We start from the raw sequence: 40,736 nt of genomic DNA on the forward strand, positions 1-40,736 counted from the left end.
GGCCGAAACGCTCGGCATGTACGATGACCATCAGGCTGGCGTTGGGGACATCGACTCCGACCTCGATGACCGTGGTCGCCACCAGCAGATCCACCTCTCCCGCGACGAAGGCGTTCATGACCATGGACTTTTCGGCCGGCTTGAGACGACCATGGACCAGCCCGATGCGCAGCTCAGGGAGCGCGGCCGACAGGGTTTCGAAGGCCTCCTGCGCGGTCTTGAGCTGCAGCGCTTCGGACTCCTCGATCAGCGGGCACACCCAGTAGGCCTGACGACCGCCGGCACACGCGTCGCGAATGCGGGCGATGACCTCGTCGCGGCGGGTATCGGACACCAGCCGGGTAGCAACTGGCGTGCGGCCGGGAGGCAGTTCGTCGAGTATCGACACGTCGAGGTCGGCGTAATGCGTCATCGCCAGCGTGCGTGGAATCGGCGTCGCCGACATCATCAGCATGTGCGGGCTGCTGCCGTCGACGGTCTTTTCTCGCAGCGCGAGGCGCTGACGCACACCAAAGCGGTGCTGCTCGTCGACCACCGCGAGACCGAGCCTGGGCACCAGCACCGGATCTTCGATCAGCGCATGGGTACCAACCGCGATCAGGGTTTCGCCGGCGGCGAGCCGCGTCATCGCCGCCTCGCGCTCACGCTTGCTCCGGCTGCCGGAAAGCCAGGCGACCTCCAGCCCGAGCGGCTCGAGCCAGGCGGCGAGCTTGATCCAGTGCTGCTCGGCGAGAATCTCGGTCGGCGCCATCAACACCGCCTGGTGGCCATTTTCGACGGCCTGCAACATGGCCAGGGCGGCGACGATGGTCTTGCCGCTGCCGACGTCGCCCTGCAACAGGCGCTGCATGGGGTGCGGCTCTGCGAGATCGCGGGCAATCTCGTCACCGGCGCGGCGCTGCGCCCCGGTCAGGCCGAAGGGGAGACGTTCGAGCAGCGTAGCAGTGAGCGTTCCACGCGACGGCAGCCGCGGTGCGTTTCGCGCCCGCCGGGCATTGTAGGCGCGGCGCAGTGAAAGCTGCTGAACCAGCAACTCTTCGAACTTGATCCGCCGCCACGCCGGGTGGGTGCGTGCCTCGAGCGCTTCCACCGCCATGCCGGGAGGCGGCCGATGCAGCATGCGCAAGGCCTCGGCGAAGGATGGCAGACCGAGTTCGGCCTGCACCACGGCCGGCAGCAACTCGTCGTCGTTGAAATCGGCGAGTGCGGTTTGCACCAGCTTGCGCAGCGCCGACTGGGCGAGGCCGGCGGTGGTCGGGTAGACCGGCGTCAGCGCGTCAGGCAAGGCTTCGCCGGTCTGCACGTTGCGCACCCTGGGGTGGATCATCTCGTCGCCGAAGAAGCCGCCGCGCACCTCGCCAAAGAGGCGCACCCGACGTCCGGGTTCGAGCTGGCGCTGCTGGGACGGATAGAAATTGAGCCAGCGCGCGACCAGTGTGCCGCTGTCGTCACGAACGCGGGCAATCAACTGACGCCGCCCACGCAGGCTCACCTCGCAGGACACAACCTCGCCTTCGACCAGCGCCGCTACACCCTCGCGACAGGCGTCGATCGGCGTCAGGCGGGTTTCGTCCTCGTAGCGCAGAGGCAGATGCAGCAAGAGATCATCCGGCCCGCGGATGTCCAGACGGGCAAGCCGACCGGCAAGCTGCGATCCGACTCCCGGCCAGCCCTCGGCGGCGACCTTGCGGGACCCGGGCATGCGCTGCGCTTATCCGGAGCCGTTCAGCCCAGCACCAGAATGGCGTCGGCCTCGACCACCGCGCCCTTGGGCAACTCGCGCACGCCGACCGCAGCCCGCGCGGGATACGGCTCGACGAAATAGCGCGCCATCACCTCGTTGACCTTGGCGAAATTCGACAGATCGGTAAGGTAGATAGTGAGCTTGACCGCGTCGGCCAGAGAACCGCCCGAGGCCTCGGCCACCGCCTTGAGATTCTCGAATACACGCACAGTCTGGGCCTCGAAACCGTCGACCATCTCCATCGTTGCCGGATCGAGACCGATCTGACCCGAGAGATAAACCGTGTTGCCGGCGCGCACTGCCTGGGAATATGTGCCGATGGCTGCCGGCGCCGAAGCGGTGGAAATGATGGAACGCGTCATGGCCTGTATCCTCTGATGGTGGACGTTGGATTGTAACCGGGGGTAGTCGATGAAACCGATGATCGAGAATCTCGAAAAACTGCTCGACGGGCCGCGCGATGGCGCGATGCTGCGCTTCTCGCTTGGCAATGCCTGGCTGGATCAGGACCCGGGCAAAGCGGTGAGCTATTACCGCGAGGCGATCGAACGCGATCCGGACTATTCGGCCGCCTGGAAGGCACTGGGCAAGGCGCTCGCGCTGGCCGGACAGACCGCGGAAGCGCTCGACGCCTATCGCCAGGGCATCACGGTCGCAGAAACGCGGGGTGACCTGCAGGCTGCGAAGGAGATGAAGGTATTCGCCCGCCGACTGGAGAAAGACACCTGAGCGCCGCTCACCTTGACGGGCGGAAGCGGCTCAACTCCGTTCGCGCAGAATCACCTCGCAGCCGAGCCTGTTGATGATCTTCTGCATGCCTTTACGGCTTTCGGGATTGATCACCAACGGCCCCATGAAGTTGGCTCGCATCCCGGTGTCGGCAGGCGAAGCGGCCCCGCCATCCTCGCGGCGCAAGATCACCGCGACCGCGACATCTTCGGCTCGTTCGAGACCGAGCAGACTCACTTCCTCGGGCTGCAGCTCGAATTCGTAGCTGATGCCGAGCAGCTCTGGCCCGGCTACTGACAACACCAGCGCGGGCTCATCCAGGCTTTGCAGCAGATGCAAGCCACTTTCGCCGCTTTCGTCGTGCACCAGCGCAAAGCGCTTGCAGTGCTCGAACCCCGGTAAACCGAGGGGGAAGTCGATGATTTTGTCGTCTGACACTTCAACCTGACCGAGAACCGGACTTTCGATGCGCATTTGATGCCTCCCTGACTTGTTCTATCTTGGTTTTTCGGTTCGTACTCAGCGTCCGCCGGGTGCGACAACGACCGACTGCAATCCCTGCGCCTGCCCGAGTTCGGCTGCGACTCCGTCGGCCACGCTTCGCTCCATGAACGGTCCGAGCACGATTCGCGCGTCTCGCACAACAGCATACCCCCAGGACCGCACCCGCCGCTGCAGTCCATCGGCATTCCCGGCATCGCCGAACACCCCGAGCTGGACGACATGACCGCCCGCGGGCAGTTGCACAACCAGCCCCCGCTGACGATGACTGCGCTCGAGCGCCCTCATCGCCTCGAGTGCGGCAGCGCGGGTGGGATAGGGACCAGCGGACACCCGCCACTGCAAGCGTGCAGAATGACCGGCTGCCATCAGCTCGGCCACGAGGCGTTCGACGTCGTCGGGGTTCGCATAGTCGCCGAGACGCACCAGATAGCCGGACTGGGCGACCGGCGCGCTCGCCACAGGCGCTGCCGCGCGCTGAGCCGGCTGCATCCGGCTCGGTGCCGGTGCCGGTGCCGGATCGACGCGCTGCGCAGCCACCGGCTCCGGCTCGGGTGCGAGCGGAGCAGGAGCTTCATCGGGCGCGCTCTGATCGACGGCCTGTGCCTCCTGCTCGGTGGTGGCTTCCTCATGCAGGTCACCCGCTTCGACGACCGGCGCATCGTCGAGGCCGTTCCCAGCCTCACCCGGCCGGTCTTCCGGCAATGCCGGCGGTTCGGTCGTCACACGCTCGACCAGCGGCGGGACCACTTCAACGGGGCCGGGCGTGACTTCAACACGCTCGACTGGCTGCGGCAGGGTTTCGTCCGGCGCGTCACCGTCGTAAAGACTCAGTCCCACGACGAGCAACAGCATGACCACGCAGGCCAGCGCGGCACGATAGAGCAATGCCTTGCGCCGGCGACTGGGGTCCAGCACTTCACGATAATCGCGCCCTTCGATCCTCATCGGCTCTGCTCCTCATCCGCCTGGCCGCCACGCTGCGCCAGAGAACGCACCAGCTCGGCCTCGGAGACCGAAATCCCGCAACGCTCGGCGATGCTGTCGACGTCGAGCCCCCGACGGGCGAAGACCAGGGCCTCGCTGTACTCCGGCGCAGTGCCCGGCGTGATCAGCGCACTCTCGAGCTGCGACTTGATCGCGCCCATCCGCTCTTCCATCGCCAACGCATGACGACGCTGCTCGTCCTGCTCGAGGCGCAACTGCGCGACATCGCGCCGCAGCTGCTGCACTTCCAGCTCCAGCTGGAAGGTGTCCATGCCCTCCTGCTTGTCCGCCGCCTCCAACGTAGCCGCGGGCTCGCGGGCGCTGCCGGGCGTCTTGCCCTGGTCGAGCTGCGAGGCCCGATAAAGCTGATAGAGCACATACAGGAAAAGAACGACGACGATCAGCCAGACGATTTCACGCATCACGCTCCCCCTGCATGACCCGCACCGGCGGGCATTGGAACACGCTTCAGGCCAGCCGCGCCGATCATGCGCCCGCCACCTTGGACAATGCCTGATCCAGATCCCAGACGATGTCGTCCAGGGTTTCGATGCCGATCGACAGACGTACCATGTCCGGCGGCACGCCGGCGGCACGCTGCTCCTCTTCGGAAAGCTGGCGATGCGTCGTCGAAGCCGGGTGGATGACTAGCGTCTTCGCATCGCCGACGTTTGCGAGATGGCTAATCATCTGCAAGGCGTCGATGAATCGCTCGCCCGCCACCTGCCCGCCCCGGATGCCGAAAGAGAGGATGCCGCCGGCGCCGCGTGGTAGGTAACGACGGGCCAGTGCATGGTCCGGGCTGTCGGCCAGCCCCGGGTAGTTTACCCATTCGACCTGGTCGTGCGCGGACAGAAACTCGGCCACCGCAAGCGCGTTGGCGACATGGCGATCCATGCGCACATGCAGGGTCTCGATGCCCTGCAACAGCATGAAGGCGTTGAACGGTGACAAGGCCTGGCCAAAGGTGCGCAGTGTTTCCATGCGAGCCTTCATCGTGAAGCCGAAGTTGCCGAAAGTCTCGTAGAAGCGAACCCCGTGATAGCCCGCGGACGGTTCGACCATCTGCGGGAAGCGCCCGTTATCCCAGGGGAAGCGGCCGGATTCGACGAGCACACCACCCATCGTCGTGCCATGACCGCCGATGTATTTGGTCGCCGAATGCACGACGATGTCGGCACCGTGCTCGATCGGCCGGCACAGATAGGGCGAAGCCAGCGTGTTGTCGATGACCAACGGCACGCCGGCCGCTCGGGTGACTTCCGCCACCGCAGCGATGTCGAAGACATTCAGCCCCGGATTGCCGATGATTTCGCCGTATACCGCCTTGGTCCTGTCGGTGATCGCGGCCGCGAAGTTGGCCGGGTCCGACGGGTCGACAAAGATCGTGCGGATGCCGAGCCGCCGCAGACTGACGTCGAGTTGCGAAAAACTGCCGCCGTAGAGCGTGCGCGCGGCGACGATCTCGTCACCCGCCTCGCACAGGGTGAGCAAGGCGGTCATCTGCGCCGCCAGGCCGCTGGACACCGCGAGGGCGGCCCGCCCACCCTCGAGTGTCGCGACCCGCTCCTCGAGCACCGCCACCGTCGGGTTGGAGATACGCGAATAGACGTTGCCGAAAGTCTGCAGATTGAACAGCGAGGCCGCGTGTTCGGCCGAGTCGAACACATAGGAGGTCGACTGGTAGATGGGCACCGCGCGCGCGCCGGTGACCGGGTCCGGCTGCTGGCCGGCATGAAGGCACAGGGATTCTATGCCGAAGCGATGGTCTGGCATCGGATGCTGGGCGGGCCAGCCGCCTCGGAAGTGATATTCCGGACGATAATACCTGCTGCCCCGACCTGCATACAATCGACACGCCCATGCTTACCGATATCCCGGCGATTCTTTTCTGGCTCAAGAAACTGCTCGGCCAGTTGCTGCTGCCACCGCTGGCCCCTCTGCTTCTGATCCTCGTCGGGCTCCTGCTGCTGCGCCGCTGGCGACGCACAGGTCTCTCGGTCGCATGGCTCGGACTCGCGTTTGCGATCGTCACCGCTTCACCTGCCACCGTCGGCTGGATGCTCGGCCCGCTGGAAGCCACGCCTCCAGTCAGCCTCGCGCAGGCACGACAGGCCCAGGCAATCGTGATCCTTGGCGGCGGCCGACGCAGCTATGCGCCGGAATATGGCGGCGAAACCGTCGGGCGCCTCACGCTGGAGCGGGTGCGCTTCGGCGCCCGGATCGCGCGCGAGACGGGCTTGCCGGTGCTGCTCACCGGCGGACTGCCGGGCGAGGGCATGGCCGAGGCAGATCTGATGCATGACGCGCTGGAGAACGATTTCGGCATCGCCCCCCGTTGGATCGAACGCGCCTCAAGGGATACGCGCGAGAATGCCGCCCTCTCCGCAGTCCATCTCGAAGCCGCGGGAGTGACCCGCATCGTGCTGGTCACCCATGCGGTTCACATGCCCCGCGCCGCGGCCGAGTTCGAAGCCCGAGGCTTCGAGGTCGTCCCTGCCCCGACCGGCTGGTTCGGCAACCGTGAGCCGTCGGATGACTTGCCCAATTTGCTTCCCGGTGCGAACTCCGCCTTCGCGGGCTGGCTTGCAACCCACGAATGGCTTGGTCGGCTGGCTTACCGTTTGGGGGTCTGAGTCTGTCCGTCAAACCTTGAGCCGACGATGAAGACAGAGAGAGCTGTGCAAGCATCTGGCATCCACACGCTCGTGCAGGCGTCACCCGCTGGCGTTCGCCGCTCACGCGGCTCCCACAGGTGAGGGAAACGCTTGCTGGAACGGCGTGGGCCGCGAACCACTCTAGCGGTACGCAGCCTGCAAGCACTAGCCACATGCGCTCGATTTGGTTTACGTCGCCCGGACTGCGACAATTGCGGCTTCACCGCAGCCGGACGACCGCGACAGGAGCATAGCCATGAGCGACGTGATGATCGTGCTGACCAACCTTCCGGACGAAGCGAGTGCACAGTCGCTGGCCGAGCAACTCGTCGGTGCGCGACTTGCGGCCTGCGTCAATCAGTTGGCGCCGTGCCGATCGGTGTACCGCTGGGAAGGTGAGGTCGTGAACGAAGTCGAAGTGCCGCTGCTGATCAAGACCACCCGGACGCGCCTTGCGGCGCTGCAGGACGCGATCCGGAGCGCCCACCCCTATGAACTTCCCGAGATCATTGCTGTCCCGGTAGAGTCCGGTTTGCCCGGCTATCTCGCCTGGGTCGCCGCCGAATGCAACTCCGGCCTATGACCGCGTGATCACCTCCAGCGCCCCATTCATGCCCAGCAAAACCTCCCCGATGCAACGACTTCTTTCACTGTTCGCGCTGATCGTCGCGATGCTCTTGTTCGCAGCGCCGGCCGCTGCCGACCCGATCGAGCCAGAGCGCGCCTTCCCGGCGTCGGCTCGCATGCTCAATGCCGACACGATCGAGGTCGTGTTCGACGTGCGGCGCAATTACTACCTCTACCAGGACAAGTTCGGTTTCGAGGTCGCCGACGAGCGTGCAACGCTCGGCACTGCCGAACTCCCGCCGGGGCGGCCGTACAAGGATGAGTTCTTCGGCGAAACCACGATCCACCGCGGCAAGGTCAACATTCTGCTGCCGGTTTCGGCGCCCGAAGGCGTCACCGAGATCGATCTGGTCGCCAAGAGCCAGGGGTGCTGGGATGGCGGCATCTGTTACCCGCCGATGGAACAGATCGTCCGGGTCGACCTGAGCGCCGCACCCGCCGGCAGTGGCCTCGGCCTGCTGGATCGTGCCCTCTCCGGCGGCAGTGCGCAATCGACCGGCAGCGCTACCGCACCCCGCATGGGCGACGAGAGCGGCCGCATAGCCAGCCTGCTGCGCGATGCGAGCGTGGGTCTGGTACTGGCGAGCTTCTTCGGCTTCGGGCTGCTGCTTGCGTTCACGCCCTGCACCTTCCCGATGATCCCGATCCTGTCGGGCATCATCGTCGGCCAGGGCGAACACATCAGTCGCATGCGCGCACTAGTGCTGTCGCTCGCCTATGTGCTGGGCATGGCCTTCACGTACGCGCTGGCTGGCGTGGCGGCCGGGCTGTCCGGCACGATGCTCACTGCGGCACTTCAGAACGCCTGGGTGCTTGGCGCCTTCGCGCTGCTGTTCGTCTTGTTGTCGCTGTCGATGTTCGGATTCTACGAGTTGCAGATGCCGAGCGCGCTGCAAAGCCGCTTGTCCGAGACAGCCAGCCACCGCAAGAGTGGAAGCCTGGGCGGGGTGGCGACCATGGGCGTGCTGTCGGCGCTCATCGTCGGCCCCTGCGTCGCGGCGCCGCTGGCCGGCGCATTGCTCTATATCGCACAGACCGGCGACGCCGTGCTCGGTGGCATGGCCTTGTTCGTGATGGCGCTCGGTATGGGTGCGCCGCTACTCGCGGTCGGCGTTGGCACGCGCTCGATGCTGCCAAAGATCGGTCCCTGGATGGAGGGGGTCAAGCGGGCTTTCGGCGTCATGCTGCTTGCCGTAGCGGTGTGGCTGCTGACTCCGGTCGTACCCGAAATCTTCACCATGCTCGCTTGGGCCGCGCTGCTGATCTTCTCCGGCATCTTCCTGCATGCGCTCGACCCCTTGCCGAACAACGCGAAGAACTGGATGCGCTTCTGGAAGGGTGCCGGCGTGGTGATGCTGCTCGCGGGTGCCGCAATGCTCATCGGCACCCTGGCCGGTTCGCGCGACCCATTGCAGCCGCTAGCAGTGTTGCGCGCCGATGCCGCGACACCGACCGCCCAGCCACGCTTCGAGCGCATCGACTCGATCGAAGAGCTCGAACTGCGCCTCGCGACTGCCAACACCCCGGTGATGCTCGACTTTTACGCAGACTGGTGCGTCTCCTGCAAGGAAATGGAGCGTTTCACGTTCAGCAACGCACAGGTCGCACAGCGTATGGACCGCATGCTCTTGCTCAAGGCCGACGTCACCGACAACACCGCCGAGCACAAAGCCTTGTTGCAACGCTTCAATCTCTTCGGCCCGCCGGGCATCATCTTCTTCAATCCCGAAGGACGAGAGATAGACAATCTGCGGGTCGTGGGCTTCATGCGCGCCGGCCCGTTCGGCGAGGTACTGGACGCAGTGCTGCGTTAAGTCACGGTTTCGCCTACAATCTCGGCTTCCTTCCCGACGCTGATCCCCCCATGTTTTCCGGAATCGTGGCCGCCTGCGGCCGTATTACCGCTATTGCGCCGCTCGAAGACGGCGTGCGCCTGACTGTCGACACGAACGGACTCGACCTGTCGGACGTCGTCATCGGTGACAGCATCGCCAACAGCGGCGTGTGCCTCACGGTGATCGAGATCGATGGCCCGCTGGTGCGCTTCGACGTCTCGCGCGAGACCCTCAACTGCACTACCGGCCTCGACCAGACCGACGCCGAGGTCAATCTTGAAAAGGCGCTGCGGCTTGCCGACCGCCTCGGCGGACATCTGGTCACCGGCCATGTCGACGGGGTCGGCGAGGTGCTGCGCTTCGCACCAGTCGGCGAAAGCCACGAGCTCGTGATCCGTGCCCCGGCTGCGCTCGCCGGCTACATCGCTCGCAAGGGGTCGATCACCGTCAACGGAGTCAGCCTGACCGTCAATCGGGTCGAAGGCACCGACTTCTCGATCAACCTGATCCCGCACACGGTGGCGGTGACCAACCTCAAGCGGCTCGAAGCGGGAAGCCTGGTCAATCTCGAGATCGATCTCATCGCCCGCTACGTCGAACGCATGCTCGCCTGGCGCGAGGAGGCGCCGCAGCCATGAGTGCACTGTCTCCGATTTCCGAAATCATCGAGGAGATCCGCCTCGGTCGCATGGTCGTACTGGTCGACGAGGAAGACCGCGAGAACGAGGGTGACCTGGTACTCGCGGCCGAGCACGTCACACCGGAGGCGATCAACTTCATGGCGAAGCACGGGCGCGGCCTGATCTGCCTGACGCTCACAGAAGAGCGCTGCCGCCAGCTCGACCTGCAGCTCATGGTGCGCAACAACCGCTCACCCCACGGCACCGCCTTCACCACCTCGATCGAAGCCGCCGAAGGCGTGACCACCGGCATCTCGGCTCACGACCGCTCTCGCACCGTCGAAGCTGCGGTCGCTCGCCATGCCAAACCCGAGGACATCGTCCAGCCAGGTCACATCTTCCCGCTGATGGCCCAGCGCGGCGGTGTGCTGATCAGGGCCGGCCACACCGAAGCAGGTTGCGATCTCGCGATGCTCGCCGGCCTCGAGCCCGCGGCCGTGATCTGCGAAATCCTCAAGGACGACGGCACGATGGCGCGTTTGCCGGACCTCGTACCGTTCGCGAAAGAGCATGGCCTCAAGATCGGCGCGATCCGCGATCTCATCGAATACCGGGCTGCGACCGAGCATCTGGTGGAGCGGGTTGCCGACAAGGAAGTCGACACCGCCTACGGCCGCTTCCGCCTGTGCGCCTTCGAGGACAAGACCTCCGGCGACGTACACTTCGCGCTGGCCCGCGGCGACATCCGACCGGATGCCGAGACCCTGGTCCGGGTGCACGAACCCATCTCCGTGGTGGACTTCCTGGACCCCTCCTGCGGCAAGCACAGCTTTCCGGTCGGGACCGCACTCGAACGCATCGCAGCGGCCGAGCGAGGCGTGATGGTTCTGCTGTACCGCCCTCAAAGCGGCAAGGACCTGCTCGCCAGCATCAGCGGCAGCACCGCTCGCAGCGCGCGGTGGGATCCGCGACTGTTCGGCGTCGGAGCGCAGATTCTGCGCGACCTCAACGTCGGTAAGATGCAGGTGCTCGCACCGCGCCAGAAGATTCCGAGCATGGCGGGCTTCGGCCTCGAAATCACAGGCTTCATCGATCAGGATTGATCGCCCAGTAAATCGCACAACGGAACCGTACATATGGCACGTTTCGACAACATCACCGAATTCGAACCCGATCTTAACGGCCGCGGACTGCGCATTGGCATCGTCATGAGCCGTTTCAATCAGGACGTCTGCGAGGGCCTGCTATCCGCCTGTGTGGACGAGCTTCTTCGCCTCGAGGTCGCACCGGACCTCATCCGCGTGGCGACCGTTCCGGGAGCCCTCGAGATTCCGCTCACTCTTCAGACCATGGCGCGCAGCGGCCGCTTCGACGCGCTGATCGCACTCGGCGCGGTAATACGCGGCGAAACCTATCATTTCGAGCTGGTTTCCAATGAAATGGGTAGCGGCATCAACCGTGTCGGCCTCGACACCGGCATCGCGATTGCCAACGGCGTACTCACCACCGAGGACGACGATCAGGCGCTGGCGCGCATGCACGAGAAGGGCACCGACTGCGCACAGGCCGCAGTCGAGATGGCGAACCTGCTGAAGGCGCTGAAATGAGCGGCAAGGCAGCACGCCGCCGGGCTCGCGAGTTCGCGCTGCAGGGCATCTACCAGTGGCTGTTGTCGGGCAACTCGGTACCGGTCATCGAAGAGCATATCGAGCAGGCCACCGGTTTCGACAAGGCCGACCGCGAGTTCTTCGTCGGACTGATGCGCGGCGCGGTGGATCAGATCGACGAGCTGCAGGCTGAATTCGCGCCCTTCATCCATCGCGAGGTGCATGAACTGTCGCCCGTCGAGCGTGCCATCCTGCTGCTCGCCACTTTCGAGCTCAAGCACCACATCGAAATCCCCTACCGGGTGGTGATCAACGAGGCGATCGAACTCGCCAAGAGCTACGGCGGCACTGACGGTCATCGCTTCGTCAATGGCGTGCTCGACAAACTCGCGGCCCACCTCCGCAGCATCGAGGTCGAGGCCACTCGCGCGGGCAAGAATCCCGCCTGACTTAGAGCCCGCCATGGCGGGCGCATGACCGAGCAGAGACTCTGGCGGTCGCTCAAACCAAAAAAAACCCGGTTCGCCGTAAAGCGACCGGGTTTTTTTGCACGCCCCGCAAGGGGCGGCAATCACTTGCCGTTGACGGCGTTCTTCAACGAGGCGCCAGCCGAGAACTTGGGCACGCGTGCTGCGGCGATCTCGATGGTCGCACCAGTTTGCGGGTTGCGGCCAGTGCGGGCGGCACGCTCGGAAACTTCGAAAGAGCCGAAACCGGTAAAGGAGACTTTCTCGCCAGCGGCCATGCGCTCGGCGATGATGTCCAGAACGGCGGACAGCGAACGATCGGCTTGAGCGCGCGAAACATCCAGACGGTCGGCCAAGGCTTCGACAAATTCACCTTTGTTCATGCTTTTCCTCAATTGGTGTGTGTGTGGGACAAATCGAGTTTCAAATCTAGACTCCCGCGTCGCGCCCCATGTCTTCACGCTCCGCGGCTTTCGACGCAAGGAATCTGAAACCAACGGCATGGTATTCCACCGGGCCGCGGGGATCAACCAGAGTTTCGCTTTTTACGTGGGTTTGCACACATTCACAGGCCCAAAAACACTTCAACAGACCCGGCACCCCGCCCTCATCTCATATGACGAAACACCGAGGAAGCCAGCGGACCCGGCCGATGATATGGTTTAGCCTGTGGCCTGAATGGCACAGCACACCCATCCATGGTGTGAATATACAAGTATCCGACTCATGATACCGTCGACCTGTCACGCCCCCTGCAACGAGAAGTGGCTCCTCCGTCTCGTACCGGCCGGGCTGGCGGTCGCCATCACCATCGGACTGTCTCTAGCCGCACTCCCCGACAGTGGTGGCGCGTGGCGCCGGGTCGCGATCATCAGCGGCTGGGCGAGCAGCGGCTTGCTCGCCACTGCCATGCTGCTGATGGTCAGGCTGCCGCGACTTTCGAAGCTGTTCGGCGACCTCGACAATGCTTACCTGTGGCATCACCGCTGTGGCGCCGCCGCCTACCTCACCTTGCTTCTCCACCCGGTGGCGCTGGCAATGGACGCTGCGCAAGCCGCTCCCGGCTCGGGCTGGACGGCCATTTCGCCGGCGGGCGGTGAGTGGGCGCGGTGGCTTGGCTGGGCCGCGCTGCTCGGGCTGATGCTGGGTCTGATGGCCACCTTCGCGCTGAGACTGCCCTATCGGATCTGGCGCAACGCGCACTGGCTGCTCGCGTTTACGGTGGTCGGCAGCGTCGCGCATACCCTTGCCTACGTGGGCAATCACCCCGCGGCGCTGATCTTCGCGGGACTGTGCATGCTCGCGCTCGCGCTGCGCTTCGGTTCCACGGTTCTCGCCACGAATGCACGTCGCTACCAGGTCGTGGAGGCAGAGCAAGTGGCCACGCGCGTGATTGAACTCCGCCTCCGGCCGAAGAGCCGGCACATCGCCCTTCACCCCGGTCAGTTCGTCATGGCCGCCTTCGACGCCAACCCCGCCTATAGAGGCTGCGGCGAGTTCCACCCGTTCACCGCCAGCGAGGTCAGCAGTGACGGCAGCCTCAAGCTTGCGATCAAGGCGCTCGGCCCCTGCACCCGCCGAATCCAGGGCATCAGCCCCGGCGCGATCGCGCGACTGCAGGGGCCGTTCGGCGGCTTTCTTTCGTGCGACCGCGATCGTCCTCAACTCTGGGTGGCGGCCGGCATTGGAATCACGCCTTTCGTCGCAGCACTTCGCGCCGAACGCTGCTTAGTCGCCACCGAGTTGATCTATGCGTTCGCCGAGCGCGACAGCGCGGCGTTCGTCGACAAGCTGAGTGCGCTTGCCGATGCCGACCCGTTGCTGTCACTGACGCGAATCGAGGCTGCGGATGCAAGTGCCGCCATCAAGCGCCGATTGGACGAGCTCCACGACCTTAAAGACCGCGCCTTGCAGATCTGCGGCCCGGCCGACATGGTCGCCTGGATCGCCAGTGAAGCCCGGCGACGGGGAGTCGCGGCCGGCAACATCCATTTCGAGCGTTTCGATTTCCGATGACGCGCATCCTCTTCATCGTCGCCACTGCGCTGTTCTGGACCGCCATCGCGTGGTTCGCGCTTCAGGCGCCCACGGACGTGCGCAGCCCCGCTGTTGCGGACGCGGAGACAACGTCAGAGGCCCCGGAAACTCCCCAACCCACCTTCTCGCTGAAAACACTGGCGCAGCACGACCACATCGACGACTGCTGGATGGCAATCGACGGCGTCGTCTACGACTTCACCGAATACATCCCGCGTCACCCGACACCGGCCGAGGTGATGACGGCCTGGTGCGGGCGGGAGGCGAGCGCGGCCTACCACGACAAAGGCGACGGCGAACCGCATTCGCGGCGCGCCGACGCAATGCTGCCGCGCTACCGTATCGGCGTACTCAACTGAAACCGCGACCTGTTAGAACAGGTTCGTTCAGCCCGCCAGGGCGTCCTGATGCTTGCCACCGAGCCCCAGATAGGCCTCGATGATACGTGGGTCGTTCGCCAGCTCGCTTGCCGGTCCCTCGATGGTGATCTCGCCGGTTTCCAGCACATAGGCGTAATCGGCGACCTGCAGGGCGGCGCGGGCGTTCTGCTCGACAAGCAGGATCGACACCCCACGGCTGCGCAGTTCGCTGATGATCCTGAAGATCTCGCGCACGATCAGGGGTGCGAGTCCGAGACTCGGTTCGTCAAGCATCAGCAGTCGGGGCTTGGCCATCAGCGCACGGCCGACTGCCAGCATCTGGCGTTCGCCGCCCGACAGCGTGCCGGCGAGCTGGGCGCGGCGTTCCTGGAGGCGCGGGAACAATTCGAAGACCTCTCCCAGCGTCGTGCCGTGGTCGCGCTTGCCTTCACGGTAACGCTGGAAGGCGCCGAGTACGAGGTTGTCCTCGACACTCATCTCACCGAACAGGTCGCGTTTCTCAGGCACAAGATTCATGCCTCGCGCAACCATTGTCTCGACCTCGGGAGAATGCTCGACTGCGCCACGAAAACGGATCTCGCCTACCGAGGGCAGCACTCCCATGATCGCTGACAGCATCGTTGTCTTGCCAGCACCGTTCGGACCGATGACGGTGACGATGGATCCCTCGTCGAGCCGGATCGAGGCGCCGTGAAGCGCTTCGACCTTGCCATAGAAGACGCTCAGATCTCGCACCTCGAGCAGGGTGCCGCGGGTGTCTGTTTCGCTCATTCGACGCCTCCCAGATAGGCCTGAAGTACGGCGGGATCCTTCTGCACCTCCTCCGGAAGGCCTTCGGAGATCTTCTCGCCGAATTCCATCACGACGACGCGATCGACCAGGCCCATGACGAAATCCATATCGTGCTCGACGAGCAGGATGCCCATGCCTTCCGCTGACAGCTTGCGCATCAACTCGGCAAGCGCCTGCTTTTCCTTGTAGCGCAGACCGGCTGCAGGTTCGTCCAGCAAGAGCAGGCAGGGGTCGGACGTCAGCGCCCGGGCAATCTCGACGATCCGCTGCTGGCCGAGCGCCAGACTGCCGGCTTCGACGAACATGTAGTCCCCCAGGCCGACTCGCTCGATCTGTTTTGCGGCTTCAGCGAGCAGCCGCTTTTCCTCTTGGCGGTCCAGCCGCCAAGCCGCTGACAGCACGCCACGGTTGCCCCGAAGGTGCGCACCGATGGCGACGTTCTCGATAACGCTCATCGTCGGCAATAGCTTGACGTGCTGGAAGGTCCGACTCATCCCCATGCGCGCGATCTCGCGCGAGGTCTTGCCGGTCACATCCTTGCCGAGAAAGGTGATCTTGCCGGAGGTCGGCACATCGACACCCGAGACCTGATTGAACATCGTGCTCTTGCCGGCACCGTTGGGTCCGATCAGCGCCAGAATCTCACCGGCACGCACCTCGAGACTGAGACGGTTGCAGGCGATCAAACCACCGAAGCGGCGGGTAACCTCGCGTGCATCGAGCAGTAGCTCACCTTTCGACGGCAATTCACGCGAGGGCAGCGGCTCCACGTTGCGATCGATCTGCCTCTGCTCGGCGCGCACCGGTACGACGCGCTGGGTCAGCGAAGTCAGGATCGGCCACAGGCCACCGCGCGCCCGGTGCAGGATCAACACCAGCAAGGCACCGAAGAAGATCACCTCGAAGTTTCCGGCCTGGCCAAAAATCGCCGGCAGAATGTCCTGCAACCACTGTTTGAGCACGGTGATCACGGTTGCACCGATGATCGCACCCCAGACGTGCGCTGCACCGCCGAGCACCGCCATGAACAGATACTCGATACCCATGTGGATACCGAACGGCGTCGGATTCACGAAGCGTTGCATATGAACGTAAAGCCAACCCGAAGCGCAGGCAAGCAAGGAGGCGATGACGAAGATCACCATGCGCGAGCGCGCGGTATTCACCCCCATTGCCTCAGCCATGATCATGCCGCCCTTGAGGGCACGAATCGCTCTCCCCTCACGGGAGTCCAGCAGATTCAGGGTGGTGATCACTGCGAGCAACACGAACAGCCAGATCAGATAGAAGATCTGATGCCCTTGGCGAAGCTCATAGCCGAAGACCGCGATAGGCGGAATCCCGCCAAAGCCGGTGTGTCCGCCGAGAAGACCCATCGTACCGAAGAGGAAGTACAGGCTGATACCCCAGGCGATGGTCCCCAAGGGCAGGAAGTGGCCTGACAACCGAAGCGTGACGAGACCGATCAGATAGGCACTCGTCCCGGTGACGATCAGACCGGCGACGAGTGACAACCAGGGCGACCATCCCATCCATGCCAGCCAGCCCGGCAGATCGCTCGCCGTGGTCAGCACCGCAGTCGTGTAGGCGCCCAAGCCGACGAACGCAGCCTGGCCGAAGCTCGTCAGCCCGCCAACGCCGGTCAGCAGCACCAGTCCGATCGCCACCATCGAGTACAGCCCGATGTAGTTGAGGACAGTAATGTGGTACGGCTTGAGGACCAGCGGCGCTAGCGCGAGCAACACCACAAGGACAATCATCAACACCTTCGGAGAGAGTTCGAACTTCATTCCTCTTCCTCCATGTGATGGGTGGTCAGTGATCGCCAGACCAGAACCGGGATCACGAGCGTGAAGACGATGACCTCCTTGTAGGCACTCGCCCAGAAAGAACTGAAGGACTCGAGAAGCCCAACCATCAGCGCGCCCGCAGCGGCAATCGGATAGCTCGACAGTCCCCCGATGATCGCGGCGACGAAGCCTTTGAGGCCGATCAGGAAGCCGGTGTCGTAGTAGATGGTCGTGATCGGGCTGATCAGCACACCAGACAGCGCGCCAATCAACGCTGCGAGGAAAAAGGTCAGCTTGCCGGCAAGCATCGGTGAAATCCCCATCAGGCGGGCGCCGTTCGGGTTGATCGCGGTCGCCCGCAATGCCTTGCCGTAGATCGTTTTGCTGAAGAACAGCGCAAGGGCAACGATGAAGACCAGGGACGACAGGATGACCCAGATCGTCTGCCCGGTGACGAACATCGGCCCAATCTCGAAGCGCGCATTCGAGAACGGCGAGGTGCGATACCCCTCGGGGCCGAAAAAGACCAGACCGAGTCCGACCATCGCGACGTGGGCTGCGATCGACATGATCAGCAGCACGAGCACCGGCGCATCGGCGATCGGTTGATAGACCAGGCGGTACATCATCGGGCCCATCGGCACGACGATCAGAAGCGTCAGCAACACCTGCACGGCCAATGGCAGGTCACGCAGCGGCAGCGACCAGACCAGCGCGAGCAACAGCAGCGGATAAATGAGATTAACGCCGGCGATCCCCACCACCTTGCGCGACTGGCCGGCACGAATAGCGGACACACCGTCCGCCAGCGTGACCACGACACCCGCGCCCAGCAGCAACCACATCGTTGCAGGAAAGAATCCGTTCTCGATCATGGCCAGGGTGAGCGCGCCATAGGCGACGAACTCCCCCTGCGGAATAAAGATCACCCGGGTGACAGCGAACACCAGCACGAGCGCAAGCGCCAGAAGCGCGTAGATAGCTCCGTTGGTGATGCCGTCCTGCCCGAGGATCAGCGCTATTTGCAAGTCCATGCGTTACCCCCGCTCTCCAGCCGCCGTCTCTCATCTTGGGCCAAGCGACCGGCGGTGCGCATCCATCGGCGCGACAACACCCCCGGCAGTGCGCCAAGCGCGACTACCCTTCCGAGAAAAACAACGGAAACCGGATTACTGTCTGTGCACCCGAGACGGGAAAACCCGTTCCCATCCGATCCGGATGCCTAAACTCCGAGTCAAATGACCCTTCCTCTTGCCGGCGCTGTCACGAGGCGCGACGCACCTCGCGTGAGGGTGGGCACCACGCCCACCCTCAGCCGACCTCCAGGTCAGGATCAGTCTGCGAGCTTCCAGGTGCCGTTCTGGATCTGGACCATGACGCGAGCGCGCTGGTCGAGACCCAGGTGGTCCGTCGGACTCATGTTGAAGATGCCGTGCGCACCCGCGGCTTCACTCACGTTCTCGAGTGCGTCGCGCAGTGCTGCGCGAAACTCGGCGGTGCCAGGCTGCGCAACCTTCAGCGCCTCGGGCACCGCTGCCTCGAGCAATACGCCGGAGTCCCAGGCATGCGCGCCGAAGGTGGACACGCTGCCGGCACCGTGCGCGGCTTCGTACGCACGGATGTAGGTCAGCGCACTCGCCTTGACCGGGTTGCTGTCCGGCAGTTGATCTGCGACCAGTACCGGGCCGGCGGGCAGGAAGGTACCTTCACAGTCGCGACCGCACACGCGCAGGAAGTCGTTGTTGGCCACACCGTGCGTCTGATAGATCTTTCCGGCATAGCGGCGCTCGACCAACGTGCGCTGCGGCAGCGCGGCCGGAGTGCCGGAGCCTGCGATCAGAATCGCATCCGGGTTTGCCGAGATGAGTTGCAGCACCTGCCCGGTCACCGAGGTGTCGGTACGGTTGTATTGTTGCGTGCTGACGACATCCAGTCCGCGCAGCCCCGCGAGCGTGCGGAAGTGCTCGAGCCAGCCCTCGCCGTAAGCGTCGGCGAAGCCGATGAAGCCCACCGTCTTGATGCCATGGTTGGTCATGTGCTCGATGATGGCGGTCGCCATGTGCTGGTCGTTCTGGGGCGTCTTGAAGACCCAGCGACGCACGTCGTCTACCGGTTCGACGATGCGGCTGGACGCAGCCCAGGAAATCATCGGCGTGCGGGACTCTGCCGCGACCTCGATCATTGCGAGCGAGTTCGGCGTGGTCGTGGACCCGAGCACGACATCGACGCGATCTTCGTCGACGAATCGACGGATATTCTTCACCGCCGAGGTGGTATCGGAGGCGTCATCAAGAACAATGTACTGAATCGCCTGGCCGGCGATTTCCTTCGGCATCAGATCGGCCGTGTTGCGCTCAGGGATGCCGAGCGAAGCAGCCGGTCCGGTGGCTGAAACGGTGACACCAACCTTGATCTGCGCGTGCGCAGCGCCGACCGAGAACGCAAGCCCGATTGCGGCAAGCAAAGCCTTATTGAATTTCATGACGTCTCCTCCTGTTTATGATTTACCGCAATCGGATCGAGTCCGAAGACGGGCACTACGGTCAAACGATTTCAGCCTGGAAGCTCAACGGTTGACGAGATCAATAGTAGCTGATTCGTCGACCGTGGAGTCAACAGTTGTTTCTGAAGCTCTTCGTACCAACTGACAATGACACGGGTGACGCTTTTGCCTCCTCGGCAGGTCTGGGGCAAACGGCCTCAGGCTGCATGATGATTCGTGTCCTTTGCCTCACATATACTGACCGGCATCCACACGCAGCACCTCACCGGTGATCATGCGGGCCGCATCCGAAAGCAGGAAAACCACTGCCGCAGCGATATCTTCCGGGCGGGCGAGTTCGCCCAGTACGGCCTCGCTGCGGGCACGATCGATCACCTCCGCCGGCAACGCACGCGCCATTTCGGTCATCACCATTCCCGGTGCGACCGCGTTGACGGTAATGCCTTTGGGCCCGAGCTCGCGCGCAGCGGTCTTCGTCAAGCCGATAAGCCCCGCCTTGGCAGCACTGTAGTTCGCCTGACCGAACTTCCCCCGCATGCCGTTGATTGAAGTGATGTTGACGATGCGGCCCTTGCCCGAGGCAACCATCGCGGGCGCACAGGCGCGCACGAGATTGAAGACACCGCCGAGATTGACATCAATCACCGATTTCCACTCCGCGTCGCTCATCTTCAGCAGGCTGCGATCGCGGGTGATGCCGGCGTTATTGACCAGCATCGTGGCGGGTTGCGGAAGGCAAGCCACTGCAGCGCCCACGCTGTCAGGATCAGCCACGTTGACCTGATGCACGGTCGCGACCGGGTGGTCGCCGTCCATGTCGAACACGTGTACCGTCGCGCCGCACTCGATCAGCACGTCGGTGATCACCCGGCCAATACCCCGCGCGCCGCCGGTGACGATGGCAACGCGACCGCGAATCCCGTCATCAAGCCTCATGCCACTCCTCCATGCCAAGCCTTGTGGAACTCAAGCCAGCGCACGCGACAGCGCGAGCTTCTGACCCGGTCGAAAGCCGCAGCGCTCGAGGAAACGCGCCAGACTGAAATGGTTCCATTCGATCTCGGTGCGCACCGACTCGACGCGCAGCGATGCGAGGTTGGCCAGCAGCTGAGAAATCAGCGCACGTCCCACCTCACGACCGGTCATGCCCGGATCGACACCGATTGTGTCAATCACCGCGCTGGTGGCCGCTCGGCCGAATTCGCCATAGTCGACCCGCGCCATGATGAACCCGACCACCATGTCGTCCTGTTCGGCGACCAGTGATACCCGGACCCCCGAGTCTCCCAGGGCTTCTTCGAACTTGCGCCGGTAGTAATCGATGCGGTCGGTGCCGGTGCCGTGACGGTCGATGCGCACGACGGCGTGGAGATCCTCGGCAGCGAGCGAACGCACCGGAACCTTGTCGCGTGACAGGGCTTCGAATTCGTCGGGACTCGGGTCACTGTAGTCGGGTTCGGTCGAGAACTGATCGAGTAGCTGTTTCGTTGTGGGATGGGGGCGACTGGACATCGTTTGTCTCCGTCTTGGGTTCGGTTCCGGGCAGCTTCAGAAGCTCACGAATTCGGTGGGGCGCTCGAGCACGACGCGGGGCGCAAGCCTGAAGTCCGCGGCTGAGAAGAACTCGACCAGGCCGGGTTGATCCCACTCCGCCTGAGTTCGCATTTCACTGGCGCCTCGCGCTAGGGCACTGCGGTCGAATTCGCCAAGCAGGGTACGTGCGAGGCCGCGCCGCCTGAGCGCCGGATCGACCCCGATCGCGTCGAGCACCGCAACCTTGCCCTTGACCCCGAATTCGCCGTCGAGCAGGTGCCCAAGGATGAATCCCGCCACCTGGTCGCCCGACTGCGCGACACACGAAAAAAACCCCTCGGGGCGCGCCTGCTCCGCCCGCAGCCTGCGCTCGAAGAAGCCCGTTCTGGCCTCACCGCCGGTCGTACGATCCAGCCGCACGATCTGCTCCAGATCGCTCGCGACCATCGGACGCATGCTCACGCCATTGTCTGTTGCGGTCATGATGCCTCCCGTTCAACCGTGCAGGTTCTGGTACTTGGTCATCAACTCGTCGTTCGACTCGCGATAATTCGGATCGTCCGGGATGCAGTCGGCCGGACAGACGAGCCGGCACTGCGGCTCGTCGAAGGCGCCGACGCATTCGGTACATTTCATCGAGTCGATGACGTAGATCGGATCGCCCGCGCGGATCGCCTCGTTCGGACACTCTTCGACGCAGGCATCACAGGCCGTGCAGTCGTCGTTGATTATCAAAGCCATGATTGCTTCCTCCTGTAAGGAATGGTCACGCGGCGACCCTCTGTTCGCCCAGGCGGGCGAGCTTTTCGTGGCGGAATGCGCCCCACAACGCCGCGCCGATCGCACCAGCAAAGGGCGAGTCGGGGTGGTTCAGCGCCTGCACCGTCATCTTCTGTTCCTTGACCGACTCGTTGAGCGTGGTCATCAAACCCTCATCGAGTGCCAGACCACCGGTGGCCAGCACCACACCGTCGCGGGCGCCGATCGATTTCAGCAGCTTGGCTAGCCGTCCGGCCATCGAGATGTGTATCCCCTTGAGGATGTTCGGCGCACTTATCCCCCGCGAAACCATGTTGATCACGTCAGTCTCGGCCAGTACCGCGCAGATGCTGGACACCACTTCGGGGTTGTCGGCCTGCTGCGACAGCGCGCCGATTTCGTCCTGCGCGATGCCCAGATAGCGGGCGATGTTCTCCAGAAACTGGCCTGAACCGGAGGCGCACTGGCTGGTCATCTTGTACTGCTCGACCTTGCCGCGTTCGTCGCAGCGGATCGCCCGGCCGTGCAAGGCGCCGATGTCGAGCACCCCACGCGCGTCTGGGTTGAGAAAGATTGCGCCGCGCGCATGGGTGGTCATCGAATAGAAGTGGCCGGTATGAAAAGCAAGACTCTCGCCTTCACCGGTGGTCGCGACGTAATCGACGTCGGCACCCTTGATGCCGGCCTCTTCCAGCAATTCGTTGTAGGACTGCTCCGCGAGCTTGAACGGGTCGCGCTGGCGAATCCGGTCGTTGCGCTTTGCCAGCCACTCGCTCTTGTCGCCTTCAACCCTGAACAGAACCGTCTTGACTGCGCCGGTGCCGATGTCGATGCCTGCTGTGATTGTCATGTCATGCCTCCATCACGGCACGCCGGGCGAACTCGGAAGCGCCCAGAGCACCGGTATAAATCGAATCGGGATCGATGTTGATCTGCACGTCGCCGTAGTTTTCCTTGACGAGCTGTCGCAGCTCCTTGACGGCCGCCTCGTTCTTGGCCACGCCGCCGGTGAAGGTGAACTGGTCGGTGATGCCACCGGAACGCGAGATGATCGACATCGCACGCAACATGATCGCGCGGTGCAGGCCCGCGAGAATGTCCTCGCGCTTGTCTCCCAGCGCCAGCCGGTCCCGCAACTCGGCACCCGCGAACACGGTGCAGGTCGAGTTGATGCGGATGGTCTTGCTCGCTTTCATCGCCAGCGGACCCAGTTCGTGCAGGCCCATGTTCATCTCGTCCGCGACGTAGCCGAGATAGCGTCCGGTTCCCGCCGCACAGCGATCGTTCATCTGGAAGTTCACCACGATGCCCTTCTCGTCGATCTGGATGCCCTTCGTATCCTGGCCGCCGATGTCGAGCACCGTCCGGGTCGCCGGGTACATCAGGTGCGCGCCGAGGCCATGACAGAGAATCTCCGAACGGATGTGCTCTTTCGGGAACGGCAACCTCACGCGACCGTAGCCGGTGCCAACGACGTAGCGCTCCTTCATATCGACATCGAGGGCCACCTTGATCGGCGCTTCGAGCGCGGCGGTATCGAGCAGTTCACCGGCGATCTCATCACGCACCCGCTCCATCGCACTGACGAACTTGCGGTTCATGTCACCGGAGGGCGGGCGGTTCTCGACCTCGATGATCGACTTGTCGTACATGTGCAGCAGATGATCGAAACTGACCCCGCCGCCACGGGCAACCTCTTCGCCGATCTGCATGAAGCGCGAACCGGCGATGTCGCGAAAGAAGTCGGACTTACGCTGCGCGTCGGGCGCAAACAGCTTGTCGGCCTCGTCGTCGCGTAACCGGCGGAAGGTCTCGGTGAGCGCTTCGATGATCGGCTTTTCCATGCCGGCAAAGCGCGGCCCGTCGACGTTGCTGATGCACGTCTGCTCGAGATCGCCGAGCTGCTCGATGAACTGCTCCCGACGAAAGTTGCGGGTCAGCCCCTCGAGCACGTCATCGACGCGGCCCGCGAGCGCGGGCTCCTTGTCGAGCTCACGTCGGATCAGGCTCAGCCTCGCGTCAATGAAAGCCTCGAGCTTGGACACGCGCGCCGCGGTATCGTAATTCGAGCGCGAATTGGTGATGCCCCGGCCGAGTACCTGTCCCTTGTCGTCCATGACGACCGCCTTGGTCGTCGTGGAACCCAGGTCGATTCCGATGAAACACTCCATGGTTCGCTCCTTATGCGGCGGCCAGCGATGCACCGCTGCGCTTCTGGTCGATCATCTGGAAGTAGCTTTCCAGGCGGTTCTTGACGTTCGCATGCGAGAAGTAACGCGGGTCGACCAGGTCGGTTTCGATGAACGCCGCCGGCTTGCCGGTGCGCTTCTCGATCTCCCGCATCATCAGCAGTTGGCCGGCGGAGAAGCTGTTGCAGCTCTTGATCGAGTTGATCAACAACCCGTCGGCCTGGTAATCGTTGATGTATTTCTCGAGCAGCTCGACACGCTGCGGCAGGTTGTTGTTGGTGTAGCAACCGAGGCAGTAGTCGGCGAGCGTGCCGAGTGGATCGTTCGGATCGTGGCGGAAACCCTGGTCATACAGACCACCGACCTTGGTGTAGGAACTCGCGACAACGACCGCGCCCTCGTCATAGAACAGCTTCCAGAACTCGCGGAAACTGGTCCAGTTCGGGGGGCCTTCCACCACGAGACGATACTTTTCGCCCTGGAGATCGCCTTCGGGCGTGATCGGACCCTTGCCCGCTGCCAGACGCTCCTCGACCTCCTTGCGCAGCAAACCGTAGTACTCGACCGCATCCTCGGTGCCGCGGAAGGCGGTGAAGATCGGGCCGATGTAATACACGCCGCCAAAGTACGCATCGATCGGCGATGGCTTGTTCTTGCCACTCTCGAGTACCCACACCAGATCATCCTCGGCCTTGGCGGAGTTTTTCAGGTATTCGCGCAGGCGGTCGATGTCGAACTTGACCCCGGAGACCTGCTCGAACATCGGGATCACTTCTTCCTTGAGCTGCTTGACGACGAAGTCGCGCATATTCTTCGTGATCTTGCCGTCGCCCTGATACGGAATCTGCAGCATGACCGTCGGGCACTTGTACTCGTGGCGCAGCAGCTCGAACCACTTCATGAAGGTGAAGCAACCGGTATAGGACAGCAGCAACATGTCGGGCGCAGGCATCGGCTTGCCGTTGGGCGCAATGTTGCCGCGGCCCATCATGCCGATGTCGGCCTTGACGTAGGTACAGACGTCCTCGGAGTGCCCGCTCTTCTCCGCGTCCATGATCATCGCGCCGCTCTGCTTGCGCAGACCGTTCTGGATGGCGTTGGTCTCGGGGAGGTTATTGACCATGTCGAAACACATGATCAACTCGTTGAGGTTGCCCGGGACGAAGGTCGATACGATCTTCTCGCCGGACTCCCTGGTGCTGGTGAGCCGATCGTAGTTGCCCGCGATCATGTCCTTCTGCTTCAGCATGGAAGGCTCTTTGATGACTTCGGTATCCACTTTCGTGTTCATGGTCAGCTCCACAGTTTGATCGAGTCGGCAAAGGTGCCGGCCTGCTCGCGGATCGGCTGCATCTGGCCCGAGTTCTCCGCGTACTTGAAGGAGATGTACGGAACGTTGTGCTCCGAACACCGGTCGGCGAGCATCGGACGCTCGAGCAGCGCCGGATCGCAGAAGCTGGGGGCCGCAAAGATCACGCCCTCGGCCGCATTCTTCCGTACCTGCTCGAGCAGGAACATGCCCTTGTCTTCTTCCTGGGTGTCATATTTGGCGGCTGTGCTGGCCGATTCGTGCAGGAAGGCGAGGGCCAGGTTCTCCATCGGGTCGCCGCTGGTCGACACCGGTTTCTGGAGCCAGCGGTGCACCAGCATGTAATCGTCATCGACGATGTAACAGCCCGAGAGCTCGATGGACTTGATCAGGTTCAGCGGCGGCTGCTCGCAGAAGGAACCATTGATGACGACCCGGCAGTTGTCGCGCTTGGGCGCATCGACTTTCTCCGCGGCCGCAAGGTAGTCCCTGAGCATCTGGTTGTGCTCTTCCACCGGCAACACCAGGCCGGCGCGCATCAGCAGATACACATCGGCCGACGGAACCTTCCAGGGCTCACGCGAGCGCATCGCATAAACGTCCATGGCGAGCTGGCGGTTCTCGTTATAGACCTCGATCGAGGCGCGCAGCGCGTCGTCTGTGATCTTGCGCCCGGACAACTCCTCGAGCCCCTCGCGCAACTCATTGAGTTCATTGACGTAGTAGTTGCCACCGACATCGTCGCGGTAGTTCTGCGGCACGTCGAAGTAGCGCACGTACTTGCCCGGGAACATGAGTTTCCACATCCCTGACAGGTTGCGGATCACGTCGCAGATGCTGGGGAACAGCATGCCATCGACAAAGTCCATGCGCTTGGACAGGCCGAGTTCGATGGTCGAGCGTGGAATCCGGCAGATATAGCTCTGATAGTAGGCGTCGCCGTGGATCACCTCGAGTTGGTCACCGCCGCCCATGATGCCCAGGGGCAACATGCCGGCCGCATGGATGATCTCGCGCGGCACATAGACCGGCATGTAGGCGATCACTTTACGATCGGGATCGGCCTCCTTCCACTGCCGGGAGGCGGTAAAGTCGAGGTCGTCGTATAGCGCCTCACAGCGCGCAATGATTTCTGCGGTACTCATGGTCAACGGTTCTCCCAGTTTGCTGGACGCTTCTCGAGAAAGGCCTGCAGCCCTTCCACCGCATCGTGGCTCGCCATCAAATCGCCAAGATAGAGGGCTTCCACAGTGTTCAGTTTTTGCTTGATCTGTTCGACCAGATCGCCGCGCGCCGCCTTGACTGCGAAACGCAGCGAACTGGCACTGAGCTTCGCCAGATGCTCGTCGTACCACGCCAGGGCCGCAGCCTCGGGGTCGTCGAAAAGGCCATCGACGAGTCCGATGCGATGCGCGTCGGCACCATCGATACTGCGCCCGGACCACAACAGATCTTCCGCGCGGGATTGACCGATTCGCGGCGGCAGCAGGCAGGAGGCCGCAGGCGCGAACACGCCCAGGCGAATCTCGGGCTGGCCGAACTTTGCATCCGCAGTCGCGAACAGCAGGTTCCCCGCCGCCGCAACCTCGAGCCCGCCACCCAGGCACTGGCCGCGGATCGCGACCATGATCGGCACCGGACTGTCGAGCATCACGCGGATCAAGGCATGCAGGCTCTTCAACATTTCGGCGCACTGCCCGGGCAGATGCTCCTCAACGCTTGCGCCAAAGCTGAAGTGCGGCCCCTCGGCGTCGAGCAGCACCGCACGCAGTGATGTCGCGCCGAGATGTGCCTGCAGTGCGGCCTGCAGTGCGCCGATCATGGCGGCATCGACGATGTTGGCCTTCGGTCGGGCAAGGCGCAGACGCAGAAGACCGTCGTCGCGCTCCAGCCAGACCTTCAGCGGGGAAGTGGCCTCGCTCATCACTCGGCTCCCGGCATCAGGCTGTCGATCAGTTCCGGCGTCCAGGGCACGCCCTTCGCCAGTGCGCGCCGCAAGGCCGTGAAGTCGATCTCGCGACCGGTGTCCTTGTTGCCTTCGTTGAACGCACGGAAACCCGTCCGAGCTTCGTTCATCATGTTCAAGGCGAGCCAGGCTCGGCTGTTTTCCTTGTTACGGTTCCACGCATCGAGCTTGGGCTTGCGCAGCTCTTCAAAGCTCTTGGTGAGGCACTCAGGGAAGGTGTCGAGCAGCTTGGCGCACAGTTTCTCCACCGCCTCATCCAGCAGCGAAAGATCGACTTCGCCCTGCTTCAGCAGCGCCTTGCCCTCAGCTAGCGCTTCACCGGTCTTGAACTCACCATGAACGATGCGACCGAACTCGTCGAGATAGCGATCGGTGATCACAGTCGGGTTCGGCACAAATTTGCCGTCGATCTTGAGCGCCGGGACGATTTCAGTGCAGATTCCCAGACGATAGGCCTTGTGCGCCGAGAACGGCTCGCACAGGGTGCCCGAGACCATCGCCTGTTCGCATCCGATCATCAGCGGCAGAAAATCGGTTGCACCACCGATTGCCGCGGAACCATGCTTCGGGCCGGCCTGGCCGAAGTTCGCAAGATCCTGCGCGATGGTGAAATCCGCCGCCATGCCGATTTCCTGACCACCGCCGATACGCATCCCATTCACGCGACACACGACCGGCTTGTCGCACGCCAGAATGGACGACACCATGTCGTTGAACAAACGCATGTACTGCCGATACTCCTGGGGGTTGCCAGCGTAATACTCAGCGTATTCCTTGGTGTTGCCACCGGTGCAGAAAGCCTTGTCGCCGGTCGCGGTAAACACCACCGCGACCACGTCGCGCGCCATTGACGCGGCCCTGAAGGCGAGAATCAGGCCCTTGGCCATATCAGTGGTATACGAGTTGTACTGCTTGGGGTTGTCGAGAGTGATCCATGCGTTGTACAGATCCGGCACGATCTCTCCGGCGCGATTGCGCGCCGGGCGCTTCTCGTAGAGCACGCCCGGCATTACGGTTTGCGGGACGAGGTTGTGGTCGGCGAGTTGCTTGGGGGCGAGTTGTTCGATGAGCGTCGCAGTGGTTTGGTTCATTGGGCTGTCTCCTTGGGAATCCGTATGGCTCAGGCGGCTGGCGTGAGAATCGCGCGCCGCGTCAGCTTGTGCGCATGTGCGTCGGCAAAGACGTCATTGATACGGTCCAGCGGGTGTCGCTCGACGAAGCTGGCGAGATCGATCTTGCCGTTCAGGACCAGGTCGAGTGCGGCCGGATAGTGCTCGGGCAAGCACCCCCAGTTGCCCATCGCGCGCGCGTGGAACGCCATGAGGTTGGATAGCCGGACTTCGATCTTGTCCATCGTGAAGCCGACCACGGCAAGGGTCGCGCCAAAGGTCAGCAGACTGAAGGCATTGCTCTGACCGGCACCGGTACCGGAGCACTCGAAGATCTTCCAGCGCGTCATCCGCAGCCCATTGGATCTGGCGTGAGCCTCGACCGCCTTCTTCATGTCACGACCGGAGACTTCACGAGCGTTCAATGTGAGCGCTGCTCCGTGCCTGCTCATGAGTGCGAGTTTCACCGGGTCCACATCGACCGCAACCACCTCCGCACCAAAGGCTCGCGCAATCTGGACCGCGTAGCCACCGACGCCGCCGACGCCGATGACGATCACCAGATCGCCGGGCTCAACCCCTGCCTGCAGTACGGCCTGGTAAGGCGTCGTGACCGCATCGGCGACCACCGAGACGTCGGCCAGCTGAAGTCCAGCGGCGGCAAGACGCGCTTCATCGACGGGACACAGTCCGCGTGCCGGCACGACGATGTGCGACGCGAAGCCACCCTGAATGTCGTTCCCCGGCATCAGCTGGTTGCGACAGATCGTGCCGTGACCGGCCTGGCACAGCTCACATTCGCCACAAGGCATGACAGCCGGGATGATGACTGCTCGCCCAATCCATTCGCCTGCCTGAGCACCCGCCTTGACGACACGCCCGCTGATCTCGTGACCAAGCGCGAGCGGCAGCGCATGATTGGTGCGGACACCGTCGTAGTAGAAACCCAGGTCCGTATGGCACACGCCACAGCCCGCGATCTCGACGACGACATCGTTCGAGTCGAGCTCGCCGACCTCGAACTCGGAGCGCACCATCGGCTCACCCACGCCGGACATCAGCCATCGATAAGGGGAATTGCTCATCTCACTCCTCCGTTTGCTTTCCGCTTCGGACGTTGACGTGAACGTCACTTTGCAGCTGGAACTCCGTCTCGGCATACGTGAAGCGTTACCGGGCGGTTGTGCAAACGTTAATTGAGAGTGAAAGGAGGGGGGTTGACCTATGTCAACAAAGTGACGTTTGCGTCAACGTAAACTTCGAACCCGTCAATGAGACAATTCGCCACCCTCGGTAGCCGATAAGTGGTCGTTGTAGCAAAGGCGTCGCGGAGACTTCCGCCCGAAGGCTGAACCCTCCGTCCTGTTGGCAGTTTCCGGACCGGCCTCGCCGGTCAGCGCTTGAACCTGGAGAACACGAATGACAGCCCGATCGGTTTCAATAACCTTCGCCGGCAGCGGCGGCGCCGGCGTGATGACAGCCGGCAACATGTTGCTGGACGCAGCCGGACGCGCCGGATGGCACGGCTACATGACTCGCTCGTCAGGTGCTCAGATTCGCGGCGGAGAAGCCGCGGCGATGCTGCGCCTGTCCACCGAGCCGGTCGAGTCTCACGACGACTACTTCGACCTGCTGGTCGCCATCGACTGGCAGAACGTTGGCCGCTTTTCGGCCGAGATCCCGATGACTTCCGACGGACTGGTCCTCGGCGACCCGGAAGGAGGTGACTTCCCCGAGCAGATCAGCGCGAAGGGCACCCGCCGCGCCGAAATACCCTTCAAGAAGATGAGCAAGGACATCCCAGGCGGACGCGCAAACATGATCGCTCTCGGCGCAGTGGCCGCGCTGATCGGACTGCCCGAAGACGCGGTGAACTCTGTGCTGCACGAGGCACTGAAGAAGAAGGGTGCCGAGGCGCTGACATCCAGCGAAGCGTCGATGCGCGCGGGAATGGAATATGCGGCCAATCTGCCGGCGTCCGCACGTCTCGAAACGGATGGCGTCAAAGCCGAGTCGCTGTGGAGCATCACTGGAAACGAGGCAGCGGGCCTCGGCGCAGTGCGCGGCGGCATCCGCTTCGTCGCGGCTTATCCGATTACGCCGGGCACCGAAGTGCTCGAGTGGCTGGCGCCGAATCTCGCGAAACTCGGCGGTGTGCTGGTCCAGGCCGAGGATGAACTCGCCTCGATCAACCAGATCATCGGCGCATCCTACGGCGGCACACCCTCGCTTACCGCGACTGCGGGTCCAGGGCTGGCGTTGATGATGGAGTCGATCGGCCTCGCGGTCGCGTCGGAGGTGCCCATCGTCGTAGTCAACGTCATGCGCGGCGGCCCGTCGACCGGGATCCCGGTCAAGTCGGAGCAGAGCGACCTGAACATCGCCTTGTACGGCCTTCACGGTGACGCGCCCCACCTCGTGCTCGCCCCGAACACGCTTGCCGATTGCGCCTTCACCACTCAGTGGGCGGTCCAGCTTGCCGAGGCACTGCAGACTGCGGCGATCGTGTTGTCCGATCAATCGCTTGGTCAGAGCCGTGCGACGATCGAAGCACCCGCCGATCCAGGCTTTTTTGCCTGCCGCCTGCGGCCGGAAGGTCCGCTCGAAGGGCGTTACCGCCGCTATCTCAACACTCCTTCGGGCGTATCGCCAATGGCGCAGCCCGGCATGAAGGGCTATCAGTACACGGCGGACGGCCTGGAGCACAATGAGATCGGCACCCCGTCGAGCCATACGGTGGATCACAGCACCCAGCTCGACAAGCGCCTGCGCAAACTCACCGCCTACGACTACGGCGAGCACTGGGCCGATATCGAGGGAGAAGGCGACATCGCAGTGGTGACATGGGGTTCGACCACTGGTCCGGTTCGCGAGGCGCTCGCGCGCTGGCGCGAGGCAGGCAACCAGGCGCGCCTGGTGTCCGTTCGTCTGCTGTCGCCGGTCCAGCCTGAGAAACTGGCTGCCGCACTCGATGGCGTAAAGCGCGTACTGATCGTCGAGCAAAGCCACGGGGCACAGTTCCATCGTTACCTGCGCGCGCATTACGACCTGCCCGGCAGCGTCCGGGCCTTCCACCGCCCGGGCCCGCTGCCCATCCGTCCCGCCGAAGTCTTCGGTCAACTGGCCAATTGGAGCTGATCATGGAAGCAGTCTCTGCATGTCCGAGCTTTAGTGCTCGCGATTACAAGTCGGACGTCAAACCGGTCTGGTGCCCGGGTTGTGGCGACTATTCGGTCCTCTCGTCCATCACCAAAGCGATGGCGGAACTGTCGGTGCCACCCGAGAACGTCGCCCTCGTGTCCGGCATCGGCTGCTCGTCCCGAATCCCTGCCTACACCAATGTGTTCGGTTTTCACGGGGTACACGGTCGCGCGCTGCCGATCGCCACAGGTCTCAAGATCTCCCGCCCGGAGCTGACGGTCATCGCCTCCGGCGGTGACGGTGACGGCTTTTCGATCGGCGGCAATCATTTCATGCATGCGTGCCGGAGGAACGTCGACATGACCTATATCGTCATGGACAACGAGGTCTATGGCATGACGAAAGGGCAGGCATCGCCCACCACGGCACCGGACTGGGAGAAAAGCAAACTCACGCCAGAAGGCACGGGCATCAACCCGTTCCGTCCGCTGGTGATCGCACTTGCTTCGGGCGCCAACTTCATCGCGCGCAGCTTTTCAGGCGACCCCAACCACTCGGCTCGCATGATCGCCGAGGCGATACGGCATCCGGGCTTTTCCTTCGTGCAGATTCTCAGCCCCTGCGTGACCTTCCGGCCGGAACAACGGGACTGGAAGGCCGGCATTCGCCAGGCACCTGTGGACGCCACGACCGATGCCGCACGTGCCGCGCGGCGGCTGATGACCGACGACGGCTTCAACATTGGCGTTCTCTTCCGCGGCGATCGCAAACCGTTTCAACCCAGCATGAAGGCTCGCGTCGAGTCAGTACGCGACCTGGAGAAGGAGTTCCGGATATGAGCAGCCCAGGGCAGGAAGAAGGCAAGCCGATCGAAAGCGTCGAGCAGTTGCTCGCCCATGCACTTGCGATGGAGACCGAAGCGGTCGAGCGCTACAACGAACTGGCCGACCAGATGGAAGTGCACAACAATCCCGATGTCGCACAGCTGTTCCGAAAGCTCGCCGAGATCGAGCAGCTGCATGTGCACAATGTGACCGAACTCAGCGAAGGCGTGGAGCTGCCGCACATTGCACCGTGGGACTACGCCTGGGAGACGCCGGAAAGCCCGGAATCACCCTCGCCGAGCGCACGCGAAGTGCATTATCTGATGCAGCCCTATCACGCGATCGCGCTGGCGCTCAAGCATGAACGTCTCGGCGTTGAGTTCTACGAGAAGCTCGCCTCGCAAAGTGATCGCGAAGACGTGCGCAAGCTTGCGTCCGAACTGCGCGAAACCGAGGTTGAACACGTCTCGCTGCTGGAGAAGTGGCTGGCGCGCTTCGAAGCACCAGCCAAGGGCTGGAACGAGGATCCGGACCCGCCGCTGCTGCAGGAGTGATGCAGGCACCGCAGCTGCCGAGCCCTCTGGTCGAGTGAAATCAGTCAGTGGCTTTTCACACCTACGCGGGCTTTGTGACCCGCGTAGGACTTTCTTGAGCGTGAAAAGCTCAGCCGCCGGTGGTTTCGTCCACTGTCAGGTCGTATCCAGCTTGTTTCAGGCCGTCGATCACCGTCTGGGGGTCCGTCGCCTCGAAGCGGATCACCGCGGAGCGGCGCCCTTCTGCCTGCGGCGTACGCGGCGAAACCACCGCGACGATATACCCCCCCTGCGCATTGACGTTTGCCAGCAGCGCGGCCAGTTGTCCCGCCTGATCGGCCAGTCGAACCGTGACCCGCGTGGTGTTCTCGACCCAGCAGCCGGTGATGTCGAGGAAGAAATCGAGCAGATCGACACTGGTAATGATGCCGACCAATCGACCGCCATCGACCACCGGCAGGCAGCCGATCTTGTTCGGCCTCATCATGCGTGCGGCCTCTTCGATCAGCGTCTTCGGCGAACAGGTCACGACGTTCTTGTGCATGATGTCGCCCGCTTTGACCTTGGACAACAGGTACTTGATCTCGCCAATGTCGAGCGTGGTGATCATCGATGGTTGAGCGCGCTGGACATCCCGATGCGAAACGATACCGAGGATGCGTTGCTCCGAGTCGACCACAGGCACATGGCGCACCTTCTTCAAGCGCATGATTTCGGTCAGCTGTCCAAACTCGGCATCCGCGGCCACGGTGACGACGTCATGGGTCATGATGTTTTCAACGTACATATCAGAACTCCCATCCACTATCGCGCGAACGCTTGCCGCGCTTGATTCATCGAAGGAACGCCGACACCGCGCGTTCCCGTCAGGTCTCACACACCGGTCTGTCCATTGCGGGCGCGGTCAGTGTAGTCCAAAAGCCATGAACTCCGCACCGCTTGTACACCAGTGACGATCACATGAACTTTACGTGCACGTCAACGCAAGCACAATATTTATTTGCGTTGACGTAAACGTCATCTGTTGACCTATGTCAACGGATGCAGAGTCTCCCCAAAATAGAATCGACCCAACGGTCAAAGAATCTGCGTGACTGCCCACACGCATCCGGGCATCCACCAGCTTTCGACTCCAGCTCTACACGGTCGGTGCTGTTCAGCTCGTCAGAGGAACTGCACGAATGAGGAGGAGAAACATGACGGCCAGCACGCCGGAACGAACCGGCAAAGTCGCGACGTACTGTTATCAATGCGTGGCCGGTCCGGATCTGCTCAAGGTCAAGGTTGAAGATGGCGTCGCCACCGCGATCGAGCCGAACTTCGACGCGCAGGGGGTGCACCCTGCCGATGGGCGCGTTTGCGTAAAAGCTTTCGGACTTATCCAGAAGGCCTACAACCCGAACCGGGTTCTCGCGCCGATGAAGCGCACCAACCCCAAGAAGGGCAAGGACGAGGATCCCGGTTTCGTCGAGATCACCTGGGACGAGGCGCTCGACCTGGTCGCCGAGAAGCTCACCAAAGTCCGCGCCGAGGGGTTGCTTGACCGCGCCGGCTATCCCCGGCTGGCCGCAAGCTTCGGCGGCGGCGGGACACCAACCGCGTACATGGGTACCTTTCCCGCCTTTCTGAGCGCATGGGGCCCGGTGGATCTGAGCTTCGGCAGCGGTCAGGGCGTCAAGTGCTATCACTCCGAGCACCTGTACGGCGAGTTGTGGCATCGCGCATTCATCGTGTGCCCGGACACGCCCCGCACACGCTACATCGTCTCCTTCGGCAGCAATATCGAGGCTTCCGGCGGCGTCTGCGGCGTGTGGCGGCATGCGAACGCACGTGTGGAGCAGGGCGTCAAGCGCGTACAGATCGAACCGCATCTTTCGGTCACCGGCGGCTGCTCGGCTGAATGGGTGCCAATCAAGCCGAAGACTGACGCGGCTTTCATGCACGCGATGATCTACGTGCTGATTCACGAGAACGATCGCGAGCGTCTCGACGTACCCTTCCTGAAACACATGACCGCATCGGGTTACCTGGTCGGCCCGAACGGCTACTACCTCCGCGATCCCGACACGCGCAAGCCGCTTGTCTGGGACCTGACCCAGGGCAAGGCCGTGCCGTTCGACACGCCGGGCAACGATCCCGCACTGGATGGCCGCTTCACGGCATCGGGCATCGAGGTGGGACCGGACGAAGCGATCTTCAGGCACGACGGCGTGGAGGTAGCGACCTCGTTCCAGATGCTGCTTGACCACGAGCGCACGTTCACGCCGGAATGGGCAGAGACGATTTGCGAAGTGCCGGCAGCGACGATCAGACGCGTGGCCAATGAATACCTGGACCACGCGGAGGTCGGCGCAACCATCGAGATCGAAGGTCGAACCCTGCCCTTCCGGCCGGTCGCGGTCACGCTCGGCAAGACCGTCAACAATGGCTGGGGCGGCTACGACTGCTGCTGGGCACGCACGCTGCTCGCCTGTCTGGTGGGTGCGCTCGATGTGCCTGGCGGCACCATCGGCACCGCAGTGCGCCTGAACCGCCCGGCCAATGATCGCCAGAGCAGCGCAAAGCCCGGGCTGGACGGTTTCATGGATTACCCGTGGAACCCGACCGACAAGGAGAACTGGATCTCCCGCCCGCAGATCCGCAACGCCAATCGCACACTCGTTCCGCTGGTCGCCAACTCCGCATGGAGTGCTGCACTCGGTCCGACCCACCTCGCATGGATGCAGCAGCGGCACCGTTTCGAGAACTTCCCCGAGCCGACCCAGCCGGACGTCTGGTTCTTCTACCGTACGAACCCGGTCATTTCGTTCTGGGACACCCCCGCGATCGCCGACGTGGTGGCGAAATTCCCGTTCGTGGTGGCTTTCGCCTACACCCACGACGAAACCAATCACTTCGCCGACGTGCTGCTGCCGGACTGCACTGATCTTGAAAGTTTGCAGATGATCCGCATCGGCGGCACGAAGTACGTCGAGCAATTCTGGGATCACCAGGGTTTCGCGCTCCGCCAGCCCGCAGTGCCGGCGCAAGGCGAGGCACGCGACTTCACCTGGATCGCGACCGAGCTTGCTCGTCGATCCGGCATCCTCGAGAAGTACAACCAGGCAATTAACCGCGGGGCCGCGGGCGTGCCCCTGAAGGGGCCCAATTACGATTTCACGCTGGATCCGGCCACTCCGCACTCCGTCGAAACCATCTGGGACGCGAGCTGCCGCGCGGCCAGCGCCGAACTCACCGAAGGCGAGGAGGACCATGGCCTCGACTGGTGGCAGGAGCATGGTTTCCGCACCATCGACTACCCGCGACTGCAGTGGTTCCTGTACCCGCACCTGGTCGACAACAACATGCGCTTCGAACTGCCCTATCAGGAGCGCATCTTCCGCATCGGGCAGGAGCTGGGCAACCGCTTGCACGAGTCGGGCATCGACTGGTGGGATCGGCAGTTGCTCGAGTATCAGCCGCTCCCGGTGTTCCACGACTTCAGCGCGCTCATCAAAAGCGCCGTGCTCTCGAATCTCGGCGGGCGCGAAGAAGACTACCCCTTCTGGCTGCTGACCGCACGAAGCATGCAGTACTCGTGGGGTGGCAACGTCAGCCTGCAGATGGTTCGCGAGATATCCCAGAACATCAAGGGCCACCGCGGAGTCATCATGAACGCTGGGCGGGCGGCCGAACTGGGCATCGAGGATGGCGACCTCGTCGAGGTTCGGTCGCCGCTGCGCGAGACGCGCGGCCGGGTCGTACTGCTACAGGGCATCCGCCCCGACACGCTGCTGATGATCGGTCAGTTCGATCACTGGATCACCCCCTATGCCAAGGGCTTCGAGATGCCCAGCATGAACAGCCTGGTGCCGATGCTCATGGACCTCACCGACGCAACCGGCTCGGCAGCAGACATCGTGCCGGTATCGATCAAGCGGATCGGAGGTGCACAATGACACGCTACGCCATGGTGGTGGATCTGCGCCGCTGCGTCGGGTGCCAGACCTGTACCGCCGCCTGTCGGCACACCAACGCCACGCCGCCGGGGGTGCAGTGGCGTTGGGTGCTCGACGTCGAGGCAGGCGACTATCCCGACGTGTCGCGGACCTTCCTGCCCGTGGGCTGCCAACACTGCGAGGAGCCGCCCTGCGAGGCGGTGTGCCCGACCACCGCCACCAGGAAGCGCGACGACGGCATCGTGACCATCGATTACGACCTCTGCATTGGCTGCGCGTACTGCTCAGTCGCCTGTCCGTACTTCGCGCGCTACAAGGTCACCGAGCGCCAGAACGCCTTCGGGGACCGAGCGATCCCGAACGAGGACAAGCGCGCCGACCCCGGCAAGATTGGCGTCGCGACCAAGTGCACGTTCTGCGTCGACCGCATTGACGATGGCCTCGCCAAGGGCCTGAAACCCGGCGTCGACCCGGACGCGACGCCAGCCTGCGCCAACGCCTGCATCGCCGGCGCTCTGGTATTCGGGGACATCGAAGACCCGAACAGCCGGGCCTCGCAACTGCTGCGCGAGAACGAGTCCTTCCGCATGCACGAGGAGCTGGGCACCGGTCCCGGCTTCTACTACCTTTGGGACAAGAAACAATGAGAGGCGTCGAACCGCAACTCCAGGCAGTCTGGGACATGCGTGCCGCGGCCAATTTCATCGGCGGCGGCACCGGCACCGGCCTGCTCCTGTGGGCCGCAATGAGCGCAAGCGCTCACGGCACATCCTTGCTGGGACCTGTTCTGCTCGCGCTCTTCTGTGTGGGCGTCGGGCTGGTGTGCGTATGGGCCGAGATCGGCCGCCCCCTTCGCGCACTGAACGTCCTTCTTCACCCAAAAACCTCGTGGATGACCCGCGAAGGCCTGATCGCAATGCCACTGTTCGCGCTCGGCCTCACGGCAGCCTGGTTGGGTTCGATTGCTTTGGCATGGCTCACCGCCCTGACCGGCCTGGGTTTTCTCTACTGCCAAGCACGCATCGTGTCGGCGTCCAAAGGCATTCCGGCGTGGCGCGAGGATTCGATCGTACCGCTGCTCGTCGCCACCGGTCTGGCAGAGGGTGCGGGCCTGTTCGCGATCCTCGCGCTCTTCCTGGCAAACGCGCCGGGCGCCCTGTTCGCGCTACCACTCCTGCTGTTGATCGTCGCGCGTCTGTTGCTGTGGCGTCGCTACCGTACCCGCCTGGAGCGCCCGAACGGCGCGCCCCGCAAGGCCTTGCAGGAGATCGGTGCGACGCACCGGCTGTTCGTCATCGTCGGTCACGCCCTGCCGGCTACGCTGGCCGTGATTGCGCTGCTCGTGCCCGCCTTCGCACCCACCCTGCTGGCTCTGGCCGGCGCCGCAGTGCTGGCAACGGGCTGGCACTTCAAGGCAGCGCTGATCACACGCTTCGCCTACACCCAGGGTTTCGCGCTCGAGCGTGTGCCGGCCCGCACACCGGGGCACTCACGCCCTGGCGTCAAACCGGGCTGGAGCTGATTCGACCGCCCCGATCAAGGAGAACATGGCATGTACGAAGTCCGAATTCACGGCCGCGGCGGCCAGGGTGCGGTTCTCGCCGCCGAGATGCTCGCGATGGCGCTGGTCGCCGAGGGCAAGTACGCGGTTTCGATCCCCTCATTCGGCTTCGAGCGTCGCGGCGCCCCGGTGGTGTCCTTTCTGCGCGCGAGCGATCGCGAGATCCGCCAGATGACCAACATCTATCATCCCGATTGCATCATCTGCGTGGACCCCACCGTGGCCAACTCGGTGGACATCTTCGCCGGCCTGAAACCCGGCGGCACGCTTGTCCAGACCACCCAGAAACCGCTCGACGCACTCTTCATCCCGGACGTCGTCGCCACCGTCGGTCTGTGCGACGCCGTCCGAATCTCCAACGAAATCTTCGGCCGCTCGATTACCAACACCCTGATGCTCGGAGCCTTTGCCCGCACCACCGGCGTGGTGTCGCTCGAGTCTCTCAGGCAGGCAATCAGGGATTCGGAGTTCCGCGACGCAGGCCTCGCCCAGAACCTCACCGCACTGGAGCGCGGTTACGCCGAAACCGTGGTGCACACGATCGACCGGAGGGTCACACTGTGAGCGAACGCCATCACCGTTATCCGACCTTCGATCTGAAGGTCGCCAACGTTCCGGACGACCTGTGTCCGGTCGCAACCGAACTCAGCCCGATGATGCCGGGCGACTGGCGCAGCTTCCGGCCTGTCGTCGACCGCGACAAGTGCGTCAAATGCGCAGTCTGCTGGCTCTACTGTCCGGTGCAGTGCGTCGAGGAACATGCGGCGTGGTTCGACTTCAATCTCGATACCTGCAAGGGCTGCGGCATCTGCGCCACCGAGTGCCCGCAAAGGGCGATCGTCATGATTCCGGAGGTGAAGTGATGCGCCCGCGAACGAGTTTCTCATCGGTCGGCCGCCACAGCCTGCGTCCGGTGATCCAGCGACAGGAGGGTTTGGCATGAGCACCATCATCGAAACGCCACCGCAAGCCACTGGCAACAAGGTGATCCTGTGCGAAGGCAACGAAGCGGCAGCCCTCGCCGTCGCGCTGGCGCGTCCCGACATGGTCGCGGTGTATCCAATCACGCCACAGTCCTCGCTGGTCGAGCATGTCGCCAAGCTTATTGCCGAAGGCCGAATGGATGCCGACATCGTCGACGCCGAGGGCGAACATTCCGTGCTTTCCGCGCTGCAGGGCGGGGCGCTGGCGGGCGCACGAACCTACACTGCCACTTGCGGCCCCGGTCTGGCGTTCATGTTCGAGCCCTACTTCCGGACACCGGGCATGCGCCTGCCGTTGGTGATGACCATCGTCACGCGCGACGGGATCACGCCGCAATCGGTGTGGGGCGGTCACCAGGACGCGATGACGGTTCGCGAGGCCGGCTGGATACAGATCTACTGCGAGTCGGTCCAGGAGGTGCTCGACACCACCGTGATGGCTTTCAAGATCGCCGAACACCATGACGTAATGCTGCCGGTCAACGTATGCCTTGACGGCAACTATCTCTCCTACGGGGCCTCGCGGGTCGAGATGCCCGACCAGGCGGAGGTGGACGAATTCCTTGGCGACAAGAACGTCAACTGGCACGTCGCACTCGATCCACTGCGACCGATGGCGGTGGACCCGCTCACCGGAGGTTCTGGTGGCAAGGGGCCGTCGTCCTTCGTGCGCTACCGTCGCGGCCAGTGCCGCGGCATGCAGAACGCGTTGCGCGTAATCACCGAAGCGCACGAGGAATGGGCACAGCGTTTCGGGCGCCGTTTTGCACCACTGGTCGAATCCTACCGGATGGACGACGCCGAATTCGCGCTCATGACCCTCGGCAGCATGACCGGCGCGGCCAAGGACACGGTCGATGAAGCCCGCGAGGCCGGCAAGAAAGTCGGTCTGGTCAAGATCAAGACCTTCAGTCCGTTCCCGGTCGAGGCGCTCAAACAGGCATTGTCCGGCATCAAAGCCCTCGGTGTGGTCGACCGCGCGGTGGACTTCCGCTGGAACTGCGGCCCGATGTACCGCGAAACGCTGGGCGTGCTTTACCGGCTTGGCCGCCACCTGCCCACCGCCAGTTTCATCGGGGGCCTGGCCGGCGCCGACCTGACCCTCGAGCATTTCCACCGCGTCATCGATGCCACCGAAGCCCTGCTCGACGGTCCCGCACCGGACGAACCGGTCTGGCTCAACGCCAACGACTGACGGAGATCACCATGGAACATACCGACTACCTCGTCGTCGGCAGCAGTCACGCCGCACTCGAGGCGATTACCGCGATCCGCATGATCGACCCCGAAGGCAGCCTGACCCTGGTCACACGCGACCCCGAGCTTCCGTACTCCCCGACTGTCTTGCCCTATGTGGTTTCCGGCCGCTCCGCCCCCGACAGCGTGTACTTGCGCGACGACGACTTCTTCGCTCGCAACAAGGTGAGCTACCGGCGAGCCACCGCGTTAAAGGCACTGCACGCCGGCCGCAGCACGGCGGATCTTTCCGACGGTAGCTGCATCGGCTACCGGCGTGCACTGCTTGCCACCGGTGCCTCGCCGGCGATTCCACCGATTCCGGGTATCGACCGCGTCGATTTCCATGTGCTGCGCACGCTTGCCGACGCGACCCGGC

Annotated in this window: 43 protein-coding genes; 20 read left to right on the forward strand and 23 right to left on the reverse strand. The window is 63.4% G+C overall.

Features of this window, described 5'->3' with window-relative positions; all coding sequences use genetic code 11:
- A partial coding sequence (recG, locus tag GPA21_RS04825) for an ATP-dependent DNA helicase RecG (protein ID WP_168987082.1) occupies window positions 1–1,702 on the reverse strand: 1,702 nt, incomplete at its 3' end.
- Window positions 1,703–1,725: 23 nt separating this feature from the next.
- Window positions 1,726–2,106 carry a RidA family protein gene (locus GPA21_RS04830; protein WP_168987083.1) on the reverse strand — a complete coding sequence of 127 codons (381 nt, stop codon included), beginning with the start codon at window positions 2,104–2,106 and terminating at the stop codon, window positions 1,726–1,728.
- 49 nt (window positions 2,107–2,155) lie between these two features.
- Between GPA21_RS04830 and GPA21_RS04835 the strand changes: the two genes are divergently transcribed.
- Window positions 2,156–2,473, forward strand: coding sequence for a tetratricopeptide repeat protein (locus GPA21_RS04835; RefSeq protein WP_168987084.1), 318 nt, complete (start codon window positions 2,156–2,158; stop codon window positions 2,471–2,473).
- A 30-nt stretch (window positions 2,474–2,503) separates the two neighbouring features.
- On the opposite strand, the gene fliW is transcribed toward GPA21_RS04835, so the two are convergent.
- The 4 genes from fliW to GPA21_RS04855 form a co-directional block, all read right to left on the reverse strand.
- Window positions 2,504–2,947: a flagellar assembly protein FliW gene (gene fliW, locus GPA21_RS04840; protein ID WP_168987085.1), complete on the reverse strand. Its 444-nt coding sequence runs from the start codon at window positions 2,945–2,947 to the stop codon at window positions 2,504–2,506.
- A 45-nt stretch (window positions 2,948–2,992) separates the two neighbouring features.
- Window positions 2,993–3,922 carry an SPOR domain-containing protein gene (locus tag GPA21_RS04845; protein WP_168987086.1) on the reverse strand — a complete coding sequence of 310 codons (930 nt, stop codon included), beginning with the start codon at window positions 3,920–3,922 and terminating at the stop codon, window positions 2,993–2,995.
- Window positions 3,919–4,383: a DUF2802 domain-containing protein gene (locus GPA21_RS04850; protein ID WP_168987087.1), complete on the reverse strand. Its 465-nt coding sequence runs from the start codon at window positions 4,381–4,383 to the stop codon at window positions 3,919–3,921. The genes GPA21_RS04845 and GPA21_RS04850 overlap by 4 nt, the downstream gene beginning before the upstream one ends.
- A 64-nt stretch (window positions 4,384–4,447) precedes the next feature.
- Window positions 4,448–5,737, reverse strand: coding sequence for an O-acetylhomoserine aminocarboxypropyltransferase/cysteine synthase family protein (locus tag GPA21_RS04855; protein WP_168987088.1), 1,290 nt, complete (start codon window positions 5,735–5,737; stop codon window positions 4,448–4,450).
- An 86-nt stretch (window positions 5,738–5,823) separates the two neighbouring features.
- Between GPA21_RS04855 and GPA21_RS04860 the strand changes: the two genes are divergently transcribed.
- From GPA21_RS04860 to nusB, 7 genes are all read left to right on the forward strand, one after another.
- Complete coding sequence (locus GPA21_RS04860) at window positions 5,824–6,597, forward strand: YdcF family protein (protein ID WP_168987089.1); 774 nt, start codon at window positions 5,824–5,826, stop codon at window positions 6,595–6,597.
- A 277-nt stretch (window positions 6,598–6,874) separates the two neighbouring features.
- Window positions 6,875–7,201 (forward strand): divalent-cation tolerance protein CutA, encoded by a 327-nt coding sequence (cutA, locus tag GPA21_RS04865; protein WP_168987090.1) that lies wholly within the window; start codon window positions 6,875–6,877, stop codon window positions 7,199–7,201.
- 49 nt (window positions 7,202–7,250) lie between these two features.
- Window positions 7,251–9,059 (forward strand): protein-disulfide reductase DsbD, encoded by a 1,809-nt coding sequence (gene dsbD, locus GPA21_RS04870; RefSeq protein WP_211163422.1) that lies wholly within the window; start codon window positions 7,251–7,253, stop codon window positions 9,057–9,059.
- A gap of 50 nt (window positions 9,060–9,109) precedes the next feature.
- The gene (locus tag GPA21_RS04875) at window positions 9,110–9,718 is read left to right on the forward strand and encodes a riboflavin synthase (RefSeq protein ID WP_168987092.1); all 609 of its coding nucleotides are present in this window, start codon (window positions 9,110–9,112) and stop codon (window positions 9,716–9,718) included.
- Window positions 9,715–10,803 carry a bifunctional 3,4-dihydroxy-2-butanone-4-phosphate synthase/GTP cyclohydrolase II gene (gene ribBA / locus GPA21_RS04880; protein WP_168987093.1) on the forward strand — a complete coding sequence of 363 codons (1,089 nt, stop codon included), beginning with the start codon at window positions 9,715–9,717 and terminating at the stop codon, window positions 10,801–10,803. The genes GPA21_RS04875 and ribBA overlap by 4 nt, the downstream gene beginning before the upstream one ends.
- A 33-nt stretch (window positions 10,804–10,836) precedes the next feature.
- On the forward strand, window positions 10,837–11,307 hold the full coding sequence (ribH, locus tag GPA21_RS04885; protein ID WP_168987094.1) for a 6,7-dimethyl-8-ribityllumazine synthase: 471 nt from the start codon (window positions 10,837–10,839) through the stop codon (window positions 11,305–11,307).
- On the forward strand, window positions 11,304–11,756 hold the full coding sequence (gene nusB / locus GPA21_RS04890) for a transcription antitermination factor NusB (protein ID WP_168987095.1): 453 nt from the start codon (window positions 11,304–11,306) through the stop codon (window positions 11,754–11,756). The genes ribH and nusB overlap by 4 nt, the downstream gene beginning before the upstream one ends.
- 122 nt (window positions 11,757–11,878) lie before the next feature.
- Here the strand turns inward: nusB and GPA21_RS04895 are convergent, their stop codons facing one another.
- A complete protein-coding gene (locus GPA21_RS04895; RefSeq protein ID WP_168987096.1) occupies window positions 11,879–12,157 on the reverse strand; it encodes an HU family DNA-binding protein in 279 nt (92 codons plus the stop codon).
- 343 nt (window positions 12,158–12,500) lie between these two features.
- Between GPA21_RS04895 and GPA21_RS04900 the strand changes: the two genes are divergently transcribed.
- Both GPA21_RS04900 and GPA21_RS04905 read left to right on the forward strand, forming a co-directional pair.
- Complete coding sequence (locus tag GPA21_RS04900; protein ID WP_168987097.1) at window positions 12,501–13,790, forward strand: ferric reductase-like transmembrane domain-containing protein; 1,290 nt, start codon at window positions 12,501–12,503, stop codon at window positions 13,788–13,790.
- On the forward strand, window positions 13,787–14,170 hold the full coding sequence (locus GPA21_RS04905; protein WP_168987098.1) for a cytochrome b5 domain-containing protein: 384 nt from the start codon (window positions 13,787–13,789) through the stop codon (window positions 14,168–14,170). Before GPA21_RS04900 ends, GPA21_RS04905 begins: the two co-directional genes overlap by 4 nt.
- Before the next feature lie 27 nt (window positions 14,171–14,197).
- Here GPA21_RS04905 and GPA21_RS04910 read toward each other — a convergent pair whose 3' ends face one another.
- The 15 genes from GPA21_RS04910 to had form a co-directional block, all read right to left on the reverse strand.
- Window positions 14,198–14,962: an ABC transporter ATP-binding protein gene (locus GPA21_RS04910; protein WP_168987099.1), complete on the reverse strand. Its 765-nt coding sequence runs from the start codon at window positions 14,960–14,962 to the stop codon at window positions 14,198–14,200.
- Window positions 14,959–16,773: a branched-chain amino acid ABC transporter ATP-binding protein/permease gene (locus GPA21_RS04915; RefSeq protein ID WP_168987100.1), complete on the reverse strand. Its 1,815-nt coding sequence runs from the start codon at window positions 16,771–16,773 to the stop codon at window positions 14,959–14,961. Before GPA21_RS04915 ends, GPA21_RS04910 begins: the two co-directional genes overlap by 4 nt.
- Window positions 16,770–17,807 carry a branched-chain amino acid ABC transporter permease gene (locus tag GPA21_RS04920; protein WP_168987101.1) on the reverse strand — a complete coding sequence of 346 codons (1,038 nt, stop codon included), beginning with the start codon at window positions 17,805–17,807 and terminating at the stop codon, window positions 16,770–16,772. Before GPA21_RS04920 ends, GPA21_RS04915 begins: the two co-directional genes overlap by 4 nt.
- Before the next feature lie 299 nt (window positions 17,808–18,106).
- Window positions 18,107–19,255, reverse strand: coding sequence for an ABC transporter substrate-binding protein (locus tag GPA21_RS04925; protein WP_168987102.1), 1,149 nt, complete (start codon window positions 19,253–19,255; stop codon window positions 18,107–18,109).
- A gap of 249 nt (window positions 19,256–19,504) precedes the next feature.
- Window positions 19,505–20,212 carry an SDR family oxidoreductase gene (locus tag GPA21_RS04930; protein WP_168987103.1) on the reverse strand — a complete coding sequence of 236 codons (708 nt, stop codon included), beginning with the start codon at window positions 20,210–20,212 and terminating at the stop codon, window positions 19,505–19,507.
- A 30-nt stretch (window positions 20,213–20,242) separates the two neighbouring features.
- On the reverse strand, window positions 20,243–20,788 hold the full coding sequence (locus GPA21_RS04935; protein ID WP_168987104.1) for a GNAT family N-acetyltransferase: 546 nt from the start codon (window positions 20,786–20,788) through the stop codon (window positions 20,243–20,245).
- A gap of 36 nt (window positions 20,789–20,824) precedes the next feature.
- The gene (locus GPA21_RS04940; RefSeq protein WP_168987105.1) at window positions 20,825–21,292 is read right to left on the reverse strand and encodes a GNAT family N-acetyltransferase; all 468 of its coding nucleotides are present in this window, start codon (window positions 21,290–21,292) and stop codon (window positions 20,825–20,827) included.
- A gap of 12 nt (window positions 21,293–21,304) precedes the next feature.
- Window positions 21,305–21,550, reverse strand: a complete 246-nt coding sequence (locus tag GPA21_RS04945) for a YfhL family 4Fe-4S dicluster ferredoxin (RefSeq protein ID WP_168987106.1) — start codon at window positions 21,548–21,550, stop codon at window positions 21,305–21,307.
- Between the two features lie 25 nt (window positions 21,551–21,575).
- Entirely contained in the window at window positions 21,576–22,418 is an 843-nt protein-coding gene (bcrD, locus tag GPA21_RS04950; protein WP_168987107.1) for a benzoyl-CoA reductase subunit D, read from the reverse strand.
- A gap of 1 nt (window position 22,419) precedes the next feature.
- On the reverse strand, window positions 22,420–23,739 hold the full coding sequence (gene bcrA / locus GPA21_RS04955; RefSeq protein ID WP_168987108.1) for a benzoyl-CoA reductase subunit A: 1,320 nt from the start codon (window positions 23,737–23,739) through the stop codon (window positions 22,420–22,422).
- A 10-nt stretch (window positions 23,740–23,749) separates the two neighbouring features.
- Window positions 23,750–25,048 carry a benzoyl-CoA reductase subunit B gene (bcrB, locus tag GPA21_RS04960; RefSeq protein WP_168987109.1) on the reverse strand — a complete coding sequence of 433 codons (1,299 nt, stop codon included), beginning with the start codon at window positions 25,046–25,048 and terminating at the stop codon, window positions 23,750–23,752.
- A gap of 2 nt (window positions 25,049–25,050) precedes the next feature.
- Window positions 25,051–26,211, reverse strand: coding sequence for a benzoyl-CoA reductase subunit C (gene bcrC / locus GPA21_RS04965; RefSeq protein WP_168987110.1), 1,161 nt, complete (start codon window positions 26,209–26,211; stop codon window positions 25,051–25,053).
- Between the two features lie 2 nt (window positions 26,212–26,213).
- Window positions 26,214–26,990, reverse strand: a complete 777-nt coding sequence (locus tag GPA21_RS04970) for a cyclohexa-1,5-dienecarbonyl-CoA hydratase (RefSeq protein WP_168987111.1) — start codon at window positions 26,988–26,990, stop codon at window positions 26,214–26,216.
- A complete protein-coding gene (gene oah, locus GPA21_RS04975; protein WP_168987112.1) occupies window positions 26,990–28,123 on the reverse strand; it encodes a 6-oxocyclohex-1-ene-1-carbonyl-CoA hydratase in 1,134 nt (377 codons plus the stop codon). Before oah ends, GPA21_RS04970 begins: the two co-directional genes overlap by 1 nt.
- 29 nt (window positions 28,124–28,152) lie before the next feature.
- On the reverse strand, window positions 28,153–29,226 hold the full coding sequence (had, locus tag GPA21_RS04980) for a 6-hydroxycyclohex-1-ene-1-carbonyl-CoA dehydrogenase (protein WP_168987113.1): 1,074 nt from the start codon (window positions 29,224–29,226) through the stop codon (window positions 28,153–28,155).
- Window positions 29,227–29,560: 334 nt separating this feature from the next.
- Here had and GPA21_RS04985 point away from each other — a divergent pair, with 334 nt between their 5' ends.
- The 3 genes from GPA21_RS04985 to GPA21_RS04995 are packed head-to-tail and all read left to right on the forward strand — an operon-like array spanning window position 29,561 to window position 32,660.
- Complete coding sequence (locus GPA21_RS04985; RefSeq protein ID WP_168987114.1) at window positions 29,561–31,279, forward strand: 2-oxoacid:acceptor oxidoreductase subunit alpha; 1,719 nt, start codon at window positions 29,561–29,563, stop codon at window positions 31,277–31,279.
- A gap of 2 nt (window positions 31,280–31,281) precedes the next feature.
- Complete coding sequence (locus GPA21_RS04990) at window positions 31,282–32,121, forward strand: 2-oxoacid:ferredoxin oxidoreductase subunit beta (RefSeq protein WP_168987115.1); 840 nt, start codon at window positions 31,282–31,284, stop codon at window positions 32,119–32,121.
- Window positions 32,118–32,660, forward strand: coding sequence for a ferritin-like domain-containing protein (locus GPA21_RS04995; protein ID WP_168987116.1), 543 nt, complete (start codon window positions 32,118–32,120; stop codon window positions 32,658–32,660). The genes GPA21_RS04990 and GPA21_RS04995 overlap by 4 nt, the downstream gene beginning before the upstream one ends.
- A gap of 109 nt (window positions 32,661–32,769) precedes the next feature.
- On the opposite strand, the gene GPA21_RS05000 is transcribed toward GPA21_RS04995, so the two are convergent.
- Entirely contained in the window at window positions 32,770–33,426 is a 657-nt protein-coding gene (locus GPA21_RS05000) for a CBS and ACT domain-containing protein (protein WP_168987117.1), read from the reverse strand.
- A gap of 409 nt (window positions 33,427–33,835) precedes the next feature.
- Here GPA21_RS05000 and GPA21_RS05005 point away from each other — a divergent pair, with 409 nt between their 5' ends.
- The 7 genes from GPA21_RS05005 to GPA21_RS05035 form a co-directional block, all read left to right on the forward strand.
- Window positions 33,836–36,577 carry a molybdopterin-dependent oxidoreductase gene (locus tag GPA21_RS05005; RefSeq protein WP_168987118.1) on the forward strand — a complete coding sequence of 914 codons (2,742 nt, stop codon included), beginning with the start codon at window positions 33,836–33,838 and terminating at the stop codon, window positions 36,575–36,577.
- A complete protein-coding gene (locus GPA21_RS05010; RefSeq protein WP_168987119.1) occupies window positions 36,574–37,224 on the forward strand; it encodes a 4Fe-4S dicluster domain-containing protein in 651 nt (216 codons plus the stop codon). The genes GPA21_RS05005 and GPA21_RS05010 overlap by 4 nt, the downstream gene beginning before the upstream one ends.
- The gene (locus GPA21_RS05015; RefSeq protein ID WP_168987120.1) at window positions 37,221–38,099 is read left to right on the forward strand and encodes a DmsC/YnfH family molybdoenzyme membrane anchor subunit; all 879 of its coding nucleotides are present in this window, start codon (window positions 37,221–37,223) and stop codon (window positions 38,097–38,099) included. Before GPA21_RS05010 ends, GPA21_RS05015 begins: the two co-directional genes overlap by 4 nt.
- 30 nt (window positions 38,100–38,129) lie before the next feature.
- Window positions 38,130–38,702 carry an NADH-dependent phenylglyoxylate dehydrogenase subunit gamma gene (gene padE / locus GPA21_RS05020; protein WP_168987121.1) on the forward strand — a complete coding sequence of 191 codons (573 nt, stop codon included), beginning with the start codon at window positions 38,130–38,132 and terminating at the stop codon, window positions 38,700–38,702.
- Window positions 38,699–39,001, forward strand: a complete 303-nt coding sequence (padF, locus tag GPA21_RS05025; protein WP_168987122.1) for an NADH-dependent phenylglyoxylate dehydrogenase subunit delta — start codon at window positions 38,699–38,701, stop codon at window positions 38,999–39,001. The genes padE and padF overlap by 4 nt, the downstream gene beginning before the upstream one ends.
- 76 nt (window positions 39,002–39,077) lie before the next feature.
- A complete protein-coding gene (padG, locus tag GPA21_RS05030) occupies window positions 39,078–40,316 on the forward strand; it encodes an NADH-dependent phenylglyoxylate dehydrogenase subunit alpha (RefSeq protein WP_168987123.1) in 1,239 nt (412 codons plus the stop codon).
- 11 nt (window positions 40,317–40,327) lie between these two features.
- On the forward strand, window positions 40,328–40,736 hold a 409-nt coding region (locus GPA21_RS05035; protein ID WP_168987124.1), incomplete at its 3' end, for an FAD-dependent oxidoreductase.

The organism is Azoarcus taiwanensis (assembly GCF_012910885.1).
Lineage (GTDB): Bacteria > Pseudomonadota > Gammaproteobacteria > Burkholderiales > Rhodocyclaceae > Azoarcus_F > Azoarcus_F taiwanensis.

Bases quoted from the DNA above. Each gene is read 5' to 3' on its own strand.
- GPA21_RS04830 (WP_168987083.1), bottom strand. From the start codon at position 2,106: ATGACGCGTTCCATCATTTCCACCGCTTCGGCGCCGGCAGCCATCGGC.
- GPA21_RS04835 (WP_168987084.1), top strand. From the start codon at position 2,156: ATGAAACCGATGATCGAGAATCTCGAAAAACTGCTCGACGGGCCGCGC.
- fliW (WP_168987085.1), bottom strand. From the start codon at position 2,947: ATGCGCATCGAAAGTCCGGTTCTCGGTCAGGTTGAAGTGTCAGACGAC.
- GPA21_RS04845 (WP_168987086.1), bottom strand. From the start codon at position 3,922: ATGAGGATCGAAGGGCGCGATTATCGTGAAGTGCTGGACCCCAGTCGC.
- GPA21_RS04850 (WP_168987087.1), bottom strand. From the start codon at position 4,383: ATGCGTGAAATCGTCTGGCTGATCGTCGTCGTTCTTTTCCTGTATGTG.
- GPA21_RS04855 (WP_168987088.1), bottom strand. From the start codon at position 5,737: ATGCCAGACCATCGCTTCGGCATAGAATCCCTGTGCCTTCATGCCGGC.
- GPA21_RS04860 (WP_168987089.1), top strand. From the start codon at position 5,824: ATGCTTACCGATATCCCGGCGATTCTTTTCTGGCTCAAGAAACTGCTC.
- cutA (WP_168987090.1), top strand. From the start codon at position 6,875: ATGAGCGACGTGATGATCGTGCTGACCAACCTTCCGGACGAAGCGAGT.
- dsbD (WP_211163422.1), top strand. From the start codon at position 7,251: ATGCAACGACTTCTTTCACTGTTCGCGCTGATCGTCGCGATGCTCTTG.
- GPA21_RS04875 (WP_168987092.1), top strand. From the start codon at position 9,110: ATGTTTTCCGGAATCGTGGCCGCCTGCGGCCGTATTACCGCTATTGCG.
- ribBA (WP_168987093.1), top strand. From the start codon at position 9,715: ATGAGTGCACTGTCTCCGATTTCCGAAATCATCGAGGAGATCCGCCTC.
- ribH (WP_168987094.1), top strand. From the start codon at position 10,837: ATGGCACGTTTCGACAACATCACCGAATTCGAACCCGATCTTAACGGC.
- nusB (WP_168987095.1), top strand. From the start codon at position 11,304: ATGAGCGGCAAGGCAGCACGCCGCCGGGCTCGCGAGTTCGCGCTGCAG.
- GPA21_RS04895 (WP_168987096.1), bottom strand. From the start codon at position 12,157: ATGAACAAAGGTGAATTTGTCGAAGCCTTGGCCGACCGTCTGGATGTT.
- GPA21_RS04900 (WP_168987097.1), top strand. From the start codon at position 12,501: ATGATACCGTCGACCTGTCACGCCCCCTGCAACGAGAAGTGGCTCCTC.
- GPA21_RS04905 (WP_168987098.1), top strand. From the start codon at position 13,787: ATGACGCGCATCCTCTTCATCGTCGCCACTGCGCTGTTCTGGACCGCC.
- GPA21_RS04910 (WP_168987099.1), bottom strand. From the start codon at position 14,962: ATGAGCGAAACAGACACCCGCGGCACCCTGCTCGAGGTGCGAGATCTG.
- GPA21_RS04915 (WP_168987100.1), bottom strand. From the start codon at position 16,773: ATGAAGTTCGAACTCTCTCCGAAGGTGTTGATGATTGTCCTTGTGGTG.
- GPA21_RS04920 (WP_168987101.1), bottom strand. From the start codon at position 17,807: ATGGACTTGCAAATAGCGCTGATCCTCGGGCAGGACGGCATCACCAAC.
- GPA21_RS04925 (WP_168987102.1), bottom strand. From the start codon at position 19,255: ATGAAATTCAATAAGGCTTTGCTTGCCGCAATCGGGCTTGCGTTCTCG.
- GPA21_RS04930 (WP_168987103.1), bottom strand. From the start codon at position 20,212: ATGAGGCTTGATGACGGGATTCGCGGTCGCGTTGCCATCGTCACCGGC.
- GPA21_RS04935 (WP_168987104.1), bottom strand. From the start codon at position 20,788: ATGTCCAGTCGCCCCCATCCCACAACGAAACAGCTACTCGATCAGTTC.
- GPA21_RS04940 (WP_168987105.1), bottom strand. From the start codon at position 21,292: ATGACCGCAACAGACAATGGCGTGAGCATGCGTCCGATGGTCGCGAGC.
- GPA21_RS04945 (WP_168987106.1), bottom strand. From the start codon at position 21,550: ATGGCTTTGATAATCAACGACGACTGCACGGCCTGTGATGCCTGCGTC.
- bcrD (WP_168987107.1), bottom strand. From the start codon at position 22,418: ATGACAATCACAGCAGGCATCGACATCGGCACCGGCGCAGTCAAGACG.
- bcrA (WP_168987108.1), bottom strand. From the start codon at position 23,739: ATGGAGTGTTTCATCGGAATCGACCTGGGTTCCACGACGACCAAGGCG.
- bcrB (WP_168987109.1), bottom strand. From the start codon at position 25,048: ATGAACACGAAAGTGGATACCGAAGTCATCAAAGAGCCTTCCATGCTG.
- bcrC (WP_168987110.1), bottom strand. From the start codon at position 26,211: ATGAGTACCGCAGAAATCATTGCGCGCTGTGAGGCGCTATACGACGAC.
- GPA21_RS04970 (WP_168987111.1), bottom strand. From the start codon at position 26,990: ATGAGCGAGGCCACTTCCCCGCTGAAGGTCTGGCTGGAGCGCGACGAC.
- oah (WP_168987112.1), bottom strand. From the start codon at position 28,123: ATGAACCAAACCACTGCGACGCTCATCGAACAACTCGCCCCCAAGCAA.
- had (WP_168987113.1), bottom strand. From the start codon at position 29,226: ATGAGCAATTCCCCTTATCGATGGCTGATGTCCGGCGTGGGTGAGCCG.
- GPA21_RS04985 (WP_168987114.1), top strand. From the start codon at position 29,561: ATGACAGCCCGATCGGTTTCAATAACCTTCGCCGGCAGCGGCGGCGCC.
- GPA21_RS04990 (WP_168987115.1), top strand. From the start codon at position 31,282: ATGGAAGCAGTCTCTGCATGTCCGAGCTTTAGTGCTCGCGATTACAAG.
- GPA21_RS04995 (WP_168987116.1), top strand. From the start codon at position 32,118: ATGAGCAGCCCAGGGCAGGAAGAAGGCAAGCCGATCGAAAGCGTCGAG.
- GPA21_RS05000 (WP_168987117.1), bottom strand. From the start codon at position 33,426: ATGTACGTTGAAAACATCATGACCCATGACGTCGTCACCGTGGCCGCG.
- GPA21_RS05005 (WP_168987118.1), top strand. From the start codon at position 33,836: ATGACGGCCAGCACGCCGGAACGAACCGGCAAAGTCGCGACGTACTGT.
- GPA21_RS05010 (WP_168987119.1), top strand. From the start codon at position 36,574: ATGACACGCTACGCCATGGTGGTGGATCTGCGCCGCTGCGTCGGGTGC.
- GPA21_RS05015 (WP_168987120.1), top strand. From the start codon at position 37,221: ATGAGAGGCGTCGAACCGCAACTCCAGGCAGTCTGGGACATGCGTGCC.
- padE (WP_168987121.1), top strand. From the start codon at position 38,130: ATGTACGAAGTCCGAATTCACGGCCGCGGCGGCCAGGGTGCGGTTCTC.
- padG (WP_168987123.1), top strand. From the start codon at position 39,078: ATGAGCACCATCATCGAAACGCCACCGCAAGCCACTGGCAACAAGGTG.